Raw genomic sequence first — 57,038 nt, forward strand, 5'->3', positions numbered from 1 at the left:
GCGTATATGGCCCGGGTAGTAAAACGGGCTAAACCGTTTCTGTATTACATTGTGGAAGAAATCGAAAAGCGCGATATGCCACTGGAGCTGGCCCTGCTGCCTATCGTAGAAAGTGCGTTCGACCCGTTCGCTTACTCCCATGGCCGTGCAGCCGGTATGTGGCAGTTTATTCCAGGCACCGCTAAGCGTTTCGGCATTCAGCAGTCGTGGTGGTACGACGGCCGCCGGGATGTGATTGCTTCTACCCAGGGCGCATTGGATTACCTGACCTACCTGAATAAATATTTTGACGGTAACTGGCTACACGCACTGGCCGCATACAACAGTGGTGAAGGCCGGGTGGCCCGGGCCATTAAGCGTAATGCCAAAGCAGGCAAGCCCACCGATTTCTGGTCGCTTGGCCTGCCCCGTGAAACCCGCGCTTACGTGCCTAAATTGCTGGCACTGGCCGACATACTTAAAAATAAAGACGACTATGCGTTTACCTGGCCGGAAGTGGAAAATGTAGCGGTGATCGAACTGGTGGATATTGGTTCTCAGGTCGACCTGGCATTCGCCGCTGATCTGGCAGGCATGTCGCTGAAAAATCTGCATGCACTGAATCCCGGCTATAATCGCTGGGCCACCGACCCGGACGGCCCGCACCGCCTGGTGTTGCCAAAAGAAAAAGCCGCCGAATTCGTTACTGCGCTGGCAAAAGTGGACAAAACTGAACGTCTTAACTGGGTACGCCACCAGATACGCGCCGGCGACAGCCTGGGCAAACTGGCGAATGAATATCACACCACCGTGGGTATCATTAAGCAAATTAATAACCTGAAGTCCAACACCATCCGCGCAGGCGACTTTGTAATGGTCCCGGTCGCCCTGAAAGAGCTGGATGCGTATTCACTGTCTCAGGACCAGCGCCTGACGTCACTCCAAGATAAAAAACGGGCGGACTATAAGCTTACCCACAAAGTGGTCTCAGGCGATACTCTGTGGGACATCGCCCGCAAGTATGATGTAAGTACCCGTTCGCTGGCCAAATGGAACGGCATGGCGCCTAAAGACACCCTGCGGCCGGGTCAGAAGCTGGCAATATGGATAAATAAGGCCAGCAAAAAACAAGAAAGTGATGCCATTCTTAAAACCCTGACCTACACGGTTAAGCGGGGCGACTCATTGTCACGCATTGCTAATAAATTTAACCTGAAAGTCAGTGACATCACTAAATGGAACGATCTCAGTGCAAAGCGTTATCTGCAACCGGGTCAGAAACTCACTTTGCACGTAGATGTCACGCGACTCAAAAATATAGGATAAGGCATTATGTTAAGGATTAACCGGGAAAACCTGCGTAACAGTCACGAAACCCCCTGGTTAATCCTTGATTTGGTAATGCTGGGGTTGCTGCTGGTAAACCTCATCTGGCTGATTTTCGATGCCCTGTACGCTACCGAGTTTGTATTTTCCTGGCTGGCAACGTACTTCCCCGCCTTTACCGATGCATACGACCCCATTCACCACAATTTCATTTTGGTGGATCTGGTGTTCATTGCCATCTTCTTCACCGAATTCTGTTTTCGCTGGATTGTCTCGGTGGTGCGCAAGGAACACCTGCGCTGGTATTTTTTCCCGTTCCTGCACTGGTACGATATTGTTGGTTTGATCCCGCTGGGCGCTACCCGCATTTTCCGTTTTCTACGCATTTTCTCTATCTTGCACCGGCTGCATAAATTCCAGATTATCGATTTAAACCAAACCGCTATTTTTCGCTTTTTCCGGTTCTATTACGAGGTGTTTGTGGAAGAGCTCAGCGATCGCATCGTAGTGAAGATACTCAGTGATGCGCAAAAGGATATTTCTGCTGGTTCGCCACTGGTTGACGACATTTCCCGCCAGGTCCTGGCACCCCGCCGCCCTATCCTTACACAGTGGCTGGCGGGTGTGATGAACCATTTCGGCCAGTCCATCAGCGACAATCAGCACGGTGAAGCCATTCGTGAGCATGTGCGAAAATGTGTCGGCAAAGCGGTAAAAAATAACGCGCAGGTGTCCACTTTGCATTATGTGCCGGTGGTGGGAAAAACTATTGAGAATACGCTGGAGTCTGCAGTCACAGACATTGTTACCGCATCTATGATAAACCTGCTGTCTGATCTTGAGGCCGACCAGATAGACCGGTTTGTGGAGGCCGGTCTGCACGACTATACGCCTACTACAGACGAACTGGACAAAGAGGTTTTGCAAGTGATCAACGAATGTCTGGAACTGGTGAAAGCCCACGTGGCGCAGCAGCGCTGGAAAGCCGAGTTGGCCGCGCAGGAGTCTACCCTCCCGATGTCTGACATTACCACCAAACCTGGTGATCACCCGGATGTGAACAATGACAAGCCCAGAGCTTAAAGTCCCGCCGTTGTTGCTGCTGGCCATCGCCATGGCTGGCGTACTGACTTGCCACCTTGTGTGGCCTATGCAATGGCCATCATTGGTCACGATTGTGGGTATACTGCTCAGCGCACTGGGGCTGATATGCTGTGTGGCCGGCGTGGTGGCATTTCGCCGCCATGCGACGACTGTTGATCCCCGTTATCCGGAAAACACCGGCACCTTAGTCACGGGCGGTATTTACGGGTACTCACGTAACCCCATGTATTTAGGTTTTGCACTAATTCTGGTGGGCTGGAGCGCGTATCTTAGCACCCCATTCAGTCTGCTCTGGCTAGTGCTTTTCGTCACTTACCTGCAACGCTTCCAAATTTACCCTGAAGAACGCCAGATGCGGATCCTGTTTGGGCAGCAGTTCGAAAATTATTGCCGCCAAACACGTCGCTGGCTGGGACGGAAAAATTAGTTCAGATGCTGGTAAGGCGCGGTGCCCGCACAACCCAGCGGCTGCCAGTCGGCTACTCTGGGGTTGATAATGCCCAGCCGGATATAAGTGTCTTTAATCTCACCACCTTCACGCAGCTTTTTAAGCCCGTCCTCTAAAGCTTTCTGCAAGGCCTCACTCTGTGGGGTTTGTTTACTCACCAGGAAATGCGTAGAGTCAGGAAAGACCAGCTTAAAACCGGCTACCGGGACTAATGGCTGCTCAAAGGGGTCTCGCTCGAAGTCTTCCTTGCCGCTGAATGTCAGCGGCAGTAATTCACCCCGCCCACGGGATAGCATTTTAAACATGTTTTCGTACAGGCCCACATGCAACAGCCTGAGGCCAGCACATTGCAGCAAAGCCCAGTCCATATGCCAGTTTTCATTGGTCAGAGTAATTGCGTTGCGAATGGTGTCCAGACTCGTGAAGTTGGGAGCCAGCTGACGGGTGGTATACAGCCCTTTCTCGAACTCATTTTCACGGAACAAGGGCGCACTGAGGTGGATATCTTCAGCTTCCACCTCATTTACCCAAATCCCTACCATGGAAGCATGCAAAAGCCCGGATTTAACCGCATCAATTATACGGCTGTTTACCGGTAAGCCCGAAATCTGTAGCTCGTAGCTTATCCCTGACGCCTTGAGTGCATTACAAAATATCAGATATTCGGCAAGAATCTGGTTTTCGTTAAGTGCGGCTTCACCTAGCGCCGGACAACCGTGAAGCTTTATAAAGCGCTTAATGGCAGGCACATGGTCTTCATATGTGCCGACCCGAAACACTGTGTCCTTCGCAGTTGCCCCGTAACTAAACAGGGTCGCTACCATCAACAACCACAACTTCATGTCACTTTCTCGCTGTCAGTTAAGACTTCACTTACCAGCATGAATTGCGCCCGGGCAACAACCCTGGGCATACCGGTTTTACTGCCGCCGCCAGGTGGTGCCCTGCGGTCCGTCTTCCAATACAATGCCTTTGGCCGTGAGTGCGTCACGGGCCGCGTCTGCGGCTGCCCAATCCTTGGCTGCCCGGGCATCATTACGCTGCGTTATCAACGCTTCAATTTCTGCCGCGTCATCATCGCTGCCGGACTGAAGATACGTATCCGGGTCAGACTGCAATACCCCTAAAATGCCGCCAAGTTGTTTAAGCACACCAGCCAGGTTGCCAGCTTCCTCAGCATTATCTTTTTGCTTATTCAGCTCACGGGCCAAATCGAACAATACCGAAAACGCTTCCGGCACATTCAGATCATCGTTCATGGCTTGCTCAAACCGGGCCAGATAACCGCCGTGACTAAGCTCTACGTCAGGGTTAACTGTTACGCCGCGAAGGGCAGTATATAACCGCTCCAGAGCAGATTTAGCCTGCGTCAGATTGTCCTGAGAATAGCTCAGCTGGCTACGATAGTGCGCTGACATCAAAAAGAAGCGTAAAGACTCGGCGTCATGGTCTTTAAGCACGTCACGCAGGGTAAAAAAGTTACCCAAGGACTTAGACATTTTCTCGTCGTTTACCTGCACCATGCCCGTGTGCATCCAGACATTCACATAAGGGGTGTCGAACGCGCAGCACGATTGCGCCACTTCGTTTTCATGGTGAGGAAAGATTAAGTCAGAGCCGCCACCGTGAATATCGAAATGCGGGCCCAGGTGTTTACGGTTCATCGCTGAACACTCGATGTGCCAGCCGGGGCGTCCCTGCCCCCACGGCGATTCCCAGGCAGGCTCACCGGGCTTGGTGGTTTTCCACAGCACAAAATCAAGGGGATCGTCCTTGCCGGCCGCCACTTCTACCCGTGCCCCAGCCTGCAGCTGGTCGAGATCCTGCTTACTCAGCTTGCCGTAATCCGGGAATGTCGATACATCAAACAGCACATCACCACTGCTTGCCTGATAGGCAAAGCCTTTGTCTATCAGCGTGGTAATAACCTCAATGATTTCGTCCATGTGGCCGGTCACGGTAGGCTCGGTATCAGGCTCAAGCAGATTTATCGCCGCAAAGTCTTCATGCATCATGGCAATTGTGCGCTGCGTAAGCGAATCTACAGACTCATTGTTTTCCTGGGCCCGGGCAATGATTTTGTCATCGACGTCGGTAATATTGCGGACGTAATTTACATCGTAGCCAAGGTGGCGCAGATAACGTACCAGAATATCAAAACTCAGGTAGGTTCTGGCATGCCCCATATGACACACGTCGTACACGGTAATACCGCACACATACAAGCCCACTTTCCCTTCTTCCAGAGGCACAAACTGTGCTTTTTCACGGGTTCGGGTATTGTACAGGTGAAGCATGGGCAGAATTTCCTTGATGAACGTCAAAAAACGCAAAGTGTAGCATTGCCGGGCGTCCAGTCACAGCCTTTGTTGGCAACTGTCACCACGGGATGGTTTTCTCTTTCTGCAGATTAGGCTACCATTGATCTGATTCTATTTTTGCCATTGTAGGAAATGAGACAAGATGGTTACATTTAAAACAAATTACGGTGACATTACACTGGAACTGTTTGCTGACAAAGCGCCAGTTACCGTTGAAAACTTCCTGAGCTACGTAAAAGAAGGCTTTTACGACGGAACGATTTTTCACCGGGTAATTGACGGTTTTATGATTCAGGGCGGCGGTTTTACCGAAGACATGGGTCAGAAAGACACCAAAGCGCCTATCAAAAACGAAGCGAACAGCGGTGTGAGCAATGAAAAAGGCACCATTGCAATGGCGCGCACCAATGATCCTCACTCTGCCACGGCGCAGTTTTTTATTAATGTAAAAGACAACGATTTTCTTAACTTTACCAGCGAGTCGGTGAACGGCTGGGGTTATTGTGCATTCGGTAAAGTGACCGAAGGCATGGATGTGGTTGAAAAAATCAAAGATGTTAAAACAGGGTCCCACGGCTTCCACCAGGATGTTCCGGTTGAGCCTGTCATCATCGAAAAGGCGGTTATCGCTGACGCGTAAACACTGCTATGGGCACGTGCTCCGCGTGCCCTTTATCTTCTCTAAACAATCAGACTCCCTCCATGCCTTTTACTTATTTCATAGCTGATTTGCACCTTAGCGACGATCGCCCGGATATTACTGCCTGCCTGAAGCATTTTCTGGCCACCGATGCCCGGGATGCCGAAGCGCTCTATGTGTTAGGTGATCTGTTTGAAGTGTGGCTGGGTGACGATGATGTGACACCTTTCAACGAAGAAATTGCCACACTGTTTAAAGCGCAAAGTGAACGCTGCCCGGTGTATTTCATGCACGGCAACCGGGATTTCGCAATCCGGCAAACCTGGCTTAACAAAGCTGGCATGACGCTGCTCAAAGAGCAAACTGTGGTGTCTTTGTATGGCGAACCCACGCTACTTACCCACGGCGATGAATTGTGCACCCGGGACGTGGCCTATCAGAAGTTCAGAAAAAAATCCCGGAGTTGGTGGTGGCCGCGGCTGATGCTTGCCCTGCCACTGTGGTACCGACGCCGTGTCGCACGAAACGGCCGGGAACAGAGCAAACAGAATCAGCGCGGACTGCGTCCCGAAATCATGGACGTCACTCCTGAAGAAGTGGTCAAAGTGATGGAGCATCACAACGTATGCCAGCTGATCCATGGCCACACACACCGTCCTGCCATCCACCAGCTAACGGTAGCCGGTCAGCCCGCTACCCGTATTGTGCTGGGAGACTGGTACGATCAAGGCAGCATACTGCGGGTCGAGCCAGATAACATCGAACTGGAAACCCGTTCATTTAAGTAATGCCGGACGCGGGTACATACTCAGGCATTTTATTTTGACCTGTCTTTGCATCAGCAATTGCTGACTTTCCGCCTTGCCCAACAGTCCAGTGAGCGCATTCAATCATTTCCCGCTGGCCAAAAACTGATCGCTTTTTAGCTGGCAAGATCGCGCTGATGTGGTATAACTTTCAAGAAGTTAATTTCATCAAGGACGGTGATAGTGTCGGAATTTCTGTTTAGCGATACCAACTTCTGGTTCTCAACCGCCATCGGTATTGTATTGTTGCTGTTTCTCATCGAGGTCATAGGCCTGGTGTTTGGCATGTCTATTATCGGCGTCTTCGATGACCTGACCGACATCGACAGCGACATGGACGGCTCCAGCGTCTCCGCGCTGTCCAGCTGGCTGAACCTGGATAAGCTGCCAATGATTATCTGGCTGGTTATTTTCCTGACCCTGTTTGGACTAACCGGCTACCTGATCGGTTACGGATTTTCTCTATTCACCTATACCCTTCCCCCTTTATGGTTATCGCTTCCACTTGCAATACTGGCCGCACTGACGATCACCGGACGCTTCGGTATTGTGCTGGCACGAATACTCCCTAAGGCAGAAAGCGCAGCAGTACATGACGATGATTTTGTGGGCGCTGCGGCCAGTATCACTATTGGTGTAGCGCGGCAGGGAAACCCCGCAGAGGCGAAATTTACCGACAAATTCTCGCAGTCTCACTATGTGCTGGTTGAGCCGTTTGAAGAAGAAGAGCAGTTTCATCAGGGTGATCGCATCATACTGATAAAAAAAGGGCCGCGCAGCTGGTTAGCTACCCGGTATAAGTAGAACATAAAAAGAGACGTTCCATGGACACAATCACTCCTTCCACCGCGCCAATGATCTTCATTGTCGCAGGTATTGTCGTTGTCACCCTGCTCACCATCGGGTTGATCTTTGCGAAACTGTATACCCGGGCCACTAAAGAAACCGCGTTTGTGCGTACCGGACTGGGTGGCGAAAAGGTCATAAAAGACGGCGGCGCCATTGTCTTGCCGGTGGTACACGAAGTTATCCCGGTCAACATGAATACCCTGCGTATTGAGGTTGAGAAAACGCAAAAGGACGCCCTTATCACCAAGGACCGCATGCGAGTTGATGTAAAAGCCGACTTTTACCTGCGAGTGGCCCCCAACGCCAGCGGTATATCCATGGCTGCGCAAACTCTGGGCACCCGAACTACCCGCGCAGAAGAAGTTAAAAAGCTGATGGAGTCGAAGTTTGTTGACGTACTTCGGGCGGTGGCAGCAGAAATGACAATGACCGAAATGCACGAACAACGTGCAGACTTCGTACAAAAAGTGCAGCAAAGTGTAGCGAACGATCTGGAAAAGAATGGTCTGGAGCTCGAGTCGGTCAGCTTAACCGGCTTTGATCAGACCGATCTTGAGTTTTTCAACGAGAACAATGCATTCGACGCCGAAGGACGGGCGCGACTGGCTAAAATTATTGAAGAAAAGCGCAAGGAAACTAACGATATTCAGCAGGAAAACCGCGTGAAGATCGAACAGCGCAACCTTGAAGCTGAAAAACTGTCACTGGATATTCAGCGGGATGAGCAGGAAGCGCGTCTGGAGCAGGAACAGCTACTGGCCTTTAAACGTCAGGAGCAAAAGGCGGAAATTGCAAAGCAGCGTGAAATGAAAGATCGTGAAGAGCGCGAAGCCGGCATTGCAAAAGAACGTGCCATTGAAGCGGCAGAAATTGAAAAAGCCCGAGAAATCGAAACACAGGAAATTGCCAAGCGACAATCTCTGGAACAAGCCCGTATTCGTCAACAACAGGAAGTAGAAGTCGCGGAGCAGATTAAACAGATCGCCGTGGCAAACAAATCAGAAGAAGAGTCAGCTGCCCGCGCGAAAGCCGCTGAAGCGGAAAAAGCCAAAGTCGAAAAAATGGAAGCGGTCACTACTGCCAGACAGGTGGCCGAGGCGAACCGCCGCAAAGAAATCGAAGTTATTGACGCCCGCAAAGAAGCTGAGCGTGAGGCTGTGAGCATTACCGTAGAGGCCGAAGCTAAGCGGGAAGCCGCCGAAAATGCCGCCGAAGCCATCCTGACCGAAGCAAAAGCCAACGCCGACTCGAAGATGTTGCAGGCGGAAGCTGACGAAAAAGTGCTGGCCGTAGAAGCGGCAGGTAAACAGGCGCTTTATGAAGCCGAGAACTCGCTCAAAAACGAGCAAATCGATTTACAGAAATCTCTGGCCATTCTGAAGGTATTACCGGAGCTGGTTGCTAACGCAGTGAAGCCCTTAGAAAACATTGATGGCATTAAAATTCTGCAGGGCTACGGCGCCTCTGGCAGTAACGACAGCAACAATACCCAGGCGACGGCAAGTCAGGGCGGGCTGGCAGAGCAAGTCACCAACGCCGCGCTTCAATACCGTGCCAATGCACCGGTGGTAGACGCGATGTTGCGTGAAGTCGGCCTGGTGCACGAAAAAGACGGCACCTTGCATGACTTACTTAACGGTAACAGTCCGATAATTGCGTCGGCATCAAACCTGAATAACGCCACCGCCAAAACAAATGGCGCCGGTGAGATAAACCATGTGGAACAGGTAACACCGGTGGTACCTGAAACACCCCACACTGAAAAAGAACAGTAACCCCCCCGTCACCACCGCGCAGGCGGTGGCCTCCTATGCGCGATAGCCGGACGTTGTGAAAGTCAAAAAAGCTACCGTCACCCCGGCGTCAGTAGTATTTACCGTCATCCCGGCGTCAGAAGTATTTACCGTCATCCCGGCGTCACTAGTATTTACCGTCATCCCGGCGCAGGCCGGGACCTCCCAAACAGCCTGACTACCCAAAAACCGCCCTCCTCTTACCCAGCTCAAAAAACTAAATTGTTTTTGAAAACACAAAAGGGGCTTTACGCGTGAAAACGTAAAGGCTGAAATAACGTCATCGATAATGTAAATATCGGTTAATAGCAGAGGTTAACCCTGGTTAGTACGACTTATATCCTGTGCTACCGGCGTTTAGGTAATAGATACGACACGGTTTCCTGATGGAGGTCCCGGCCTGCGCCGGGATGACGGTAGCTTTGAGAAACGCCGGGTTGACGGTTGTCTGATGGAGGTCCCGGCCTCCGCCGGGATGACGGTAGCTATGAAGAGCGCCGGTGTGACAGTTACCAGATGGAGGTCCCGGCCTGCGCCGGGATGACGGTAGCTATGAGAAACGCCGGGATGACGGTAGCTACGACAGCTTCGCGGCTATTTTTTTCGGCAGGTATTTCTCTGCAGCTTTGCCGGTAACGGCCCACACCAGAACGGCAGACCATGCGAAAACCGAGAGACCGGCAGGCACACATGCGATCGCTATTAGCTTGGCCTGTTTTCGGTTGAACAATAGCGCCAACCCTACAGGCAGAAACCACACAACCAATACCAACACACTCACCAGCGCCAGCTGGATACCCGTTACATCCTGAAATTGCGCTAAAAACTCGGTCATCGAAACACTCCTCATTGGTTATTGTTGAAGAGGTAGTCGGCGAATAACCGGTTTTATTACAAATTATTTGAGAAATTTTTATAAATGATTGGCCAGTGGGAGATTAAGGCAGAGATGACATAGTGAATTAACAGCGCTAACTCACATTGCTCTAGTCGGCGAGCTATGGTTGCTGGTATATGAACCGCATTTGCTGCATGCTAGTAAAACTTGCAGGGAATAACACAAGAGAAAAATAACCATGCACAAACTGTCTAAACTTTTACGTACTACTACCGTGATGGCCACACTGTTCTCGCCGCTGGCAATGGCGGACGACCACAGCACTCATACGACGGTAGATCACAGCCACCGCAGTGAAGCAAACCAGCAGCGCGATGAATTCCGCCAGCCGTACCGCACTTTGGCATTTTTCGGGGTGAAGCCTGAGCACAAGGTGATTGAAATCCTGCCTGGTGGAGGCTGGTACACAGAAATTCTTGCTCCTATGCTAAAAGAAGATGGCGAATTGATTGCGGCCCACTACTCTGCCAGTTCGCCATCGGAATACCGCAAACGTTCGCGTAAGAACTTTGAAGAAAAGATGGCCGGTAACGACGCCGTGTACGGTAACGTGGTTATCCGCGACTTTGATCTGGACGGCGACCTGGACACCACCAGCGCGAACGCCGATATGGTTTTAACGTTTCGTGGTCTGCATGGGTTACAAAATGCCGGTGACCTCGCCGCAGCATTTGACCGTTTCAATGCCATGCTGAAAGCCGGTGGTAAACTAGGCGTGGTTCAGCATCAGGCCCCGGAAGGCTATAATCCTATTCACACCGCCAAGAAGGGCTACCTGCCGAAGTCGCATGTCATTGCTGTTGCCCGTGCCGCCGGCTTTGAACTGGTCGCCGAGGGTTATTTCCATAATAATCACAAAGACACCATTATTCAGGATAACGTAGAAGGCGGTGTGTGGACGCTGCCTCCCAACCTCAACACGGACACTGATAAAGAGAAATATGCAGCCATGGGGGAATCAAACCGCATGACCTTGCTGTTCAAGAAGCTATAAGCCCATGGCAGGCGCACCGGTGTCTCCGGTGCGCCTAATCTAAGTGTGTGTCTGATAAAGCAAACGCTACCTTCCCTACTGATTTTATTGGGCCTGTTAACACCCGGGAGCCTGGCCATGACCACTGAACCGAACACAAGCACCCATAACCTGGCTTTCACACAGCATAGCGAACGTGATCAATGGCGTATTGTGAACGATACGGTCATGGGCGGGCGGTCAGTGGCGAACCTTCAATTCAGTGAAAAGGGGATGGTATTTTCCGGCCGCCTGTCGCTAGAAAACAACGGTGGCTTTGCCAGTGTACGGCGGAGCGACGCCGATTTGTCCTGGCAACGGGATAAGGCGGTACAGGTTACCGCTACCGGTGATGGCAGAACATATCAGTTCAGAGTGTATACCAAGCTCACACGGGATGGCGTGGCCTATGCTGCCAATCTGCCCACCCAGACCGGTGCCCGTGTTCAAATTACATTTTCTGAGGCCGACTTCTCACCAGTGTGGCGCGGCAGACCCGTACCCGACGCGCCTCCTCTGCACTTTGATGACGTACGTCAGCTTGGCTTTATGCTAGTGGATAAGCAAGCCGGCGACTTTCAGTTAACAGTAGAGTCTGTGGGCCAATAATCACAGTTCTGCGTCCACTCAGACTTTCAGTCTCTGTGCGCATGCTCAAGAGCCTGCTGATTCACCTCAGCCACCAGTTCTGGAAAGAACGCTGCGAAGGTCTCCCGCAATTCCCTGTCATTGGTTGCCAGCTCGTCGGTGATCGTTGCGAATTCATTGGCAAATCTCACCCGCCGCGCAATATTGCTGATTGCCTGCAGGGTGCCATCCAGTGAAGCATAATGCTCAAACCAGTCCTGCGTAATAATCGCGCTTACCCGCTGTTGCATGACAGGGGGCATAACCGGTAATTTTTCAGACAAGCGGGCATAAGCAAGGCGTTTAAACTCAGCAAAGGGCATCGCGTGGTGCTGTGACCAGGCTGTTATCAGATAATGGTCGAACATCACATCCAGGGCGACGCCGGAAAATTTGCGGGTACGCCGGGAAAATTGCCGTCGGGCGTCCCGGACAAGCGGGTGCGAGTCGGTAAACTTGTCTACCAGTAAGTGATTTTGCACACCAGCAAGCACGGCGTCAGTGGTGGCACCGGGCAGGCCTCCCTGCCGGAAATCGCCCAGCAGGTTGCCATAATAAGAATCGCTGGTAGGCTGCGCCAGATAAAGATGTGCAAGGTAATTCATGGAGGAATTATCCCCTACCCGACTCCCGAATGAAAGCGGACCAACCGCCAGGCGCTAGTTTCCAGCCTGTCCGGCAAATGTCAGCATGCTTTCTTTATGCAATGCTTTTACAAACTGGTTAAAGCGGGAGAAATCCGCGGCAGTCAGTGTCCGGGAGGGGATCTGCAATACCGTGGTGACTTTTAACACCTGTTGCCCGTCTTTTGGCTGCTGATGTTTGACCTGCCTTTGCAACGAACCAAATGCGTGCTGTAAGTCCAGCTTTTTGGGCGGTCGGTCGATATACCAGCCCTTTGGAAACGTCAGCGTGTAAGTGGACTTAACCCGGGAGCCGGGATAAAACACGTCGTACACAGTGTTATCAATACCAGAGGTAGATAGCTCATACTGAACCCAGGCGTCGGCTTCCTCCAGCGTGAACCGGCCCTCAGTCGTAAAGTAGGGTTCAAAGGAAGTGGCTGAGGCGCTTTTGAGCGTATCAGACAGGTTGTCGATCCCCTCAAACGTAAATGCCGGCGCCGCGCCGTCTGCCACCACACTTTGGTAAAGGTCGCTGGCCCACTCCTGGCGATCTTTCGCACTCAGTTTAGCGAGTTTTCCGCGAATCTGCCCCTCGTACGCGTTATGGTAGCTCACCTCCTGTTGTTCGGTTTGACCGCCATCCGGGGCAAAGTCGATGCGGGTATCGGTGGCCAGATCCCAGCGATAGGTTGAGGCCGGAATTTGCTCCAGTTCGCCCTTACCACTTAGTGAGAGCGCCACCCGGTTTTGGATCCAGTCGGCAATATCATCTGGCCCGGTATACGGATCAGTGGCATCCAGACAGCGAACGCCGTCCTCCACATCGAAGCACACCACCACGTGATCAAACGTATTCACCGCCGGTAACGTAATGTTATCGATATTACTTTTCTTCGTAGCAACCAGAACCGGGTCTGCATCCACGCCAATATGGCGCAACATAGCCAACAGCAGTGCCGATTTGTCCTTACAATCGCCAAAACGGTTATTGATGGTTTCGTCAATATCGTGGGGCACAATGGCATGGCCATTTTCCGACATCGACACATAGCGGATATCTTTTGCCACAAACTCAAAAATAGCAGCGATTTGCGCCTCTTGTGTATCCTGACCTTCGATGAGGCGTGTTACCAGGCTTTCCAGTTGGCTGCTGTCCTTAATAGCATTGTTAAAACCGCGCAGCACTATCTGTTGCACCTCCTCCCAGCTGCGTAGCGTAGTCACCGAAATATGATTGAGTACGTCCGGCCAGCTCACGTCCTCATCAGTTTCTGCAGGTGGTATATCGCTGCCGGTACACGTGATGCGGTTATCCTGCAGCTCGCAGTCAACTCTGGCACTGTTATTTACTACGAAAAAAGGACGCTGCTCCGTCCAGGTAGCCTCAAACTGATAATTGAGAATATTGGCGTGCACCTGGGGATAGTATTTTGACGACCAGTAGTCACGCTGCTCGGTAAATGGGTGGGTGAGTGTGTACTGGATCAGCGTCGCTCCGCCAGCCTGCAACCCCGGATAAGAGACCACTGCCTGACGGGTATCCGTAAAAGTATTGTATGTGTCACTTTCAATTTCTTTGATGTTATCCGGTGTGGCGGCCGTAAACTCACCATCAGGACTTATGGCACCAGCGGTTATTACGTTAAGAGTTTCAATATCCGGGCGGTAATACACCGACTCGAAACCACTGTCCTGGACCACTGCCGTGTTAGGGTAAAACCAGATTTGGGTAACGGTGGTGACAACCTGATCTGCCTGCACGTCAACGCTCACCCGTTTATCCAGCGACGTTAACGCGTCGGTCTCAGGCGCGACCTTCGCCAGCGCCGTTTTGGCCTGTTCAAGCAAGGGAGAATTGGCTATCGCTACCGGGCTAAAAATAAAAAGTAACAGTGCACAGCCAGTAAATCTATTCATCGAGACCAAATCCTTTTGCGTCGTTTATGAAGTCTTCACGATATTTTTCCATAATGCCCGGGCTGGCTTTCAGGTAACCAACCAGCTCTACAAATTGCCCGTCGCCAGCCTGGATTTGCTTTGCGACATACAGCTCATCATCACCACTGTCAGTTGCCGCACACTCTATCCAGGTCACTGTCTGGGTACTGTTTTCAAGAAAACGGGTGGTGTAGTCACACTCCGGTTGATCCATATCGGCGACAAAGCTGTCATAGCGGTTGTTAGCCAGGCTGTCCGTTTCATCGTTCTTACTATAAATAAATACGGCATACCACATGTCCCTTAGCGGGCCTACCAACTCATACTTCGACGTACCGTCAGTTACCTGACCTATTTCTGCAGGCTTCCAGCCTGTCTGACTTAAATCCAGTCTGAAGGGTAACCCTTCAGCGCGCACCGACGTGTGTGGCTCGTAGGACTCCGTCATCGCCAGCTTCACTTCCTCATGCAGCAGAATAGCGAACACGCCAGCCAGCAATGGCGTGAATAAGACAACGGCCAGCCACTCTATAACGTTGAAACCGGCTGAGCGGGGCATAACAGGTTTGTTTTCGCAACGCCTGCGAATACGGTTCATACGCATATGCAGCGGCAGAAACCAAACGATAGTCGCGATAAACACGGTCAACTGCACCATCATCGACAGATCGACTGCTGTGGAGATGTTGGATGTGATGGCTAAGCCGAAGAAACCTGCCATCCACAGGTAGTCTACCAACTGCGGCCAGCGTCTGACTTGCAGGCGTGACTGGACATCCCGCACGGCCTGGAAAAACCGCGGAAGTGCAAAGACCTGTGCGATAGCAATAAAAGGCACAAATACCCACCACAGCGGGCTGGCTGGCTGTTCGCTGAGACGTTTACAGTCCCGCGCCGCCAGGTAGAACCATACCCCCAGATACAAGCCGGCGGTTGCAAACACCAGCAGCGCTTCCAGTAATACATGACGGGGTGGCGCCGTTACAGGCGTGACACCTGGCTTTTCCATACTTCAAGTCCTTCTGCGGCTATTCTTATATGTGAATGGGCTGCCCTTGAACGGGTAACTTAGCAGGCACTACTTGTCCTATCCCATCATTCACGTGATGACCTGTAATAAGGTTATACCAGAAAGTGCGCGATCCTGACCAGTACTAGCCCGTTTCCCGGCTGACATAACTTTCACTTGCACGCGGTGGCGATATCCGTAGTATTGCGCCGCGAATCCGCTATGCGAAATCTTTGGGAGTACACAGCCATGTCAGACACCACCAGTGAAATTCCTGCGTTATTAACGCCAGTGAGTGAATTTCTGTACTGCGCCACGCCGCAGCGCTGGATTGATGAGGCCAGTAAACCAGAGAATTTACGGGTGTTACTGACCGACCATCTGATTTGTGAGCTGAAGGCGGCACAGTCTGCCATGTACCTGTTACGGCGCTACATTGCCGACGAGCAGACCAGCGAACAGCTGCTTAGCTGGCTGCGCCCCTACGAAGACTTTACGTATCGCCATATCGGTAACTGGCAGGACCTGCACACCCGCCACCTGTCCAAATCACAAATCAATACTGACTCCCTCTCGCCCTTTCAGAAAAGCCTGCTGGACAAGATGGTGATGCTGATAAAAGAAGAGCTCCACCATTTCTATCAGGTGCTGGAAATTATGCATGCAATGGGCATGGAATATGAGTCAGTCACGTCCAGTCGCTATGCGAACGGCATGTTGCGCCATGTGCGTACGTATGAGCCCCAAAAGCTTATTGATAAACTGATTTGTGGCGCCTACATCGAGGCCCGCTCCTGTGAACGCTTTGCGTCACTTATTCCCCATGTGGCCCCTGAGCTGGGTAAGTTCTATTTGTCATTATTACGCTCGGAAGCGCGTCATTTCGAAGACTATCTTACGCTGGCTGCGGATATTGCCGAAGGCCCCATTGATGACAGGGTGGCCTTATTCGGCGAAGTAGAGCAAAGCCTGATCGAATCTCCGGACCGCGAATTTCGCTTCCACAGTGGTCCGCTGGCTGCCTGATCGAATCTGCCCACTATTTCACCAATACTTGTTGACGAAACCATCAGCATCATAGAGACTGATGTAAATAAAGTGTTAACTTTTAGTAAATTAACATTTCTGGCAGCGAGTGAAGGTGGCAAGTATGATCCTGAATCATCTGGTGGGCATTTATACCCATCCAAAAGAAGAATGGCAGAACATTGACCGGCAACATGAGAATTACTTTTACGCTCTAAGTCATATTGCAGTTATTGCGTTAATCCCTGCGTTAATTGCCTACTATTCTGCAGCCCACCTCGGCTGGAGTATTGGAGCAGGTGACCTTATCCGGCTAACTCAGGAAAGTGCGCTGGGCATGGCAATTGGGATGTATGTGGGTTTGGTCGCAGGGGTCATTGGTCTGGCGGTGCTCATCCATCAGCTGGCCAACGCCTTCGATGCCTCGCCTACCCACACTCAGTCTCTCGAACTGGCTGCTTATACCGCGACGCCCCTGTTTATGGCTGGTTTTGGGGGTCTTTACCCGGAACTGTGGTTTGTGATGACCGCCATACTGGCTGGGGTGACCTACTCGGTCTACCTGCTCTACTCCGGCGTCCCCATCCTTATGCACATGCCAGAAGAAAAAGGCTTTATCTATGCCAGTTCGGTGGTGACCTGCGGGTTAGTACTGCTGGTTATTCTGATGGCGGGTTCGGTGATTTTATGGAGTCTGGGACTGGGGCCGGTTTACGTACAGTAACTTACACCACTTGCATAAAAAAAGCCGCGCAATTGCGCGGCTTTCTTATTAATCGTCGTTACTGTCCATGTTATACAAATCCAGGTTATTAAGCTCGGCCTGGACCACCGGTGCTTTACGCGATTTTTCGCCCCGCGCAATATCTACTTTTTCCAGGTAAGACTGGTCGACGTCACCGGTAATGTAATTCCCGTCAAACACCGACGTTTCAAAACGCTGAATATCGGGGTTCTCTTCCCGCACCGCTTCTACTAAATCGCTGATGTCCTGGAATATCAAACCATCGGCCTGGATCAGGTCTGAAATCTGATCGATCTCACGGCCATAGGCAATGAGTTCGTTCGCCGATGGCATATCAATACCGTATACGTTAGGGAAGCGAATCTCCGGTGCTGCAGAAGCAAAGTACACTTTCTTGGCACCTGACTCTCTGGCCATTTCAATAATCTGGCCAGAAGTGGTTCCGCGGACAATAGAGTCGTCTACCAGCAGCACATTCTTACCTTTGAACTCGGAAGAAATCGCGTTCAGCTTGCGACGCACTGATTTTTTACGCATAGTCTGGCCCGGCATTATGAATGTGCGACCAATATAGCGGTTCTTCACAAAGCCCTGACGGTATGGCAGGTTCAGCGTGGTCGCGATTTGCAGTGCCACATCCATGGACGTTTCCGGGATGGGAATGACCACATCAATATCTAAGTCCGCCCATTCTTTGGCAATTTTCTCACCCAGTTTACGGCCCATGTTCACCCGTGACGCGTACACAGAGATCCCGTCGATAAACGTATCCGGGCGGGCAAAATACACGAATTCAAATATACACGGTGACGTGGTTGGGTTCGGTGCACATTGCTGGGTGTGCAACTCACCGGCCTCAGTGATGTAAATGGCTTCGCCGGGCGCAACATCGCGAATGAAAGTAAAACCGACTGCATCCAGCGCTACACTTTCAGATGCCACCATCCATTCCTCACCAAGCTCAGTCACCCGCTTACCCAGCGCCAACGGACGAATACCGTTAGGGTCACGGAAAGCCACGACGCCCTGGCCAATGATGGCGGCAACTACGGCATAAGCGCCGCGTATTTTGCTGTGTACCTTGGTAACAACCTTGAAGATATCCTCTGCGCTGACGGTCAGCTCGGTGCATTGCTGCAGCTCGTGCGCCATGATGTTTAGCAGCAGTTCAGAGTCCGATGTGGTGTTGATATGCCGGCGGGCAATTCGAAATACTTCATCCTGTAACTCATGAGCATTGGTCAGGTTACCGTTGTGGGCAAACGCAATACCAAATGGTGAGTTCACATAGAAAGGCTGTGCTTCGGCTGAGCTGGACGAACCAGCCGTAGGATAACGGCAGTGACCAATACCCATGTTACCGGTCAGGCGTTTCATGTGGCGCGTATGGAACACGTCGCGCACCAAGCCATTGGCCTTTCGCAAATTGAACATGTTCTGGTCAATGGTCATAATACCGGCAGCGTCCTGGCCGCGGTGCTGAAGCACGGTTAAGCCGTCATATAACGACTGCGCGACCGGGGTTTTACCAACGATTCCGACAATACCACACATCTGAGTTACCTATATCAAGCGGGTTGCAAAAAACTTGAGCTGTCTTTCACAAACGTGAAAAACCATTCAATGATGATGGCAAACTCAGGAATGAGTACCGAGTGCTGCCACCATTGTGAAGACGCCGAGGGCGTGAATGTATCCATGAAGAACAGGAGTGCGCTTACGATAAGAGCGCCTCTGAGTGCACCAAACACCGCGCCCAATGCGCGATCAGTGCCAGACAGTCCGGTTGCCTGAACCAGTTGCCCGAAGGCAAAATTGAGCATGGCTCCCATAATCAGTGTTGCTACAAATAGCACGGCTATTGCAGCACCGTTACGGAGTAGCTGGTCGTCGATACGAGTGAAATAAACTGCCAGGTCGGCATAAAACTGGCTGGCTATAAATAACGCGCCAAACCAGACCACCAAAGAAATAGCCTCTTTAACAAAGCCCCGTATCAGGCTGATAAAGGTAGATACGGCGATAATACCCAGTATGGAGAAGTCTACCCAGTTCATTGTCTCATAATCAGCGTTGTGCTCCCGACGTTATGCGCAGGAGACCCATGGCGAGATGGCGCGCATTCTATCAGAAGCCTGCATGATTACCAATCAGTAATGTGTAACCAAACGTGCCGGGGCGGGACAAGATAACAGCTTGCGATGCAGCCTCTGCTGGTGCCGCTTACTCCACCTTAAAGGTGGTCACTTTGCCTTTCAGGCCGGTCACTTCTTTCAGGTGGGGCAGCGCCGCTTGCAGCTTGGCGCGGTCGAGATCAGGGCCCACAAACACTTTGGTGAGCGGACCGGAGCGGGTTTGAATGGGGCGACTGAACGCCCGGTAGCCTGCGGTCTCCAGTTTACTCAACAACTGGCGCACATTCTTTTGATGGCGGAAACTACCCAGCTGCACTACCCATCCGGCATCTTCGGCATCAACGGCTGGTTCGTCTACGATTGTCTGACTGGCCAGTTCGTCCGTTTCAGGTGCGGGCGCTTCAACCGGTTCACGGCGAGCGGGGGTGTCGTCTAGCGCAGGCTCATCAACCACTTCCACCGGGCGTTGGGCCGCATTGGCTACACGCTCGGCCGGAAAAGGTTCAGGGTTAACAATCGGCTTTTTAGCCGGAGCTGCAGGAACACTAACAAAAGCCTCTTCGGTCTTTTCTTTTTTGCCATCAAGAAAATCTGGAAGAAATATCACCGCTAATGCCACAATGATTACGGTTCCCACCAGCCGGTTTTGCAGTGCCGACGTCACCTCGCGCTCCTAATCTGTAAACTTCTCAGTATGCAACGCTAATACATCTGCCACAGTAAGGAAAGAGCCAAACACTAAAATCATGTCTGATTGGCTGCATTTAGTGCGGGCATGCTGATAGGCATCCACTACCTGCGCAAATGTTGCGCTGTTTTGGCGCTCGGTTTCCGGTAATACGGCTTGCAGAGATTCACCGTCCAACCCCCTTGGCCCGCTCGTACCGGCCAACAACCACTGTGCATGAAGCCCCTCGAAAGGCGCCAGCGTCGCAGCGACCGATTTATCTTTAAGCATCCCCGCCACGATGTACAAATTGTCGTACTGATAGTCCTTCAGCCAACGCCGGATATTGGCGGTGGCCTGGGGGTTATGCCCCACATCTACAACCACCCGGGGCGCTTCCTGTAACTGCTGACGCCGTCCGGGTAAGGACGTGCGGGAGATAATTCGAGTCAGCGCTTCTCTGTCCTGCAGCCAGCCCAGCTGGTACAGTGCCGCAATTGCAGTTGCTGCATTCTGTAGCGGAATACCAGGGTACGGCAGCTGCGTCAGCTTGTGCTCCTTAAGCTGCCACTGCCAACCTTCGCTGTGCTCAGATATGTTGAAATCCTGTCCGGCCCACACCGCGTCGGCCTGAAAACGCTCCACCTCAGCTAGTAAACTAGCCGGCGGCTCACGCTCACCAATAACCGCTTTGATCCCCGGACGCATTATACCGGCTTTTTCGACTGCAATTTTATCGCGGGTATCACCCAGCCAGTCCTGATGATCAAGATCGATGGTCGTGATTACGGCAAGATTGGGGGTAATTATATTGGTGGCATCGAGCCGTCCGCCCAACCCTACTTCAAGGATCACCACATCTGGTTGCCACGCGTACATCATTACCAGCGCGGCCAGGGTTCCAAACTCAAAATAGGTCAGACTGATATCGCCCCGGGCCTCATCAACGGCAGTGAACGCCTCACAAAAAGCGGCGTCCGCAGCGGGCTTACCGTTTACTCGTACCCGCTCACGATAACTCAGCAGATGTGGCGAGCTGTACACGGCCACGGATTTACCCTGCTCAATTGCTGTTTGTTCGAGGAACGCGCAGGTTGTGCCTTTGCCGTTGGTTCCCGCTACGGTGATCACCGTACTGGCGGCAAAATCGAGACCTAGCTTATCAGCAACCTGCTGACATCGTTCCAGGCCCAGATCAATCGCTGTGGGATGAATAGATTCGAGATACTGCAACCACTGCGTCAGCGTTCGATGCGCCGGCGCAATGGCTGAAACGTCAGAGTGAACCACTAGTTGGGTCGGTGCAGCTTAGACAGCAGGCTATGCAACTTGTCACGCATCTGGCGACGGTCAACAATCATATCGATGGCGCCCTTCTCCACCAAAAATTCACTACGCTGGAAGCCTGGCGGCAAGGTTTCACGTACCGTTTGTTCAATAACCCGCGGGCCGGCAAAGCCAATCAACGCTTTAGGCTCAGCGATGTTAATGTCACCCAACATGGCCAGGCTGGCTGAGACGCCGCCCATGGTAGGGTCGGTCAGTACCGAAATATACGGCAAGCCTTTTTTACTTAATTTAGCCAGTGCAGCGGACGTTTTGGCCATTTGCATCAGCGACATCAGCGCTTCCTGCATACGCGCCCCACCACTGGTAGAGAAACAAATTAATGGCGTATTGTGTTCAATGCAGGATTCCACGGCTTTAACAAAACGCGCGCCTACTACCGACGCCATAGAGCCTCCCATGAAGGCAAATTCGAAGCTTGCTACCACGACTGGCATGCCCTTCATTTTGCCTTTCATCACAATCAGAGCATCTTTTTCATTAGTACTCTTTTGTGCGGCCGAGATACGGTCTTTGTAGCGCTTGGAATCTTTAAACTTCAAGATATCTTGCGGCTCAAGGTCGGCGCCTATTTCTTCGCGGTCTTGTTCATCTAACAGGCTGTCGATACGACGACGGGCACTGATACGCATGTGATTGTCGCATTTCGGACAAACTTCCAGCTGCTTCTCCAGGTCGGTTTTGTAAAGCACGGCCTGGCATTTGCTGCATTTGGTCCAGATGCCTTCAGGTACATTCCCTTTTGTAGAGGTTTGTGTACGGGGAAGGATTTTTTGAATCCAGCTCATGAAAAACGAATCCTTTTATCTGTGTCGCCGCGTAAGCTGCTTAATCGTATAGTGTTTGTGCAGAACGCGTCGCGAAAAAATTAACGCAATGGTATTGCGCTGTATTAGACCACAATAGCGATAAATGCGAAAAACAAAACTGGTCTAAGAAGTTAGCTGTAGGCAGCCTTTTTTGCAACTTTTCGCCGACATTTTGAGCATTAATGCTGAATTAGCCTGATTATCCTGGCTAATTCAGATGACACACCCGGATTTGATCAGTTGTCAGCTAAAAACAACGGCCCTAACGGACGCGGGGGTAATTCGATGGGCGCCGGATAGGTCACATGGACGAGGTACAAGCCATTGGGTTTTGCCGTGGCAGCCGCCGCGGTCCGATCTTTCATTGCCAGCAATTCCGCTATCCATTCAACCGGCTGCTCCCCTGCCCCCACTTCAACCAGTGAACCGGTGATGTTGCGAACCATATGATGCAGGAAGGCGTTGGCCCGAATATCGATGATCACGTAGTTGCCCTGGCGGGAAACGGACACGTGAGTGACATTGCGAAAAGGCGTTTTAGACTGGCACAGGGATGCCCGAAACGAGGTGAAGTCCTGCTCGCCCAGCAAAGCCTGCGCGGCCTCGTGCATGCGATCCGCGTCCAGCGGTTTATAGATGTGGGTTACACCGCCGTGGAGAATTGCCGGACGGGTTTTGTTGTTGAAGATCACATAGCGGTAACGCCGGTGCGTCGCCGAAAAACGGGCATGAAAATCACTATCGACTTCCGCGCTCCAGTTGACTGCAATAGAGTCCGGCAGGTTGGCGTTGACGCCCAACGTCCAGGCGCGTTCAGGACGGTATTCATCACAATCGAAATGCACCACCTGACCTGTGGCATGGACGCCGGCATCGGTTCGCCCGGCGCACTGAACCTGAATGGGCTGATTAGCGACCTTCGACAGCGCATTTTCAAGGTATTCCTGTACGCTGGGTACATCCTTTTGCCGCTGCCAGCCATAGTGTGCCGCACCATCATACTCAATGCCTAAGGCAATGCGCCCCATAAGTCCGCCCCTGTCTGCAAAAATCGGCTAAGTGTAGTCATGCAGCAGGCGCGTGACAAGGCCTGTAGGTATAAAAACAGGCGTCCGTGCGTACCTATCGTCATCCCGGCGTCAGAATTAACTACCGTCATCCCGGCGTCAGTATCAATTACCGTCATCCCGGCGTCAGTATCAATTACCGTCATCCCGGCGTCAGTATCAATTACCGTCATCCCGGCGAAGGCCGGGACCACACAAACAAGCAGACTGATCTAAAACTCTACTTTTCTAACCCAGTGCAAGAAACTAAATTGTTGCTGAACACATGAAAAGGACTTTATGCGTGAAAACACCGAGCATTTATATTCTTACCAATCATCACAATACGACGTTGTATATTGGCGTCACCAGTAACCTTACCCAGCGAATTTATCAACACAAAAATAAGCTTGTAAAAGGGTTTAGTGCTAAATACAACCTTACTAAACTCGTATATTTCGAGCAATTTGAAGATATGGAAAACGCTATCCTAAGAGAAAAAAGGCTGAAGAGGTGGCATCGACAGTGGAAGAATCGGTTAATAGCAGAGATTAATCCTGATTGGCGCGACCTATACCCTGAGCTACTGGGTTGTAGATAATTGATACTTCACGATTACCTGATGGAGATCCCGGCCTTCGCCGGGATGACGGTAGGTATTGCTGACGTCGGGATGACGGGCTATTTTTAACTCGAAGAAACGCGTCATTGCGGCGGAGGCCGCAACCTCCATCGTCTAAGCGCAATATCAAAAATTACTCTTCTCGCGTGTCCAATGACAGTTGATGAGGTCCCGGCCTACGCCGGGATGACGGGCTATTTTTAACTCGAAGAAACGCGTCATTGCGGCGGAGGCCGCAATCTTCATCGTCTAACCGCGATTTCGAAAATCACTCTTCTCGCGTGCACAATGACAGTTGATGAGATCCCAGCCTTCGCCGGGATGACGGGCTATTTTTAACTCGAAGAAACGCGTCATTGCGGCGGAGGCCGCAACCTCCATCGTCTAAGCGCAATATCAAAAATCACTCTTCTTGCGAGCACAATGACAGTTGATGAGGTCCCGGCCTTCGCCGGGATGACGATAGTATTTATAAGTCAGCCTGTTTGGGAGGTCCCGGCCTGCGCCGGGATGACGGTAGATTCTATCAGTCAGACTGTTTGGAAGATCCCGGCCTTCGCCGGGATGACGGTAGGTATTGCTGACGCCGCAATGACGGTAGCTTTTTAAATCTCCTACCGTCTAGTAACTGCGACTATATATTCTCAGGTATTCATTTTTTCAACCTGTTCTTCGACCGGCTTTCCGTGCTCATTAAACTTCGCAATATCAGCGTTTGATGATTCCCATTCCTTGCGCTCTTCGTCTGTTGCTTTAGGTGAGAACCAACCAACGTAGGCATAAAATATTCCTATCAAGGGCGCCGTCCAACAAGCAAATGCCAGGGGGATATACAGCAAGTTTTCTAAATTATCACCAGAAATACCCAGTCCCAGAGCGGATATAACAAACGCCCCACCGGCATTCCAGGGAATAAGGGGAGACATTAAGGTTCCGCCTTCCTCCACTGCCCGTGACAGATTCAGCGTAGAATAACCCATGCCTCGATAAACGGGGGAATACATGCGCCCTGGTAGTGCAACTGACAAATACGGGTCGCCTGCCACCAGATTGGTTGAAAACGCAGTTCCTACCGCGGCAGCCTGCGTACCAGCAAACGATTTCGCTTTGCTTTTTATCGAATTAATTATACTTTTCAGACAGCCCGTGGTTTCTAACGCACCACCAAATGCAAGGGCGATAAACACCAACGAAATGGTCCACATCATGGATTGAATTCCACCACGATTAAGCAAGCTATCTATCTCAGTTATGTTCGTTTCGATGGAGTAGCCGTTGTTGGCATAATCAAAAACAGCCTGCAGGCTCTGGCCTTGCGCGATCATAGCGAATGCACCGCCGACCACAACACCCACGAATAGCGAAGGCAATGGCGGTAATTTCCTAAGCGCCAGTCCCATGACCACCAGAGCCGGTAGCAACGCCCATAGAGAGATATCAAAATTGTTTTCTAATGTGGTTGTGATCCCTTCTATTTTTTCAAACGACACGCTCTGAGTATCAATAACAAAAAAGCCGACCCCAAGATAAATTAGAAACGCAATTACCATAGCCGGAATAGTAGTGGCCATCATATTTTTAATGTGGGAAAACACGTCTGTTCCGGTCACAGCGGGAGCAAGATTAGTCGTATCAGAAAGTGGCGATACCTTATCCCCGAAAAATGCGCCCGACACCACCGCGCCGGCTGTCCAGTACATGGGTATTTCAAACCCTCCACCGATGCCCATGAGTGCCAAACCGACCGTACCGACACTGCCCCAGCTTGTCCCGAGAGATACTGCCACCACTGCACATATCACCATGGCAGCTGGCAGGAAAATCTCGGGAGATAATGTTTTCAGCCCATAGTAAATGATGGTCGGCACGGTCCCGCTCGCAATCCACGTACCGATAATCATCCCTACCACAATCAGTACGCTTACTGCCGGTAACGCTACATGTATGACTTTGAAAATTCCTGCACGAATGTCTTCCCACGTAAGCCCAAGGTAAATACCGACAAGGCTAGCCAGCGCCACCCCAATCGCAAGAGGGATATGGGGCTCAAATACGCCAAAATAGAATATCTGTGTGCCAAGTATTATCAGTGTCAGAATAACAGGCGTTAATGCAAGTGAGAGGCGTGGGGTAACGTGCTGTTCATCTGTCATACTTCTTCCTTATATTTGACACGGGTGACGTAAGTCATCTTCTGGTTTAAAAAGCGTACTTTGAGTAATTGCCATCAAATCAGTGATTGTTTGATACCAGTCGATACCTACGGGGCAAGGGGGAAAATAGTTCTGGAAAGAACAGGACAAACTACTCGTTGTGCCGTTTAATAAACGCTACCGCCATCCCGACGTAGGCCGGGACCTCCTAAACAGCTTGACTGAGATGCTATCGTCATCCCGGCGTAGGCCGGGACCTCATCAACTGTCACTGGTCACGCGTGAAGAGTGATTTTCGATATTGCGCTTAAACGATGGAGGTTGCGGCCTTCGCCGCAATGACGCGTTCTTCGAGCTAAAAACAGCCCGTCCTACCGGCGTCAGCAATACCCACCGTCACCCCGGCGCTGCTAATAACTATCGTCATCCCGGCGAAGGCCGGGACCTCCCAAACAAGCAGACTGATCTAAAACCCTACTTTTCTTACCCTGCGCAAGAAACTAAATTGTTGCTGGCCACATGAAAAGGACTTTATGCGTGAAAACACCGAGTATTTATATTCTTACCAATCATCACAATACGACGTTGTATATTGGCGTCACAAGTGATCTTATCCAGCGAATTTATCAACACAAAAATAAGCTTGTAAAAGGGTTTAGTGCTAAATACAACCTTACTAAACTCGTATATTTCGAGCAATTTGAAGATATGGAAAACGCTATCCTAAGAGAAAAAAGGCTGAAGAAGTGGCATCGACAGTGGAAGAATCGGTTAATAGCAGAGATTAATCCTGGTTGGCGCGATTTATATCCTGAACTTCTGGCTTGTAAGTAATAGATACGTCACGCTTACCTGATGGAGGTCCCGGCCTTCGCCGGGATGACGGTAGCATCTCTCAGTCAGACTGTTTGGAAGGTCCCGGCCTGCGCCGAGATGACGGTCACATCTATCAGTCAGTCGGTTTGGGAGGTCCCGGCCTTCGCCGGGATGACGGTAGCATCTCTCAGTCAGACTGTTTGGAAGGTCCCGGCCTTCGCCGGGATGACGGTAGCATCTCTCAGTCGGCCTGTTTGGGAGGTCCCGGCCTTCGCCGGGATGACAATAGCATCTATCAGTCATGCTGTTTGGGAGGTCCCGGCCTTCGCCGGGATGACAATAGCATCTATCAGTCGGCCTGTTTGGGAGGTCCCGGCCTTCGCCGGGATGACGGCAGCATCTCTCAGTCAGACTGTCAGGAAGGTCCCGGCCTTCGCCGGGATGATGGTAGCATCTCTCAGTCAGACTGTTTGGGAGGTCCCGGCCTTCGCCGGGATGACAATAGCATCTATCAGTCGGCCTGTTTGGGAGGTCCCGGCCTGCGCCGGGATGACGATAGCATCTCTCAGTCATGCTGTTTGGGAGGTCCCGGCCTGCGCCGGGATGACGATAGCTATTAGTGACGCCGGGATGACGGTAGCATCTATCAGGCAAGCGTCTTTAATAGCTCTTTGGCTTCTTCCTGCTGGTCATCACTGCCTTTATCTGCAACTTCCTGGAGCAGCTCCCGCGCTGATTCCATATCATCCATTTCCATGTAGGCTCGCGCTAAATCTAAATTTGCACTTTGACCTGCATCTTTATCGATATCTATGGCTGCGTCGGCATCCCCTACTCCCGTAAAATCTGACAAGCTCACGTCGAGATCCAGTGGCATGTCATCGAGGGCGGTACTGTTCTCTTCATCGGAGTCGTCCATTAACGACTCAATGTCCAGGTATTGCTCGTCTTTTGGCTGGGTAGCTGTATCTGCGCTGTCTTCCTCGTCATCCTGCAAGAGGGCGTTCAGATCGAGGTCCGGGTTCTCCAGCTCAAACGCTTTTTGGGCTTTTTCCGCTTTCTCTTCTTCAATGGCGTCAAGCAGCTCATCGAATTCAGTGTTTTCCAGCTCATCGAAAATTTCACCGTCTTCGCTGTCTTTGCTCCCACTCAGCCAGTCATCCAGTCCGGGAACATCTTCCAATTCATTGATTTCTGGTTCAGGCACCGGCGCGGGTTTCTCAATGCCATCCACTTCCTGTTCCAGCTCAAACTCGTCTACGCCGTCGAATGCTTCATCTAACAGGCTGTCATCAAAGTCATTGGTATCGGTATCCGGGCGATCCTCACCCTCTTCCGTTCCTGCTTCTGAAAACGATGGAATGTCGTCCATCAACTGCTTGTCGAACTCTTCCAGCGCCTGGTCTAACGGGTCTGCTGACGCCACCTCGTCGGAGTGGTCTGGCATGTCCGGAACGTCTGACTGGCTGGTTACCCCGCCCTCTTCAGCGTTGTCCACTTCCGCATCAATTTCATCAGCGGCTGCGGGGTCTTCATCTTCTGGTAGAGTGGCTTCAGAGTCATCCGGGGCAGTATCTGTGGCTGATACTGACTCTTCAGTAGCAACATCACTCTCGTCAGGTACCAGCTCATCGGTGAGGTCGTCCGTACCCGTGGGTGTTTCACTAGCATGTTGCTGTTCAGGCGATTCGGCGTCATCAGCGGTCTCAGCAAGGTCACTGGCATCATCTTCAGACGTCAGCGTTTCATCTTCCACATCATCAGTCAGAGGAGCAGAGTCACCCGCTTGCTCAACGTCTGCCGGTTCTTCAATAGTCTCAGCAGTTTCCGTCTCAGCCTCACCACTATTGACGGGTGATTGGTCATCGTCGTCTTCTGATGTACCGTCTTCATCTGACTGTTCTGCTTCCAGCTCTGCCAGTAATTCGTCGGTCAGTGGATCGTCGACCTCACTGGCAGCACTTTCAGAATCGACGTCACTGTCTGCAATCTCAGCATCATCGACAGCGGCGGGCTGTGTCTCTGATTCGGCCTCCAGCTCAGACAACAATTCATCCGATAACGCGTCTATTTCCGCGTCACCGGCCTGGTCATCCGCTTCCAGTTCGGCAAGAAGTTCGTCACTTAAGGTATCAGAAAGGTCGTCATTGTCAGCCTCGGCGGCTGGCTCCGGCTCGCCCTCTGTGGGCATTACCTCGTCCACCACGTCCAGTGCCACGGGCTCGTTCTCTTCTTCTGCCTGCAGTTCAGAAATGAGGTCGTCAGACAGCGGATCATTAAAGTCTTCCGCATTCTCCATGTCCGCTATGTCTATTTCATCCAGGTCGTCGGTGATGGTATCGAGATCCTGAATGGCTTGCGGCGAGGGTGTGTTTTGCGCCGTGGTGTCTATTTCGTCACTTTCATCGTCTTCGTCATCGGTGACGTCACCGAGCATATCACCCATCATTTCCAGCTGTTCAATTTCGCCAATGATGTTGTCGGTAAGTCTGTCTAGCTGCTGGCTCTGGTCATTAATTTCTTTTTCCAGCTTCTCCAGCATTTCTTCATTTACGGTATCGCTTTCCATGCCCAAGGTGTCGGCGAGGCTGTCATCACCACCGGTATCATCTAACAGTTCATCGATACTGATTTCAGGCTTATCGTCGGCGTCGGCCACCGGTGCCACCGGTACTGGCGCAGCTTCCTCTGTGGCAACAGGAGCCGCAGATTCACTTTCACCTTCACTGTCCGTGGGTTCCACGGGCTGCGAATCATCCGTAACGCTAACCTCAAACTGATCTTCTTCATTACTGTCGGTGGCGGTTTCGACGATATCGTCAATTTCATCGTCATCAAGGGTGTCTTGATCTAGTTCGTTATCGGCCTCCTGAGCAAGCTCACTGGCCAGCTCGTCGTCCTCATCTGAGGCTAAGTCAATGCCGTCGAGGTCGTCCCCGAAGTCATCGCCCACGTCATCAGCCTCCAGCACCGACTCCGACAAATCATCTTCATCAAACAGATTGTCCAGATCATCCTGATCCAGTTCTTCGCCACCAGCTTCAAATTCATCATTGTCTTCGTTCTCGGGCACGAGCATGTCATCGTCGAGCTCGGCAAAGTTTTCCAGCTCATCGTCCAGTGCATCTTCCAGCTCACTGGAAAGTACGTCATCCAACAGGTCGTCGTCATTGAACAACTCATCGTCGGTGAGTTCTGCGGTATCGTCTAAATCGTCAGAAATTGACGTGGACAGATCGTCCATTTCACTGGCCGGTGGCGGGGCTGTTACCGGTGCCGGCTCAGCCTGAGTGGGTTGAGGAGCTGATGTGTTTCGCCGCAATAACCAGGTAATCAGCCCGCCGACCAGCAGCAATGACACAATACCTGTGCCCAGAATTAACGCCATCGGTTGTGACAGCATATTCATGATGGACTGGCTTTCCTGCGCCTCTCGCGCCCGCCGCTCTTCTTCCATCATGGCTAACAGTTGCTGTTGCAACTCTACCTGCGTATCAATCTGGGTTTTAACATCACCCTCAAGCTGCGCACGCAGGTTCTGTAGATCCTCATTAACCTGCTCAATGCGGGTATACAACTGGTTATTATTGTCGAGGATGGCCTGCACAGAGTTGATAGACTCGGCAAATTGTTGCCTCAGTTCGTCGAACTGGACGGCCTGCTGTTCGTCCAGCTGGCTGATTTGTTGTTCGATGGCCGTTTTGGTTTGTGACAAATCCTGTTGACTGGCCAACTCCACCGGAGGCTTAATATTTTTTGAGGGGTCAGGGTTTTGCAAGGCTTCAGCAAAGCGCTGCTCATCCTGCTCGGCCCGTTGACGGGCGTTATCGGGGTCAATGCGTGAGGCATAACGTTCCGAAGGCAACTGCAGCATAGTGCCGTCAACCAGCAGGTTGAGATTGTTGTCTTCGAATGCGTCAGGATTGAGCTCATAAATGGCCATCATCACCTGATAAACGGTGAGATCTTTATTCTGCCGATAGCGTTCGGCAATGCGCCACAAGGTATCTTTGGCGTCTATGGGGCCATACGTATTGCCGGAGAACTGGCTGGTCGCATCTTTAGGGCCTTTCAGCTGTGTTGCACGGTCTTGCGCGTGCACAGTATTTGGGAAGGCAGACAACCACAATGTCAGTACCAGTATGCCCGTCAAATGCAATTTCATAGCGTTCCTATATGCCCTTAAGCGTCATTACCACCACGCATTTTTCAGTGGTTTGTCGCCGGTTTCCCCCCTGCTCGCTGTGGCCGGGGTAACCGCTTATTCTTATATGCGAGTGACGCTACGATTACCACACGCTGCAATTAGCATGCTGCGTTCGCGCCATATATAGTGATTGCGAATACGACGCTGAAACTAGCGTCAATTTTCCACCATCTTAATGATATGCAAAGATTAATCCAGAAAAGCACTTTGCAGCCCGCAGATTGTTCCGAAACTATAAACCAGTTACGGGAGTCAATCTAGCATGGCACGGAAAAAAGCGTTCGTCAGACTGAGGATAACTGTCAGAACAGTCAAACGAACCAGTATGAGAAGGTTATCGGCAGCCGCGTCAAAATATTAACGCCGCTGCCGGCAGGTTATTTAGAGGTAGTCGCGGATAAGGGTTTCTGCAATTTGCACACTGTTAGTTGCAGCGCCCTTCCGGATGTTGTCAGAGACAACCCACAGGTTAAGGCCATTGGGGTGGGTAATATCATTCCGAATGCGTCCCACATGCACTAAATCATTACCGCTGGCATTACCTACCTGGGTAGGGAACTGCTCTCGCTGGTCGTAAACCGTTACGCCTGGCGCATCAGCCAACAGTTGTTTAACCGCTTCTGCGTCAATAGGTTGCGTGGTTTCCAGGTGAACCGCCTCGCCATGACCATAGAAAACCGGCACCCGTACTGCCGTGGCATTCACCAAAATGCTGTTATCGCCCATAATTTTTTGGGTTTCCCACGCCATTTTCATTTCTTCTTTGGTGTAATCGTTGTCCATAAAGACATCAATTTGCGGGATCGCGTTAAAGGCGATTTGACGGCTGAAAGCTTCTGTTGTCACCTCGCGTGAGTTCAACAGATCGGCGGTTTGCCGGGCCAGCTCTTCCATAGCCGTTTTGCCTGCACCCGATACCGACTGGTAAGTGCTGACGTTAATGCGCTCAATACCCACCGCATCATGAATAGGCTTTAGCGCCACCAGCATCTGGATAGTTGAGCAGTTGGGGTTCGCGATGATGTTGCGGTTACGGAAGTCGGCCAGTGCATGGGCGTTCACCTCCGGCACGACCAGGGGGATGTCTGGTTCATAGCGATAATGCGAGGTGTTATCGATAACGATACACCCGGCTTCCGCTGCACGCGGGGCGAATTCGGCTGATACACTACCGCCTGCCGAGAAAAACCCAAACTGCACCTGACTCCAGTCAAACTCATCTGCGTCCAGTACCGTTACGTCTTCACCTTTGAATGTCACGGTACCGCCTGCCGAACGTTTACTGGCAAGCGGGTAAAGGGTATTAATGGGGAAACCGCGATTTTCCAGTATTTCGATCATGGTCTGACCAACCAGACCTGTGGCGCCGAGAATGGCAACGTCAAAGGCTTGAGACATAGTGAGTGAAACTCCTCGATTGATGCGAACCACTGTTCGCTGAATGTTAAGTGAACTGCACCTCAAATCCCAGGCATGCTAGTTGATTTCTGATACCTGAAGAGAGGGATGTTGGCGCAATTACTGTGTACGCGTCACATTCGCGGCGAACCCGGTAGGCTTTCCTCAGTGCCGCAAACTGGTTCGATTCTGCCATGGCTTGCCGAAAATGCCTATCATCTTCACAAATATCATATACCGAAAAAAACAGCGCTTTTAAATCGCTCAGAGTCAGCCGTTCTGCCTGGCTGTCTGACAATCTCAAATGCAGCGGCGCTGGCGGCGTCAGAAAGTCTCCCAGAGTCCGGGTGGGTGTAACCTTCAGGCCTTCGCATACATGCTCGTAAACCATTTGGGTGCCACGGGTCTTGCCTTCCAGTGAGTGACCCGCAATGTGCGGGGTAGCCAGCCAGGCTGCCTCGGTAACCGCCATATCAATATCAGGCTCATTCCAGAAAACATCCGTTATAAACAACGGGGCGTCACGTTCATTTAATCGTGTTAGCAGCGCCTTCTCATCAATCACCTCACCGCGGCAGGCATTAATCACACACTGGTGTGCCGATAGCCCTGCCAGCGCAGTGGCATCAAGCAGATGATAGGTGGGGTGAGACCCGGTGGTGGTATAAGGCACGTGCAGGGAAATAACATCACACGCTAATACCTCTTGCAGACTGACCAGGGCCCGGTGGTCTCCCTGTTCTGCAAGCGGGGGATCGCAGAGTTTGCAGGTAATGCCGAGGCAGTTCAGCAAAGCAGCCAGCGCCGACCCCACATGCCCGGCTCCGACAATACCTACCGTTGCCGCAGGTAACGACAGATGCCCGTTATCGTCCGCCTGTAACAACGCACTCAGCACGTACTCGGCCACCGCCCTGGCGTTACAGCCTCCCGCCGAGCGCCACGGCACCCCGGCTGCATCCAGTGCTGCTTTATCCAAATGGTTTGTGCCGGCGGTCGCTGTGGTCACCAATTTAAGGTTGCGAGCCTGGCTCAGCAGCGTGGCATCAACCCGGGTGGTAGAGCGTACGACCAGATAATCGGTGTGAGCCAGGTCGGCAGGCTGCAACGATTGCCAGCTATAGCGGGTGATCTTCCCCAGCCCTTCAAAGTATTCTGCCCCGTACGGGATGGTGTCTTCAACGAGTATATTCAAGCTGTTTGCCCCGGTTCACTGCCAAGTTTGGCACTATACCGAGTTATGCCGCCCTGCTCTACCCGAATTGCCCGCGACGATGAGCGACAATGCACCGGCAGCCTGCCCGGTTTGGGTGATAATGCACACACAAAAAAAGCTGCGACATGCGCAGCTCTTTTTACGTTTTTTTCAATGCTATTGCCATCCTCGGCTGGCGCCAGACTTATTTCTGATAGCGTTGCATCACCAGCGTGGCATTGGTGCCACCGAAGCCGAAGCTATTCGACATCACTGTATTCAGCGTGGCTTGGCGGGCTTCAGTCACAATATCCAGCCCTTTTGCCTGCTCATCGAGGTTGTCGATGTTGATAGAGGGCGCAATAAAGCCATGCTCCATCATCAGCAGACTGTAAATAGCCTCGTTAACCCCCGCTGCGCCCAGCGCATGGCCGGTGAGCGACTTCGTGGCGCTGATGGGCACACCGCTGTCACCAAATACATCGCGAATCGCCCCCAGCTCTTTGACATCCCCTACCGGCGTAGATGTGCCGTGGGTGTTCAGATAATCAATGGGGCCGTCGAGGTTTTGCATGGCCATTTTCATACAGCGGATGGCACCTTCACCGGAAGGGGCTACCATGTCGAATCCATCAGAGGTGGCGCCATAACCTACTACTTCACCATATATTTTGGCGCCACGGGCCAGCGCATGTTCCAGTTCTTCAACGACAACCATACCGCCACCGCCGGAGCTGACAAAACCGTCACGATCTGCGTCATAAGTCCGCGATGCTACGGCCGGGTTGTCATTATACTTAGATGACAAGGCGCCCATTGCGTCAAACTGACTGGACAGTGACCAGTGCAGCTCTTCGCCACCGCCGGCAAAGACCACGTCTTGTTTGCCCAATTGAATTAGCTCCAGTGCATTGCCAATACAATGGGCACTGGTGGCACAGGCTGATGCTATTGAATAATTCACGCCTTTAATTTTATAGGGTGTGGCCAGACACGCAGATACCGTAGACGCCATGCAGCGCGGCACCATATACGGCCCCACACGTTTTACGCCCTTGGCACGCAAGGTGTCGGCAGACAGCACCTGATTTTCCGATGAGGCACCGCCGGAGCCGGCAATGATACCCGTGCGCTCATTAGAAATATCGCTGTCTTCCAGACCAGAGTCGGCAATGGCCTGTTGCATGGCAACATAAGCATACCCTGCGGCATCGCCCATGAAGCGCATCGCTTTGCGGTCAATGTGCTCTTTCAGGTCAATATCAATATTGCCCCATACCTGGCTACGCAAGCCCATTTCGGCAAACTGCTCAGAGAATGTGATCCCTGATTTTCCGGCTTTAAGCGACGCCGTAACGTCCTCTTTGTTCGCACCGATGCTGGACACAATGCCCAGACCTGTGATTACTGCTCTTCTCATAATTTACCCTTTGCGTTGTTGCGGCCTATGGTAACGATTTTATTCGCTCAAGTGGTCTGCTCTTTTCTACGGGTTGTCTGCTTACCGAAAACTGTCCGGCGTCAAAACCCGTCTCGAATCCTCAGAACCGCGTGTCATTATCGCTACCTGGCAAGGCTGGTCACCTGACATTATCACAGGTATTATTCCTGCGCTTAAGCATGACACAGATTAAATTTACAGCGATCACGCTATCACAGTGATAGCACCAGTATTAATGTTTGTCTCCACTCTAAAGATTTGAACGAAGGTCTTACCGCGTGAAAACTACGACTGCCCAGGTACACTTTAATGACAGCGGTACCCCAGTGGCCGACCATTTCGATGATGTGTACTTCTCCAACGACAGCGGCATTGATGAAACCCGCCACGTCTTTATGTCCGGTAATGACTTGCCTGAGCGTTGGCACACCCACACCGGTGAGAGCTTTGTCATTGCTGAAACAGGTTTTGGAACCGGCCTGAATTTTCTGGTGGCCATGCAGGCTTTCCATGAGTTCAGACAAGCAAACCCGCAACATGTTCTTAAACGCCTGTATTTTTTAAGTACCGAGAAGTTTCCACTGGCGCAAAAGGACATGCAACACGCCCTGCTGCGTTTCACCGCGCTAGAGCATGAAGCGACTGCACTGGCCACGCAGTACCCCATTGCGATGGAAGGCTGCCATCGCATGAACTTTGCCAACTATGGCGTGACACTGGATTTGTGGATGGGCGATGTTCACGCGCTGCTGCCGCAGTGGCATGCGCCGCGCCGGGGCCTTGTTGATGCGTGGTTCCTTGATGGTTTTGCTCCCAGTAAAAATCCGGATATGTGGACAGCCCAGCTGTTTAGTGAAATGGCGCGCTTGTCTGTGGAGGGCTGTACCTTTGGTACTTTCACCGCCGCAGGGGTAGTTAAACGAGGTCTCAAAGAGGCGGGCTTTGCCATTCAGAAACGCCCCGGGTTCGGACGCAAACGTGACATGCTGACCGGTCAGTATCACCGTGATGCCCCCTCTGCCCCGTCCTCCCCGCCGTATTACCGCTTTGCCGCAGACGCTGTGAACAGCGAATCTCATGTGGTGGTAGTGGGTGGCGGACTGGCGGGTGCAGCAGTGACCCACGCACTGGCCTCACGGGGTATTCGCACCACCGTGTTAGTTGCCGATGAACAGGTTGCCCAAGGTGCATCCGGCAATCCCCAGGGTGGTTTCTATCCGCAATTACACAGCGAAGCCAGCCACGCCAGTCAAATTCAGGCGCACACGTTTTTGTATGCAAACCGGTTGTATCGCGGCCTGGCGGAACAATCATCACTTCGACACGAATTTTGCGGCGTAATGTTACTTGGCTTCAATGCCGCACAGCAGGCGCGTCAGCATAAACTGATCACACAACAAGTGTGGCCTGAAGCTCTTATACACGGGCTGGATGCGACAGAGGCTGATACCCGGGCCGGAGTAACCGTAAACAGCGATGCACTGTTTGTGCCCCTGGGGGGCTGGCTAAGTCCGCCGGACGTAGTGGCGGGCCTGTTTGAACAGGCTGCACACCTGGCACCCACGGTGATTCTCACGGGGCATAAGGTCAGCGGTGTGGTGTCTGACGAGCGTCATGTACAGGTTCACTGCGTTAATGGTGAAACCGTGACTGCTGACCACGTAATCATGGCGACCGGGGCAGAAAGCATTACCTCGGCGCTGTTTGAGCCTTTGGCGCTGCGGCCGGTGCGGGGTCAGGTAGAAGCGGTGCCGACTCAGTCGCCTCTTGACCAGCTGCAAACTGTGCTGTGCCACAAAGGCTACCTTACGCCTGCCTGTGACGGCCGCCATGCACTGGGCTCCACCTATATTAAGAACGATACTGATACCAGGCCGCGCGCTGAAGAATCGACACAAAATCTGGCCACCCATCAGCAGGCGATGGCGAATTGTGACTGGATGGAGCATTTGCAGCACGACGGCACAGCCCGCGCCGCCGTTCGTCTTGGCGTGGCCGACCACCAGCCGCTGGTAGGCGCGCTGGGCGAGCTGGACACACACCGGGAACACTATGCGTCACTGGCGTCTGGTAAGCGAGTTGAAACGGCGCCGCTGCCGCCTGCCTCCAGAGTCAGCGCGCTTACCGCCCTTGGCTCCCGCGGCTTAACTACTGCCCCGTTACTGGCAGAACTATTGGCCAGCCAGCTATGTCACGACCCCCTGCCACTGCCTGAGCCCTTGCTGCAGGCGCTTAACCCTAACCGGTTTATTGTCAGGGACTGTATTCGGGGTAAGTGCTGAGCACGTCATTGCGCTAATTGGCAGAACATAGCAAACGCCCGGCATATAGCCGGGCGTTTTTGGTTATGTTTGTAGCAGGCCGGCTTATCGTGCGACGGCCCCGGCATGGTTCAGGCTGCTGACGATAAAGGCAGGAATATAGATATTCGCACTGGCCACTACCTGACGGTTATCCACGGCAATAATTCTGGCATTCACCCGCACACCTCGCGGATCTTCAATAATAGTGCCAGTAACAATATGATCCATCGCTACTTTGGAGGCCAGCTCTGCGCCATCCCGGCTTAGTGCCAGATCACCATAAGGGGTTACTGACACGCCATTGGCCAGCTTAAAATCCACCACGGATAATCCGAAGGTCTGCAGTTCTGCAATCAGATATTCAGATAGTTGATTGCCCAGTACCGTAGTTTCCTGCAAGCTGCGGTTGAGGCGCACAAAACTGGCTACGCCAACCAGGTCCTGTTGAGTCAGTCTGGTGGCGCTGTCCATCAATAACATAGCCAGTTGGCCGGCATAGTCATTGAGTTTTTTATGGGTTTGTGACGGTGAAAAGCCGCTTTGCAACGGATCCCGATAACCGGTTTCGGCCTGACTGCGCTCTTGGGTTTCCCGGTCACGGGAGTCGGGCCGGTATTCCAGACCCGAGTCGGCAGGCACGTGGGTGACAGGTGCGCCACTGCCGGACCCGCTCCCCGGCCAGCCTGAAGAAGAACAACCGCTGGTCATCAGCAACACACTTACAATCGGTATCAGGCGGCAGCGCATAATTTCTACCCCCGACTCAGCTTCACGCCGTCGCGCATGCCATCGCGATGATTACCATTGCTGGGGATCAGCGCATCTACCACGTAAAACGGCACCAGCATTTGAGCGGTGGCAACCACCGCTCGCGACTCCATTCCCAGGATCCGCGCATTGACCAGCACACCGCCCTGGTGTTTGGTCATGGTCCCGGTCAGCACATACTCAATGGGCATGGCCTCGTCCAGTTCGAGATAATCCCGGGTAAGTACGAAGTCGCCGTCGTCGGTAATGCGGATATAGTCAGTGGCTTTAAAATCAATTACCGGAATACGGAATTTATGCAGTTCGTGCACAAAGGACTCGGCCATCTGCTGGCCCATCAGGTTGGTCGCCTGAAGATTGGAGTCCAGCATGGCGAAGTGGGTCACGCCTACCGGTGTCTTGTTATTTACAAACTCCATATTGGCAATCAGGTCCTGGGTCATGTTTTTCACATAGTCGCCTATGTGTTTGGTCAGCGGTCGCCCTTTATAGGCGCCCTGCACGCTGGAATATAATGGTGGCTGACCTACTGCGCCAAAGCTGTCCATATCCTCTTCCGCGGCCTTTACCGGGCCACGATCTACCGCGGTAACGTCCACCACATTCATGCCTGGCTGAGTTTGTGACGTTTGTGGTCCCTGCTCATCCATGCTGGCGCATCCTGACACCAGAACCACGGCGGCTGCCAGTAGTCCGGTAGTATTCCGGTAAATGCTCATTCCCCTTTACCCCTTTTTTCGGTTCTGTATAGCCTGCCCTGTCGCTCGGTCACCTGCTCGTGCTCCCAGAATAATTCTGCCGGAAAGAAACGGGTGGCCGCCGCTACCACATCTTTGTTTAATGCGTTAATTACCCGCGCATTCACAATGGCACCGGATTGCTGCATAACCAGTGTGCCGGTGATGTAGTAGTCTACCCGCTCCAGGCCGGAAAGCTGATCAATGTCCCGGGACAGCACTCTGTCACTGTCCTCTGTCATTATTATATCGTTCGTAAGCTTAAACTCTTGAGTGGTAAAGCCACGTTTGGTGGCTTCAGTAATCATACCCTGTTCTAACTGATGCCCCAGCATCATCAACGGGTGCTGGTGTCCGGATGAAAACGCCATCCGGTCTACGGGCACAAACCCCACCACGGCATAGCGCGCCTGGCGCGCCGGACGCAAACCGGCAAACAGCTCGTTCGCAAGGACATAGGTGTGATATTCCACGTTCCCCAGCGGGGAAGCCGTTAAGGCATCTGCCTGGGCAACAGCCGGGGTCTGCGGTTCACTGGCGCAAGCCACCAGCAACAGGCTGCATGCCACGCCGGCCACTAACTGGCGACAACCTGAAAAAGAAAATGATGCATTCATAAATAGGGTACCTTGCAACTGCAGCTTAGCCTGATCGTCATCAGACAGATAACAGCGCATCGCAAAATACGTACCAGTGCAGTGGTTTTTGTTACGGGTAGCGCTCAGGCGAGGATGACTGCGGCGTGCGGCTCCGCCTTCTCTGCTATTAGCGCCCGGCGCACGGCAATATGCGGCTACCTGAAGAGGCTAAGGCGGCAACTTCATACCGTTATTGCCGCCCGTCAGTGGCATTACTGCTCGGTGTTAGTTGCGCGTAACCGTGCCCAGAGTGCTGCCACAGCCTGCTGATCATCCGGCTCCAGTTCCCGGTTGGCAAATGCGGCGTCCAGGCTGTCCTGCATGGCAGCATCCAGCTTGTCCAGTGTGGCATCGGCCTGCATTTCCAGTTGTTTAGAAATGACGGCGAAGTGCCCTTGCAAATAGCTGGCAACGAACAGTTCGTCGTCACTGCCATGGTTCACTACGTCGTCCAGAGACTGCTCTATATTATGAACTTTGCCCACAAAGTCGTCTGAGGCTGCTGCCGGTGGAAGCACTATCTTTCTCCTGTGTTTAATTTAACGAGCCGGATATAACACTTTATCTTTATAACCGGTAATGACGGTTGTCGGGCCAGCCAGTTCAGCATCCAGCGCGGCATCGCCTGAATCGAGACGCAGTGGCCGCCCCTCCAGTGCCTGCAGCTTTTGCTTGGTGGCCACGACAAGCAGGCTGTCCTTACCAATACGACGGATAAAGTCCGCACTGAGTTGCTGGTTGCCCCGCCCCAGAATATGTCCCTGACCACCAATGACCGTCAGGACTACCCGGGTGGGTTTATTTTCGGTAAGCGATAATAGCTGATCGGCCGTAACATCACTGGCGACCAGCTCGCCGTTTTGCACTACATCCACACCCAGCAGGGTATTAGGCAGAGCCAGTGCCTCCATGATGCTGCCTACGGTGGATCCGGACCCCATCACGAACAGTGTCTCGGGTTCGTCTTCCATCATTTCGGTCACCGTGGCAACAATGTCATCCAATACCAAGGCTTCATCTTCACGCCCCCCCATTTTTACTGCCTGCACATAGGTAAGCTCGTTGGGAACCCGCATTTCGCCAAAGTGTCTGGCAATCACTTTGCCGTCCCGGAAGGCGTCTTCATCAATATCCCGGACTTCCGCATCCATTTCCGATACCAGCTCTCCGCGGATCATCATCGCCACCACCTGTCCGGCTGCGCTGGGCGTAACGGTATACACGCCTGAGTGAATTTTGCAGCCTGCCGGCACGCCCAGCACGGCAACCCGCTCTCCCACGCTGTTGCAGATATTCCGGGCCGTACCATCGCCGCCGGCAAACAGGATAAGATCCACACCATCGTCCAGCAGGGCTTTGGCGGCGGCTTCCGTGTCGGCACCTTCGGTCTGCTCAGCCTTCGGGGTATAGCGAACGTGGCAGGGCAGCCCTAGCGCTTCACACACTGACTCCCCCATCTCTCCGGCCGCGGTTTTAATTTCTACCTGGGTATTTAATGCACAGACAGCCTGCAGTGCGCTGGCCATTTTTTCATTGGCCTGCTTTTTCGCCCCCATGGACAAGGCTTTTTCCCGGATTTCTTTGCCATCACTGCCTTTCAGTGCCAGCGCACCGCCGATCCCCGCGTAAGGATTAACAAGAATGCCTAAACGAAACTTCGGTGTACTCATGCAGCTTCTCCGGCCAGCTGTGTAGCCACAGGCGGGGTATTAAAGTGGGAATGCAACGCCTGAATAAACACCTCAGCGCGGGGCGGAAAGCCCGTTTCCAGATAGGTTTGCAACTGGGTACGCACATTGCGGGTAAATTGCTCACGATCCGGCTCAGCGCCATTGAGGTTGTCGGTGCTTACCCGGAAACTCTGGTTACTGGCCAGGGAGAACGCCCACTCAAGCGCCTGGGGTTTAATTTCCACCTGTTCAAAGGCGGCTTGCTGTTCGCTATTGCGGCCATCCGGGCAGTACCAGTAGCCGTAATCCTCTTGCAGGCGCCGCGCCGGGCCAGCGATACACCAGTGCGCCACTTCGTGGAGCGCACTGGCAAAATAGCCGTGGGCGAAAACAATCTGGTGATAATCAACCGTCTCAGAGGCAGGCAGGTAGACAGGCTCTTCGTTTCCGCGGATCAGGCGGGTGTTATATTGCGCGTAAAAAGTCTCATCAAACAACGCGATCAGTTCGGCCACCCGTTGGGCTTCCCGCTGTTCAGAATTGTTCTGGGCTAACACGCTGCTCATATACTCCCGCTTGCTTTACCTGCATAGGTACTGTTGATGTGGCGGCGAAGTCTACCAAAAAGCCTGCGACCAGACCACAATCTCAGGCTTGCATCCGGTTTCACTGTGGGTCAAGCTAACTGTACGCAAAGTAGCAACGGAGAAAGGCGTGTCTCAGGCAATCATAGCGCACTTGCATCAGGTAAATGCACATCGCGACATGGCTGAAAAGCTCGGTCTGATTGACAAAATCCACCAAATACAGGCATGGCAGTGTGAGCGATTGCTGGCAACCCATGAAGATTTAGCACGTCAGCAGCGCTATCGGCTGGCCATGGCGTTTTTTGTTGATGAGCTGTACGGGCCGAAAGATTTCAGTCAGCGGGATGCTGATTTAGCCAGAGTCATTCCCAAGCTGGCAAAAGTATTACCCGACAGCGCCATGCAGGCGCTGGACGACGCGCTGGCACTGAATGCGTTGTCATTCGATCTGGATATGCAGATGGCGCAGCAACTTGACGGGGCGCCGCTAAACCGCGAGACCTATGCACTGGCATACCGCCAGGTTGGCCGTCAGGCCGATCGCCAGCATCAGATAGACATTATCGCCCATTTGGGGCAGCAACTGGCTGATGTGGTAAATATTCGCGGTATCGGTATGCTTATTAAACTGGCGCGGCGTCCGGCTAAACTGGCTGGGTTGCTTACGCTACATGAGTTTTTACAGCAGGGCTTTGCGGCGTTTAAAGCGCTGGGTGATGTGCACTCTTTTGTCGACCCGGTCATCCGACGGGAACGGATATTAATGGAACAGCTGCTCGACCCTGAGCGCGATATTACCAAGGACAACCCACTCCCCCATGTCTGATTCATTACCCTGGAAATTTGCTGATCCGCACGTTGAACACTGGCAAATTCAGCAGCCACATATCGACCATTACAACCATGTCAATAACGTGGCTTACCTCAGCCAGCTGGAACGGTTGGCGTGGGCGCATTCACAGGCCCTCGGCCTGCACTTCGACCACTATCGTGAGCTCGACCGGGGCATGGTGATTCGTCGTCATGAGCTGGATTACCTGCTGCCCGCTCACTTAGGCGATGAGCTTCTGTGTGCTACCTGGATAATTCACTGCGACAATAAGCTCACGCTGCGACGGGCGTTTCAGTTTATGTGTGCCCGCCGGCGTGTGCCGGTATTCGAGGCAGAAACGCAGTTTATTTGCATTAGCCTGTCTACCGGCGCGCCAAAGCGCATGCCACCCCTTTTTCGTCAGATTTATGGCGAGGCATGTCTGCAGAGTTCCGCCCATGCAGACTAGATATCTGTGGACGGCTTTAGCACTCTCACTGGCGGGTAACGGGTACCTGCTGTTGCAACGCCCTCCCTCTGCCCCGTCTCCTGAAGCACCGAACGAGATAAATGCTATTCAGGCATCTTCGTCTTTCAGCGAAGGGTTACTGCCAGCGCAGACCCAATCGGCGCCGCAGGGAGGAAGTCAACGACCGGACATTACCTATCTTGAAGGGCTGCTGGAGTCCGGCAAGTTCGCCCTGCTGCAACAGGAGTTGCAACGCGCACTGCGCCGGTTCCCCGATGATCCTGCATTGCTGATGCTGGAAGGAGAGCTGATTGTTAATACGCGCCCGCTTTCCGATGCCCTGCTGCATCTTTACAATTTAGCGGAAAAGCCCCTGCCGTATGCAGAGCGTCAGGCTCTTAACGAGCGAATCAGCCACTTGCTCCGCACCGCCATGGACGAGCTAAGGGCCGCGAATAACTGGGACTTACTGGCGCGTTTTTTAGAGCCGCTGTTCCAGTTACAACCAGATAGCCGCCTGTTTACGTTACAGCTTGCAGAAGCGTACGCCCGCCAGGGTAAACCAAACCTGACCGAAGACGTGCTGGCTTCCTTACCGCCGGGAGACCCTGACGCGCAGAGTATCCGGGATTTACTGAAGCCCGAGGTTGCAAAAGCCCCTGCCGCAGAACGCCCGCGATCAGCCGACGAGGGCCTGAGTCTGCAGCTGCAACCGCGCGGCGCTCACTTCATTGCCAATGTGCGCTTTGCCAATGTACCTGCCCAGCTGATCTTCGATACCGGCGCCACCACTACGGCCATATCTTCCGCGCTGTTCAACCGGTTGAGCGCGCGGGGGGAATTACCGTTTATTGGTATCTTCGAAGTGGCCACCGCTGCCGGACGGGTGTCGGCACAAATGGTACAGGTGCCCGTGGTACAGTTCGGACCATTTCGCTACACCTACTTGTCGGTACTGGTACTGCCGGATAACGTCATGGACGAGGCCGATGGATTACTGGGAATGAATGTACTGAAAAATACCGATTTTCGTCTCAATCAGCTAACCGGAGAACTCATCGTTTACCCCCATAGCCGCTAACCCTGTACAACATTGCCAAATTTAATCTTTCAAAAGCAAACCGGCTTTTTTGTGCTGCCGTAGCCATGAGCACCAGTAACAAAAAAGGAGAAAGTTATGGAAAAATTATCAGGTAAACGGGTGGCATTTCTGGTCACCAACGGGTTTGAGCAGGTAGAGCTGACCGAGCCGTTAAATGCTGTCAAGGAAGCCGGTGGTACAGCAGAAATTGTGTCATTGTCAAAAGACGATATTCAGGGCATGAATCACGACGAAAAAGGCGACACGTTTGCGGTCGATCGCGTGATTGACGACGTCAGTGCCGATGATTATCACGGCCTGGTATTACCCGGCGGCGTGCAAAACCCTGATACTCTTCGCACCGACGCCAAAGCGGTGCAGTTCGTGCGTGATTTTTTCAGCCAGCACAAACCAGTCGCGGCTATCTGTCATGGTCCCTGGTTATTAGTGGAAGCGGACGTCGTCAAAGATCGTCAGTTAACCTCTTTCCCCAGCATTAAAACTGACATTCTGAATGCCGGCGGTAACTGGCTGGATGACGAAGTAGTGGTTGATAACGGGCTCACTACCAGCCGCAATCCCGACGACTTACCCGCATTTTGCAAGAAAGTGGTTGAGGAACTGCGTGAAGGCAAGCACGAGCGTCAAACCACCTGAGTTGATTATTTAAAGCGCTGACGGGACTCCCGTCAGCGTGCTGCTTTACGCCAGGACAGCCAAGCTTTCTGGCAGAGCGGCGAGTTCACGCCTACAGTTATCACTATCTCCCTTCGCGAAAAGTGCACGCACTATGTCAGAGCTCAGTTCGTTTTTTGGCTGGATGTCAGTGATAAATATCGGCATATTGTCGGTAATGGGCTTAGCGATCACTCTGGGCAGGCGCCAGATTGCCAGCATTCATCACGCACTGTTTAACCTTTCTCAGCCAGAACTGTACCTGCTTTATTTTAAATTTCTGGCAGCCTACAAGCTGCTGACACTGTTTTTCTGCGTGGTGCCCTGGTTAGCCTTACAGCTATAAGGCGCAAGCATGACAGCGCGCCCCAGACAGGCGCGCAGCGGCGAGCTTACAGCGTGGCGCATACCCGGGTGCCCTGGTCGATAGCCCGCTTGGCATCCAGCTCCAGTGCTTCATCGGCTCCGCCAATCAAATGATAGGGCACGTTCAGCCCCTCAGTCAGTTCGCGAAGAGGCTCTTGACCGGCACAAATAATGATGTTGTCCACTGCCAGTACCTGTTTTTCACCGTTTATTTCGACGTGCAGACCTTCATCGTCGATGCGCTCATAAGTTACGCCCGGGATCATTTTCACGCCTTTCATTTTAAGACCCGCCCGATGTGCCCACCCGGTGGTTTTTCCAAGACCAGCGCCCACTTTAGAGGACTTACGCTGAAGCAACAAGATCTGCCGTGGCGAAGGTTCTGGCTTTGGGGTCATGCCCTCTACCCCGGCCCGCGCTTCCAGCTTCATATCGATACCCCATTCCCGCATAAAGGCGGCAATATCCTGGCTGGGTGTGGCCTTGCCGTGAGACAGGAACTCGGCGGTATCAAACCCGATCCCACCCGCACCAATGATGGCAACCCGCTGCCCCACCGGTTTTTTCGCTTTAATCACCTCCAGATATGACAGCACCGATGAATGTTCAATGCCCGGTATATTGGGTGTCCGGGGTATGATCCCCGTCGCCAACAATACTTCATCGAAGCCCCCTTCGTTAAGTGTGTTTGCGTCCACCCGGGTATTCAGGTGCACGGTGACCTTGTGGAGCTCCAGCTGACGCTTATAGTAACGAAGCGTTTCATAAAACTCTTCTTTACCGGGGATTTGTTTAGCGATATTAAACTGGCCGCCAATTTCGCTGTCAGCATCGAACAACGTCACCGTATGACCACGCTGAGCTGCGGTCACGGCAGCAGCCAGCCCCGCCGGACCCGCCCCCACGACCGCAATATTTTTATGCTGTTCAGCCGGTGAAATAACCAGCTCCAGTTCATGGCAGGCTCTGGGGTTCACCAGACAACTGGTGAGTTTTCCGTTGAAGACATGGTCCAGACACGCCTGATTACAGCCAATACAGGTGTTGATTTCATCCGCGCGACTCTGCTGAGCCTTTATTACAAAGTCTGCATCTGCCAGGAACGGGCGGGCCATGGACACCATATCCGCATCGCCCCGTGCCAGAACTTCTTCTGCCACTTCCGGCGTATTGATTCGGTTGGACGTGATCACCGGGATCGACAGTGCCGAGCGAAATTTCGCCGTCACCCAGGTGAAGGCTGCGCGTGGCACCTTAGTGTTAATAGTGGGAATACGTGCTTCATGCCAGCCAATGCCAGTATTGATGATGGTCGCGCCGGCTTTCTCAATTTCCTTGCCCAGCGTTACCACTTCATTGTAGTCGGAGCCGCCTTCAACCAGATCCAGCATAGATAAGCGGTAGATAATAATAAAATTCTCACCCACTGCCTCACGAACCCGGCGTACCACTTCAATAGGCAGACGAATACGGTTTTGGTACTCACCGCCCCAGTCATCGTCACGATGATTAGTGCGCAGGGCGATGAACTGGTTAAGAAAATACCCTTCCGAACCCATGATTTCCACGCCGTCGTAGCCCGCACGCTGAGCCTGTTGGGCGGTAAACACAAAATCCTGGATTTGCTGTTCGATTCCATCTTCGGTGAGCGCTTTTGGCTTATACGGGTTAATGGGAGCCTGCACGGCTGAGGGCGCCACCAGCTTTTCACAGTATGCATAGCGCCCGGTATGCAGTATTTGCATACAAATTTTACCCCCAGCCTGATGCACTGCCTCAGTCACTTCGCTATGGTGTGCCACCGCTTTGTCATTATCCAGACGACGGGTCATGGGATGGGTCGACCCTTCCTCATTCGGCCCGATACCGCCAGTGACAATAAGGCCGACGCCACCTCTTGCCCGCTCGGCGTAAAATGCCGCCATATGCTTGTGGCCATTAGGCATCTCTTCCAGCCCAGTGTGCATAGAGCCCATTAGAATACGGTTTTTCAGGGTGGTAAAGCCGAGATCTAACGGCCGGAACAAATGAGGATAAAGAGAGTGTTCGGTTGCAGTCTGGGTCATGATTAGTCCTGTTCTTTATGCGTTTTACTCATGGTGTGCAGCTGACTGCCGCCACCATGTAAATTGTCGAATTGAGGGGTGCTGCCAGTCTGCCGCGCGGCAAGGGCTGTTTGCACGTCAGGCATCTGGAACATACCGCTTTGCCATGTGGCCATATGATTCAGGCTATCTGCCAGACTATGATCCAGCGCATAATTAATCATATGCTTACACCCGCTGACCGCCATCGGCGATTGTTGTGCGATAACGGTGGCTATTTCCATTACGCCAGAGAGCAGTGCCTCCTGGTCGGCATACACCTGATTCACAAACCCGGCCCGCAGCGCCTCGTCAGCGCTGAAGTCTCGGCCGGTATATGCCAGTTCTTTTGCCAGCCCGACAGGAATTAGCCGGGGTAGTCGTTGTAGAGTACCCAAATCCGCCGTCATGCCAATCTGGGTTTCTTTAATTGAAAAATAGGCGTCTTCTGTGCTGTAGCGCATATCACAGGCGCACAGTAAATCTACTGCGCCGCCAATCGCCCCGCCCTGCACCGCAGCGATAACCGGCATACGTAATTCCTCTATGGCGTTGAACGCATCCTGCAGCTCCAGCACCAGACGGCGAAAACGCTCTGCCCGCCGGGCTTGCTCTCCTTCGAAGGTGCCAGCCATGCCGGTAAACACAGCCAGATCCATGCCGGCAGAAAAGTGCTTCCCGGTGGAAGAGATGACCACTACGCGCGCCTCAGCGTCGGCATCAATTTCACGCAATGCCGCAGGCAGTTCTTTCCAGAACGCGGGCACCATAGAATTCATCGAATCGGGTCGGGACAGCCTAATGTGCGCCACCTGCTCCTCAAGCGAAACAGTAAGCGTTTGATAGGTGTTTTCCGGTTTTTGCTGGCTCATTATGCGCCTCTGCGTTAACAATTTTGCAAACTAGACACCGTCAAGATAAGAGGGTATGTTGACAGTGTCAAGATAATTCACAAAACCACCGCAGGATACCGAATGATGAGTGAGAACGGGCACAGTTATCACCATGGTGACTTACAGGCCACGCTGGTAAGAGTCGCCTCTGAGCGCATTCGTCAGCATGGTATAGACAGCCTGTCATTACGGAAGCTGGCGGAAGATGCCGGCGTCTCCCGAAGCGCTCCGTATCATCATTTTAAGGACAAAAATGCGCTGCTAAGTGCAGTGGCCGCAAAAGGTTTCAGTGACTGGCACGACAAAGCCAAACACATATTCGGCGATAAAACCGCCTCCGCGCCGGTGCGGTTTCGCCAGTTTGTGCATGCCTATATACAGTGGGCGGCCGACAATCCACAGTTGTATGAGCTGATGTTTGGCAGAACCCTGTGGCAGTCGGGTAATGCAACCGAAGAACTTAAGTCGGTGGCCTACCCCAGCTTTCAGTTTCAGGTAGAGATGACCCGGTTCTGGCAGCAACAAGGTGTGCTTTGCTCTACTCAGGACCCCTTGCGTCTGGCACAGGTGACCTGGGGCACACTGCATGGCATTGCCCGGTTAGTGATTGATGGGGTGTACGCCAACAGCAGCCACCTTAAAGAGATGTGTGATTGTGCTGCCGACGTATTTATTCAGGCTGGTGTATCAGTACCGTCAGACCAAACATAGCGCCTGCTGCCGGAATGCACTCTCCTTCTAGAGACTGACCGGGGTTCCTGCGTGATTCGCTTTAATAAAGTCTGCCGCACGTTCGGCGATCATCACCGTCGGTGCATTGGTATTGCCGCCTACGAGCGAGGGCATCACTGAGGCATCGACCACCCGCAGTCCCTGCACGCCGCGAACCCGAAGCTGTGGATCTACCACGGCCATTGGATCGTTATCTGCGCCTATTTTGCAGGTGCCCACCGGGTGATAAATGGTTTCTGCTTTATCCCGCAAAAATTCAATAATATCCGAGTCAGATGTAGCCGACACGCCAGGGTACTTCTCGGTCGCCCGGAATGGCGCAAACGCGTCACTGCCAGCAATACGCCGGGCCAGTTGCACGGCTTCTATCATGACCTGGAGATCTTCTTCTGCAGACAGGTAGTTAGGGTCGATTCTGGGATGATCGGCGGGGTGGTTACTCTGCAATGAGATGCTGCCCCGGCTCTTCGGGTATAAATGGCAGACGTGGACGCCAAACCCATACCCGTAAACCGAATGACGGCCGTGATCATCAAGAATGGCAGGCAGAAAATGCAGCTGGATATCCGGGCCGTTGGCCGCCTGAGTAGAGCGCACAAAGCCGCCCGCCTCCGCGATATTTGAGGAAAACGGCCCTTTGCGGTTGAATAAATATTGCCAGGTCCCGCCGATATACATGGGCAGCGCCCCGGCAGCCACCGCATAACCGGCCCGGGCCTTACAGGTATACTGCACTATTGCGTCCAGATGATCCTGCAGGTTCTGGCCTACTCCCGGCAGATCCACCTGCACATGCACACCCGCCTCCTGCAACGCGTCTTTTGGCCCGATACCGGATAACATAAGCAGTTGAGGAGAATTAATGGCCCCACCACACAGCACCACTTCGCACTTGGCCTGCAAGCGGAAAACACTGCCTTTGGCGCGAATTTGTACCCCGGTGGCACGGCGATCTTTCAACAGGACCCGCTCCACCATGACATTGGTTTTCACTGTGAGGTTGTTGCGGTTTTTTGCTTCCTGCAGATAGCCTTTGGCGGTGGAGCAGCGCTGCCCATTGCGTTGGGTGACGTGATAATAGCCCAGTCCTTCACGCTCCTGGCGGTTAAAATCATCACAGACAGACAACCCCACCTGCTCAGCTGACTTCACAAACGCATCAGACAACACATCGGTGTGGCGCAGTGACTCAACCCGCAATGGTCCCCCTGCCCCGTGAAACTCGTCTTCACCACCGGCAAAGTCCTCGGCCCGTTTGAAATAGGGCAAAACCTTCTCAAAATTCCAGCCTGCGGCGCCTTCCTGCTCCCAGCGGTCATAATCGCTGATTTCGCCACGGATGTAACACATGGCGTTAACGGAGCTGGAGCCACCCAGGGTCTTGCCCCGCGGCCAGAACAATTCTCTGTCATGCAGCCCGGCCTGAGGGGCGGTATGATAGCCCCAGCCAATACCTTCGAAGCGGGATAACAAGGAAAGTCCGAATGGAATATGGATGAGTGGGTTGCTGTCGCGACTACCGGCTTCCAGCAGGCACACTTTAAGGGCGGGATTTTCAGACAACCTGGCCGCCAACGCTGCTCCGGCCGATCCGGCACCTACCACAATATAATCAAACTGCTCTACTGCCTCTTGCATACCCTTGTCCCCTGCGCCCTGCATCATGGGTGTTATCTGGCCTGATTATCCCTGCCACAGTGACAGGCTATAAACGGCGGCTGACTTTGCATTGCAAACCTTGAGGGCTCAGCAATGGTAAGACCAGTCTAACAAAATTCGTCCTGAGTTCGGTAGAACTATGTTAGGGTTTTATGGCATAAAATCGGCGAGAAACAAACAGACATGCAGCATTTGGGTTTCAAGGACAGGTGGCAGTTGTGGGTGGCAACGTTGCTAATCAAGCTGGGTAAGCTTACCCGCGACACCTTCACCAGTGACGAGCTGACCGAACTGGCAAACCAGTTTTACCCCCATGATCTCATTCTCCCCACCCCCGTGGGCGATGGTCATGTCACCCTGCAGCGGGGGTATGTCTACCTCAATGAAAACGCCAACCGGGTATGTTTGCAGTCGCTGGCCAGCATCGCGATTTCCGGCTTGGGCACCACCTTATACCGCGCCCATCTGGTGGTGATTGTCAGTGCATCTCCCTACTATGATCCCGCTACTGCGACCCTACATTTTCAGGATCTGGAAGTGGATGATATCCGTCTGATTAACGACGATTATGCATTGCTGCAGGATACCCGGTATCTGATTAATAAACGGCTGCCCGGCAGTGGCCTGGCGAACCTGGTCGCAGGCTCAGTAAAAAATATGCTGTCGCTGGTATCTGTGGGCACCAGCGATCAGGCCCTGTCGTATCTGCAGTTGTACTTAGCGGGCAGTAAACAAAGCATACTCGACTACCACCGACCACAAATTCGTAAAGAGCTACTGGGCATGGCCGAGACACTGCCTCTCCATCATCAGATGCGCTCAGATGTGTGGCGCGAGGCGCTGTTTGCCCGTTACGGTAAGGCAGTAGTGGTGAATGGCCAGCGGCTGGAGTTTCGATTCTGACCGGTAAGTAAAACCGACTATAAAGCGGAATCGCACTCAGGATTCACTGACAATAGAAACCGGTACCCGCTCCACCTGCTCGCCAATATCATCAATATTCAGACCCGGATTATCCACACTGGCTTCCAGCATATCGAATGCCTCGCTGAAGTAGTCCGCTAACGGCTGTAATGAGGTGATATTTTTATTGCAGCACACCATGCCTACATTGGCTTTGCCGGCGTAAGTCATCAAAGTGATATTGACTCCGCCACCCGGCGTCATGGTAGAAATGGGGTAACACGCCAGTAATTTTGCGTCTTTTAGATAGCGGTGTTCCGGGGGCCCCGGCACATTTGAAACCAGCACATTGGCAATAGGCTTTACCACGCTGGACAAGCGCAACCACTCGAATAACAGGGCAAAGCTCTGAATTACAATGGTATAGGCGCTGAATGAGCCCGGGCTGGCATGCTGAGCGGCATGCTTAACGATGCGGTGGTTAATAATAATTTGCCGTAACCGCAGGTACGGGTCCTGCTCACCATGGGCGAGTTTAACCGGTACGATTGCTATTTTATTGCCGGACGTTTTTTCACCGGGTTTACGCAGGTTGATGGGCATATTGGTATACAGGGCTTTTTTAAACACATGCCCGTGATCCTGCAATAAGCGATGCACGCCTATATCAAACGCACATAATAATACCTCATTGGCTGAAGCCCGGGTCCGCTTTGCCAGTGCTCTGACCCGTGCAAAGTCAAGATCCATCGTTGCCACCGCCCTGCCCGGTTTGACCTGGCCGGTCAGCAAGGTTTTAGTCCCGGTGAACGGTACCGGCATGTAATGGGAATTGACCCGGCACAAATTGAGCAACAGCCGTAAGAAAATGACCGACAAGTCGAGAAAGATCCGTACTCCCCCCACCACCGACTGCCAGTAACGGTTCAGCCGGCGCTGTCGTGTTGAACGGCGCCGTTGACGTTTGACTGCCCACACCGGAACAAAGGATTCAGTCTCTGGCTTGCTCAGATAACCGGCCTGAAACCAGCGCACCAGAGTGGCGCCATCGCCGTACAAATGGTGAACCCGGGCATAGATAGCAAACTGCCGGTGGATGCCATCGTACAGAAAGTGGTATTGCCAAAGTGGCTTGTCAGGATCAAGGCGGGACTCATGAAGCCTGGCGGCGAATTCATCTAATGCCTGTTTGTCGGTGGCATCGGCCACCTTATGCAATTGCAGATGATAATCCATATGCTGCGATTTCACCGGTTGCAATCCCAGCGGATAACCCATAAAGGTTTTTACCCGGCAATTGAAGGGAGGCGTAGACCTGGAAAACTGCTTCATCTCAGCGAACAATTGATGGATGTATCGGGTAGGGTCGGCCCCCTCAGGCATTTCCAGCAATTGCAGGCAGGCTACATGCTTAGGGTTGGCATCTGACTCGGTTAGCCAAAAAGATTTGTCCAGAAAACTTAATGAACGGGACATCAGCTACGCTCCAGTGAAGTAAACCTGTGGTCAGCCAAGTTGGCCAAGGCATGGCTGTCGATGGCATTGCGAATGTTGGCAAGGGCATCTTCAGGTAAATTCAGGCGTGGCAGCAATATCACCATAATAAGGGATAGTGCATGATAGTGCTGCGCGGTTTCATCACTGCCACCTTTGGCACTATCGAAACTGCAAGACTGGGTTAATATCAGGCTCAACATTTCCGCCAGCAGTTTCTTGTCGGTCTGGGAAGCATTCAGGGCCTGATCCTCACGCAACTTTTCCAGTACGGCCATCAGCTGCGTTTCCAGTGCGCTGATAATATTTCTTACTGGCTTTTCTACAACCGGATATTTTTCCAGCAAATCGGTCTGACTGCGGTAGAGAAAACGAAATAAATGCAGCTTCTCAACCAGAATGTACAAATAGTAGAACACATCTTCCGGCGACAACGACGCCAATACGCTAGCCGACAACACGCCATGCATTTGTCGCTTATGCAACGCCACCAGCGACTCAATCAGCACTTCTTTGCCCTTGTAATGGTAGTACAAATTGCCCGGGCTGATATCCAGCTCCATTGCTATGTCCACACTGGTGACACTGTTTTCACCATGCTGGTTAAAAAGCTCCAGCGCAGTAAGCAAAATCCGTTCTGCCGTTTTCATGGTTAGTTGAATACCAGATAGAGTTGTGCAAAACCGGCCAGCATACCCAGCACGGCACCCGTGACAATAAGCTTCCATTCGTCCTGCTGATACGCAGGTCGCAACACCCCTTCAAATTCCTCAGGGCTGAGTTGCTGCATTCTGGCACTCAGGTCTTCCCCTATTCGCATGGCGCCGTTTGCATAATCAAATGCATACAGCAGGTATTTGTCTGAATTCTCAAAAATTTGCTGGACCGCCAGTGCTTTCATGCGGTGATAATTTTCTGAACCGACGCCGAGGGCAAAGTAAGGCTGCGCCACTGCGACATAGCGTTCAATGGCATCGTTTACGTGTAGCTCAATCAGTTCCAGGAGCTGCGCCGAGCCTGAACCATGTAAAATAATATGGGTGATGTTACGTGGGGTGATCAGCTTCTCTTCAATAATTGCTGAGTACACCTCGGAAACTTCTTTTTGCCGCTTCAGAAACATACCCTGCAACGTCACAGGCCCAAGCCTGATTGGTCTTTTCGGTTGGAAAATTACCGCCAGCGCAATCCAGTTGGTGGCATAGCCTACCAGTAAGCCCCCCAGTGGCAGGATCCACCACGCCTGGAAAAAATACCACAGCGCCATGGTCGGCAAGCCGAACAGAAAGCCAAAGTAAAAGCCCGAGCGAATAATAAACGGAAACTCTTTGGCGCCGGCAGTCAGAAAAATTTCATTAATGAGTTCGGGGGAGTTGACCAGCTGCTCAACCACCAGCTCTTTGATATCGAGTATTTCGTTAACGTTATTCTGAAAGTCGCCCACCATTTTATGAACGACATTAGGCAGGTCGTTTTCGATGCGCTGGTACACCAGGTTTTTACCCTGCACAGGCAGTGCTGCCCATAACTGGGGCGCCGACTCTGTCATCACATCGTTGATGACTTTGCGTACTACCTGCTGCAGGCGCCGTTCTATTGCCTCGGTAAGCGCATCCGGGTCGAGCCGCTGGGCCAGTTCCTCTACACTGAGCAGTTTGCCCAGTACCAGCTCCACCTCAATTTCTGCCATCTTCCGGCGTTTAGCGGGGATCAGTCCCTGCCAGCCGAAGATCGGCCGCAAGCCGACAAACTCAATTGGGTAAAACATCATTTTTACCGCCAGATAGTTTGTCACCCAGCCCACAAGCGCGCTAATAACCGGTATCGACAACAAACTAAGCGTCTGAATATTCCATTCCATGTGGCGAGGGATATGCCTTGCTGTTATTTTTATTCCCCTTCAGGCTACTGACTGCGCAGGCATTGGTCAATATGTAATCCTCGCAATCTACTGACATAATACCGTTGTTTCAGAGGCGCGCTTAAATTGGGTAGTGCTTTCTAACTTCCTTGCATAAACTGAGGTCTGAGAACAGATCTGACCTGCACATTTCACGTCACAGGGGGAAGTATGCCAATGTTCAATACCGTACTGGGAAAGCTCGAGCGTGATATCGAGCACGCCAATTCCTATCAGGCTTATCGCGAAGCATGCCTGGCTCATGATGAACTATCAGGAGCTAACGACTGGAAGGCCAAAGATCCCTGCCGCGATTACGACTATCGCCTCATCCGTAAACGGGTACAGCGATTACAGCTAGCCCGGGGTAAAGGTGACAGCCTGGCGATGATGTCCATTCTGCATGAAGGATTACACGGTAACCTCGGTAATATTGCGAACCCGGCGCTGGACGATGGCAGCAAAATCGGCACTAAAGTACTTATCGAGACCTTCATCGAAGAAGTGGTGCTGACCCTCGATCACATATTCGAAGCCGACGAGCAGGAAGTCGACTTTTACGAAAAACTGTCTTTTTTTGAAGAAACTGCCCATGCCTTTGGACGCAGCTGCCTGATGCTGTCCGGCGGGGCAGGACTGGGCTTTTTTCATTGCGGCGTAGTTAAGTCGCTCAACGAAAAAAACCTGGTTCCCAGCGTCATATCCGGTGCCAGCGCCGGCTCAATTATTGCGGCCATGCTGGGAACCCGCTCACATGACGAGCTACTTGAGTCTTTGTCCCCTGCCTTTATTTATGAAACTTTTCAGGACTGGCGGCACTGGGCTGGCTTTGGCAAGAAGAGCCTGTTTAATAGTCAGGCGCTGGAAAACGCATTAATTGGTCTGTTCGATGTGATGACATTTGAAGAGGCTTTCCATAAAACCGGTCGTCACGTCACGGTATCGGTCTCACCCGCAGACTTGCATCAGCACTCACGGTTACTGAATGCTAAAACCGCGCCAAACGCTATCATAACCCAGGCTGTGCGGGCTTCCTGTGCGGTGCCGGTCTTGTTTAGCCCGGTTCAGTTGCGGGCGAAGACCGCAAACGGCGACATTGTACCCTATATTCCCAACCGTCGGTTTGCGGACGGCTCGCTGATGGCGGACCTGCCCTTCGAACGCCTCTCCCGGCTGTATGGTGTCAATCACTCCATCGTCAGTCAGACAAACCCGTTGGCCGTACCCTTTTTATCCACTAACCGCACCCATGCAAAAACCATGGGGGCGCTGACGTGGCGCCATCTGGGCCAACTGGCTAAATCTAACAGCATATTTGCAATTGACTTGCTGGAAGGTCTGGTAGAACATCGCGGCGCCAAACTCGCAATTCATAAAGTTCGTTCTATTATTGATCAACAATATGTTGGCAACGTAAATATCCTGCCAAACAAGCAGTTACGGAATTTGGCTCAGATCCTGGCAAACCCGACACTCGAAAGTATTACGCACCTGATTGAAAGTGGTGAGCGAGCCACCTGGCCGCACATTGATGTTATAGAACGTAATACTAAAATCAGCGAAACGTTGCGCTATTATTTAGCCAAGCTGAAGCAGCGCGAGGCAGAAAAACTGGGACATACCCATCATAATGCGATAGCCCGAGCCGCGTCATAAGCAAGGCAGCAGATTACAATTAAAGGACCACAGTGAGTAAGATAGAGCACCCTGATAACCATTATACGCAGCAGGTTAAGCAGCTTATTGAGTTGGTATATCCCAAGGAAGCCGGACGCGGCTCAGTCTGCGAGGATGCCCGTCATTATTACATTCTTACGCCGGACCTTGAGGATCATATCAACGAGCTGCAGGGCAAACTAAAGGCCGTGGCCAACCCGGACAAGCAACCCGCGGTGGTCGAGCAGCTGACCAAGAAACTCAAGTCCGCGCAGGCAAAGCTGGAAAGCGAGCGACTGGAGCGCCTTGAACGGCTGCAATCCGTTGCGCACCGGTTATTGGCACTGTGTGAAGGCGATACTTACGAAGAAACGCAACTACTCAGTGCTAAGTTCCTCGGCACCGTAATGCTTCTTACCCGTGGCCCGGAGGGCAAATTTGCCCAACTGCATCAGCGCCTCAAACCACTGTATAAAGCCGTGCTAGCACTGCGTTTAAGTGACAAAGCACTGGAACACGACTACATCTCGCACCCTTACCTGACTGCACGCAAAGCGGCCCTCACTCGCTTCAAAGGTAACCGGGCCTGGCAGGAACGCTGGCAAAACGAAGTTGCCATGCCCATCATC

Annotated in this window: 57 protein-coding genes (2 of these 57 cut by a window edge); 26 read left to right on the forward strand and 31 right to left on the reverse strand. The window is 52.5% G+C overall.

The features are described from left to right. The 3 genes in view from OCL06_RS15055 to OCL06_RS15065 are tightly spaced (at most 6 nt apart) and all read left to right on the forward strand, a layout consistent with a single transcriptional unit that may run on beyond the window. Positions 1-1,305, forward strand: the 3' portion of a protein-coding gene (locus OCL06_RS15055) for a lytic transglycosylase (RefSeq protein WP_262996032.1). It extends 363 nt beyond the left edge of the window; only the last 1,305 of its 1,668 coding nucleotides appear in the window; the start codon falls outside the window, past its left edge; it ends in the stop codon at positions 1,303-1,305. Positions 1,306-1,311: 6 nt separating this feature from the next. Continuing rightward, positions 1,312-2,388 carry an ion transporter gene (locus OCL06_RS15060; RefSeq protein ID WP_262996034.1) on the forward strand — a complete coding sequence of 359 codons (1,077 nt, stop codon included), beginning with the start codon at positions 1,312-1,314 and terminating at the stop codon, positions 2,386-2,388. Further along, the gene (locus tag OCL06_RS15065; RefSeq protein WP_262996036.1) at positions 2,369-2,836 is read left to right on the forward strand and encodes a methyltransferase family protein; all 468 of its coding nucleotides are present in this window, start codon (positions 2,369-2,371) and stop codon (positions 2,834-2,836) included. The genes OCL06_RS15060 and OCL06_RS15065 overlap by 20 nt, the downstream gene beginning before the upstream one ends. On the opposite strand, the gene OCL06_RS15070 is transcribed toward OCL06_RS15065, so the two are convergent. After that, a complete protein-coding gene (locus OCL06_RS15070; protein ID WP_262996038.1) occupies positions 2,833-3,699 on the reverse strand; it encodes a transporter substrate-binding domain-containing protein in 867 nt (288 codons plus the stop codon). The genes OCL06_RS15065 and OCL06_RS15070 overlap by 4 nt on opposite strands. A gap of 78 nt (positions 3,700-3,777) precedes the next feature. Next, complete coding sequence (gene cysS, locus OCL06_RS15075; protein ID WP_262996040.1) at positions 3,778-5,154, reverse strand: cysteine--tRNA ligase; 1,377 nt, start codon at positions 5,152-5,154, stop codon at positions 3,778-3,780. Between the two features lie 166 nt (positions 5,155-5,320). Here cysS and OCL06_RS15080 point away from each other — a divergent pair, with 166 nt between their 5' ends. The 5 genes from OCL06_RS15080 to OCL06_RS15100 all read left to right on the forward strand — a co-directional run bounded on the left by OCL06_RS15080 (position 5,321) and on the right by OCL06_RS15100 (position 9,444). Further along, positions 5,321-5,818, forward strand: a complete 498-nt coding sequence (locus OCL06_RS15080) for a peptidylprolyl isomerase (RefSeq protein WP_262996042.1) — start codon at positions 5,321-5,323, stop codon at positions 5,816-5,818. A 62-nt stretch (positions 5,819-5,880) separates the two neighbouring features. Next, positions 5,881-6,606, forward strand: coding sequence for a UDP-2,3-diacylglucosamine diphosphatase (locus OCL06_RS15085; protein WP_262996044.1), 726 nt, complete (start codon positions 5,881-5,883; stop codon positions 6,604-6,606). Positions 6,607-6,807: 201 nt separating this feature from the next. After that, positions 6,808-7,428 (forward strand): OB-fold-containig protein, encoded by a 621-nt coding sequence (locus OCL06_RS15090; protein ID WP_262996046.1) that lies wholly within the window; start codon positions 6,808-6,810, stop codon positions 7,426-7,428. Between the two features lie 20 nt (positions 7,429-7,448). Further along, positions 7,449-9,248, forward strand: coding sequence for a flotillin family protein (locus OCL06_RS15095; protein WP_262996048.1), 1,800 nt, complete (start codon positions 7,449-7,451; stop codon positions 9,246-9,248). 55 nt (positions 9,249-9,303) lie between these two features. Next, the gene (locus tag OCL06_RS15100; RefSeq protein ID WP_262996050.1) at positions 9,304-9,444 is read left to right on the forward strand and encodes a hypothetical protein; all 141 of its coding nucleotides are present in this window, start codon (positions 9,304-9,306) and stop codon (positions 9,442-9,444) included. Between the two features lie 399 nt (positions 9,445-9,843). On the opposite strand, the gene OCL06_RS15105 is transcribed toward OCL06_RS15100, so the two are convergent. Continuing rightward, positions 9,844-10,101, reverse strand: a complete 258-nt coding sequence (locus OCL06_RS15105; RefSeq protein WP_262996053.1) for a superinfection immunity protein — start codon at positions 10,099-10,101, stop codon at positions 9,844-9,846. 241 nt (positions 10,102-10,342) lie between these two features. Between OCL06_RS15105 and OCL06_RS15110 the strand changes: the two genes are divergently transcribed. Beyond that, positions 10,343-11,158 (forward strand): class I SAM-dependent methyltransferase, encoded by an 816-nt coding sequence (locus OCL06_RS15110; RefSeq protein WP_262996055.1) that lies wholly within the window; start codon positions 10,343-10,345, stop codon positions 11,156-11,158. A 117-nt stretch (positions 11,159-11,275) separates the two neighbouring features. After that, positions 11,276-11,785, forward strand: coding sequence for a CIA30 family protein (locus OCL06_RS15115; protein WP_262996057.1), 510 nt, complete (start codon positions 11,276-11,278; stop codon positions 11,783-11,785). 26 nt (positions 11,786-11,811) lie between these two features. Here the strand turns inward: OCL06_RS15115 and OCL06_RS15120 are convergent, their stop codons facing one another. Genes OCL06_RS15120 through OCL06_RS15130 form a run of 3 tightly spaced genes read right to left on the reverse strand, consistent with a single transcriptional unit; the run spans position 11,812 to position 15,376 of the window. Continuing rightward, positions 11,812-12,408 (reverse strand): acyl carrier protein phosphodiesterase, encoded by a 597-nt coding sequence (locus tag OCL06_RS15120; RefSeq protein ID WP_262996058.1) that lies wholly within the window; start codon positions 12,406-12,408, stop codon positions 11,812-11,814. 54 nt (positions 12,409-12,462) lie between these two features. Then, positions 12,463-14,346 (reverse strand): transglutaminase family protein, encoded by a 1,884-nt coding sequence (locus OCL06_RS15125; RefSeq protein ID WP_262996060.1) that lies wholly within the window; start codon positions 14,344-14,346, stop codon positions 12,463-12,465. Next, positions 14,339-15,376, reverse strand: a complete 1,038-nt coding sequence (locus tag OCL06_RS15130) for a hypothetical protein (protein WP_262996062.1) — start codon at positions 15,374-15,376, stop codon at positions 14,339-14,341. Before OCL06_RS15130 ends, OCL06_RS15125 begins: the two co-directional genes overlap by 8 nt. 249 nt (positions 15,377-15,625) lie before the next feature. Here OCL06_RS15130 and miaE point away from each other — a divergent pair, with 249 nt between their 5' ends. Continuing rightward, on the forward strand, positions 15,626-16,402 hold the full coding sequence (miaE, locus tag OCL06_RS15135) for a tRNA isopentenyl-2-thiomethyl-A-37 hydroxylase MiaE (protein ID WP_262996064.1): 777 nt from the start codon (positions 15,626-15,628) through the stop codon (positions 16,400-16,402). 124 nt (positions 16,403-16,526) lie between these two features. Continuing rightward, positions 16,527-17,126: a Yip1 family protein gene (locus OCL06_RS15140; protein WP_262996066.1), complete on the forward strand. Its 600-nt coding sequence runs from the start codon at positions 16,527-16,529 to the stop codon at positions 17,124-17,126. A gap of 48 nt (positions 17,127-17,174) precedes the next feature. On the opposite strand, the gene purF is transcribed toward OCL06_RS15140, so the two are convergent. From purF to OCL06_RS15175, 7 genes are all read right to left on the reverse strand, one after another. Beyond that, entirely contained in the window at positions 17,175-18,701 is a 1,527-nt protein-coding gene (gene purF / locus OCL06_RS15145) for an amidophosphoribosyltransferase (protein ID WP_262996068.1), read from the reverse strand. 14 nt (positions 18,702-18,715) lie between these two features. After that, on the reverse strand, positions 18,716-19,204 hold the full coding sequence (locus tag OCL06_RS15150) for a CvpA family protein (protein ID WP_262996070.1): 489 nt from the start codon (positions 19,202-19,204) through the stop codon (positions 18,716-18,718). Positions 19,205-19,370: 166 nt separating this feature from the next. Continuing rightward, entirely contained in the window at positions 19,371-19,946 is a 576-nt protein-coding gene (locus OCL06_RS15155) for an SPOR domain-containing protein (protein ID WP_262996072.1), read from the reverse strand. A gap of 9 nt (positions 19,947-19,955) precedes the next feature. Continuing rightward, positions 19,956-21,239, reverse strand: coding sequence for a bifunctional tetrahydrofolate synthase/dihydrofolate synthase (folC, locus tag OCL06_RS15160; protein ID WP_262996074.1), 1,284 nt, complete (start codon positions 21,237-21,239; stop codon positions 19,956-19,958). Continuing rightward, entirely contained in the window at positions 21,239-22,084 is an 846-nt protein-coding gene (accD, locus tag OCL06_RS15165; RefSeq protein ID WP_262996076.1) for an acetyl-CoA carboxylase, carboxyltransferase subunit beta, read from the reverse strand. The genes folC and accD overlap by 1 nt, the downstream gene beginning before the upstream one ends. Positions 22,085-22,341: 257 nt before the next feature. After that, entirely contained in the window at positions 22,342-23,133 is a 792-nt protein-coding gene (gene truA, locus OCL06_RS15170) for a tRNA pseudouridine(38-40) synthase TruA (protein WP_262996079.1), read from the reverse strand. Beyond that, on the reverse strand, positions 23,115-23,345 hold the full coding sequence (locus tag OCL06_RS15175) for a hypothetical protein (RefSeq protein WP_262996082.1): 231 nt from the start codon (positions 23,343-23,345) through the stop codon (positions 23,115-23,117). The genes truA and OCL06_RS15175 overlap by 19 nt, the downstream gene beginning before the upstream one ends. A 92-nt stretch (positions 23,346-23,437) precedes the next feature. Between OCL06_RS15175 and OCL06_RS15180 the strand changes: the two genes are divergently transcribed. Next, on the forward strand, positions 23,438-23,752 hold the full coding sequence (locus tag OCL06_RS15180; RefSeq protein ID WP_308446015.1) for a GIY-YIG nuclease family protein: 315 nt from the start codon (positions 23,438-23,440) through the stop codon (positions 23,750-23,752). Here OCL06_RS15180 and OCL06_RS15185 read toward each other — a convergent pair. Beyond that, positions 23,735-23,860 carry a hypothetical protein gene (locus tag OCL06_RS15185; protein WP_262996246.1) on the reverse strand — a complete coding sequence of 42 codons (126 nt, stop codon included), beginning with the start codon at positions 23,858-23,860 and terminating at the stop codon, positions 23,735-23,737. The two genes, OCL06_RS15180 and OCL06_RS15185, sit on opposite strands and share 18 nt — an antisense overlap. A gap of 336 nt (positions 23,861-24,196) precedes the next feature. Here OCL06_RS15185 and OCL06_RS15190 point away from each other — a divergent pair, with 336 nt between their 5' ends. After that, the gene (locus OCL06_RS15190) at positions 24,197-24,382 is read left to right on the forward strand and encodes a hypothetical protein (protein ID WP_262996086.1); all 186 of its coding nucleotides are present in this window, start codon (positions 24,197-24,199) and stop codon (positions 24,380-24,382) included. 35 nt (positions 24,383-24,417) lie between these two features. On the opposite strand, the gene nhaC is transcribed toward OCL06_RS15190, so the two are convergent. Further along, entirely contained in the window at positions 24,418-25,926 is a 1,509-nt protein-coding gene (gene nhaC / locus OCL06_RS15195; protein WP_262996088.1) for a Na+/H+ antiporter NhaC, read from the reverse strand. Between the two features lie 537 nt (positions 25,927-26,463). Here nhaC and OCL06_RS15200 point away from each other — a divergent pair. Both OCL06_RS15200 and OCL06_RS15205 read left to right on the forward strand, forming a co-directional pair. Continuing rightward, positions 26,464-26,760 carry a GIY-YIG nuclease family protein gene (locus OCL06_RS15200; RefSeq protein WP_262996090.1) on the forward strand — a complete coding sequence of 99 codons (297 nt, stop codon included), beginning with the start codon at positions 26,464-26,466 and terminating at the stop codon, positions 26,758-26,760. 74 nt (positions 26,761-26,834) lie between these two features. Then, positions 26,835-27,362, forward strand: coding sequence for a hypothetical protein (locus OCL06_RS15205; RefSeq protein WP_262996091.1), 528 nt, complete (start codon positions 26,835-26,837; stop codon positions 27,360-27,362). A gap of 26 nt (positions 27,363-27,388) precedes the next feature. Here OCL06_RS15205 and OCL06_RS15210 read toward each other — a convergent pair whose 3' ends face one another. From OCL06_RS15210 to fabB, 4 genes are all read right to left on the reverse strand, one after another. Beyond that, complete coding sequence (locus tag OCL06_RS15210; protein WP_262996093.1) at positions 27,389-30,907, reverse strand: FimV/HubP family polar landmark protein; 3,519 nt, start codon at positions 30,905-30,907, stop codon at positions 27,389-27,391. A 423-nt stretch (positions 30,908-31,330) separates the two neighbouring features. Beyond that, the gene (locus OCL06_RS15215; RefSeq protein WP_262996095.1) at positions 31,331-32,347 is read right to left on the reverse strand and encodes an aspartate-semialdehyde dehydrogenase; all 1,017 of its coding nucleotides are present in this window, start codon (positions 32,345-32,347) and stop codon (positions 31,331-31,333) included. Positions 32,348-32,393: 46 nt separating this feature from the next. Then, the gene (locus OCL06_RS15220) at positions 32,394-33,542 is read right to left on the reverse strand and encodes a 4-phosphoerythronate dehydrogenase (protein WP_262996097.1); all 1,149 of its coding nucleotides are present in this window, start codon (positions 33,540-33,542) and stop codon (positions 32,394-32,396) included. A 205-nt stretch (positions 33,543-33,747) separates the two neighbouring features. Further along, positions 33,748-34,962: a beta-ketoacyl-ACP synthase I gene (gene fabB / locus OCL06_RS15225; protein WP_262996100.1), complete on the reverse strand. Its 1,215-nt coding sequence runs from the start codon at positions 34,960-34,962 to the stop codon at positions 33,748-33,750. Between the two features lie 299 nt (positions 34,963-35,261). On the opposite strand from fabB, the gene mnmC reads away from it, so the two are divergent. Continuing rightward, a complete protein-coding gene (gene mnmC / locus OCL06_RS15230) occupies positions 35,262-37,265 on the forward strand; it encodes a bifunctional tRNA (5-methylaminomethyl-2-thiouridine)(34)-methyltransferase MnmC2/FAD-dependent 5-carboxymethylaminomethyl-2-thiouridine(34) oxidoreductase MnmC1 (RefSeq protein WP_262996102.1) in 2,004 nt (667 codons plus the stop codon). Positions 37,266-37,349: 84 nt separating this feature from the next. Here mnmC and OCL06_RS15235 read toward each other — a convergent pair whose 3' ends face one another. The 6 genes from OCL06_RS15235 to OCL06_RS15260 all read right to left on the reverse strand — a co-directional run bounded on the left by OCL06_RS15235 (position 37,350) and on the right by OCL06_RS15260 (position 41,665). After that, on the reverse strand, positions 37,350-38,033 hold the full coding sequence (locus OCL06_RS15235) for a FlgO family outer membrane protein (RefSeq protein WP_262996104.1): 684 nt from the start codon (positions 38,031-38,033) through the stop codon (positions 37,350-37,352). Positions 38,034-38,038: 5 nt separating this feature from the next. After that, positions 38,039-38,773, reverse strand: coding sequence for a FlgO family outer membrane protein (locus tag OCL06_RS15240; RefSeq protein WP_262996106.1), 735 nt, complete (start codon positions 38,771-38,773; stop codon positions 38,039-38,041). After that, complete coding sequence (locus tag OCL06_RS15245; protein ID WP_262996108.1) at positions 38,770-39,408, reverse strand: FlgO family outer membrane protein; 639 nt, start codon at positions 39,406-39,408, stop codon at positions 38,770-38,772. The genes OCL06_RS15240 and OCL06_RS15245 overlap by 4 nt, the downstream gene beginning before the upstream one ends. Positions 39,409-39,641: 233 nt before the next feature. Next, positions 39,642-39,947 (reverse strand): YfcL family protein, encoded by a 306-nt coding sequence (locus tag OCL06_RS15250; protein ID WP_262996110.1) that lies wholly within the window; start codon positions 39,945-39,947, stop codon positions 39,642-39,644. 21 nt (positions 39,948-39,968) lie between these two features. Next, positions 39,969-41,099: an ATP-NAD kinase family protein gene (locus OCL06_RS15255; protein WP_262996112.1), complete on the reverse strand. Its 1,131-nt coding sequence runs from the start codon at positions 41,097-41,099 to the stop codon at positions 39,969-39,971. After that, positions 41,096-41,665, reverse strand: a complete 570-nt coding sequence (locus OCL06_RS15260) for an elongation factor P hydroxylase (RefSeq protein ID WP_262996114.1) — start codon at positions 41,663-41,665, stop codon at positions 41,096-41,098. Before OCL06_RS15260 ends, OCL06_RS15255 begins: the two co-directional genes overlap by 4 nt. Positions 41,666-41,813: 148 nt before the next feature. Here OCL06_RS15260 and OCL06_RS15265 point away from each other — a divergent pair, with 148 nt between their 5' ends. The 5 genes from OCL06_RS15265 (at position 41,814) to OCL06_RS15285 (ending at position 45,068) form a co-directional block, all read left to right on the forward strand. After that, complete coding sequence (locus tag OCL06_RS15265; protein WP_262996116.1) at positions 41,814-42,512, forward strand: DUF8198 family protein; 699 nt, start codon at positions 41,814-41,816, stop codon at positions 42,510-42,512. Next, the gene (locus OCL06_RS15270; RefSeq protein ID WP_262996118.1) at positions 42,505-42,966 is read left to right on the forward strand and encodes an acyl-CoA thioesterase; all 462 of its coding nucleotides are present in this window, start codon (positions 42,505-42,507) and stop codon (positions 42,964-42,966) included. Before OCL06_RS15265 ends, OCL06_RS15270 begins: the two co-directional genes overlap by 8 nt. After that, entirely contained in the window at positions 42,956-44,047 is a 1,092-nt protein-coding gene (locus tag OCL06_RS15275; RefSeq protein ID WP_262996120.1) for a retropepsin-like aspartic protease, read from the forward strand. Before OCL06_RS15270 ends, OCL06_RS15275 begins: the two co-directional genes overlap by 11 nt. A 96-nt stretch (positions 44,048-44,143) precedes the next feature. Next, positions 44,144-44,704 carry a type 1 glutamine amidotransferase domain-containing protein gene (locus OCL06_RS15280; protein ID WP_262996122.1) on the forward strand — a complete coding sequence of 187 codons (561 nt, stop codon included), beginning with the start codon at positions 44,144-44,146 and terminating at the stop codon, positions 44,702-44,704. Positions 44,705-44,837: 133 nt separating this feature from the next. Further along, complete coding sequence (locus tag OCL06_RS15285; protein ID WP_262996124.1) at positions 44,838-45,068, forward strand: DUF6868 family protein; 231 nt, start codon at positions 44,838-44,840, stop codon at positions 45,066-45,068. Positions 45,069-45,114: 46 nt separating this feature from the next. Here OCL06_RS15285 and OCL06_RS15290 read toward each other — a convergent pair whose 3' ends face one another. Together OCL06_RS15290 and OCL06_RS15295 are read right to left on the reverse strand one after the other, a co-directional pair. Continuing rightward, the gene (locus OCL06_RS15290) at positions 45,115-47,154 is read right to left on the reverse strand and encodes an NADPH-dependent 2,4-dienoyl-CoA reductase (protein WP_262996126.1); all 2,040 of its coding nucleotides are present in this window, start codon (positions 47,152-47,154) and stop codon (positions 45,115-45,117) included. 2 nt (positions 47,155-47,156) lie between these two features. After that, a complete protein-coding gene (locus OCL06_RS15295; RefSeq protein ID WP_262996128.1) occupies positions 47,157-48,044 on the reverse strand; it encodes a crotonase/enoyl-CoA hydratase family protein in 888 nt (295 codons plus the stop codon). A gap of 105 nt (positions 48,045-48,149) precedes the next feature. Here OCL06_RS15295 and OCL06_RS15300 point away from each other — a divergent pair, with 105 nt between their 5' ends. Then, complete coding sequence (locus OCL06_RS15300; protein WP_262996240.1) at positions 48,150-48,776, forward strand: TetR/AcrR family transcriptional regulator; 627 nt, start codon at positions 48,150-48,152, stop codon at positions 48,774-48,776. Positions 48,777-48,803: 27 nt separating this feature from the next. Here the strand turns inward: OCL06_RS15300 and OCL06_RS15305 are convergent, their stop codons facing one another. Continuing rightward, complete coding sequence (locus tag OCL06_RS15305; RefSeq protein ID WP_262996130.1) at positions 48,804-50,435, reverse strand: GMC family oxidoreductase; 1,632 nt, start codon at positions 50,433-50,435, stop codon at positions 48,804-48,806. A 204-nt stretch (positions 50,436-50,639) separates the two neighbouring features. On the opposite strand from OCL06_RS15305, the gene OCL06_RS15310 reads away from it, so the two are divergent. Then, positions 50,640-51,359: a DUF1439 domain-containing protein gene (locus tag OCL06_RS15310; RefSeq protein ID WP_262996133.1), complete on the forward strand. Its 720-nt coding sequence runs from the start codon at positions 50,640-50,642 to the stop codon at positions 51,357-51,359. Between the two features lie 36 nt (positions 51,360-51,395). Here the strand turns inward: OCL06_RS15310 and OCL06_RS15315 are convergent, their stop codons facing one another. From OCL06_RS15315 to OCL06_RS15325, 3 genes are read right to left on the reverse strand one after another with little or no spacing between them, the layout of a single operon-like run. Continuing rightward, positions 51,396-52,835, reverse strand: a complete 1,440-nt coding sequence (locus OCL06_RS15315; RefSeq protein ID WP_262996135.1) for a wax ester/triacylglycerol synthase domain-containing protein — start codon at positions 52,833-52,835, stop codon at positions 51,396-51,398. Continuing rightward, positions 52,835-53,503 carry a TetR/AcrR family transcriptional regulator gene (locus OCL06_RS15320; RefSeq protein WP_262996137.1) on the reverse strand — a complete coding sequence of 223 codons (669 nt, stop codon included), beginning with the start codon at positions 53,501-53,503 and terminating at the stop codon, positions 52,835-52,837. The genes OCL06_RS15315 and OCL06_RS15320 overlap by 1 nt, the downstream gene beginning before the upstream one ends. Positions 53,504-53,505: 2 nt before the next feature. Then, entirely contained in the window at positions 53,506-54,714 is a 1,209-nt protein-coding gene (locus tag OCL06_RS15325) for a DUF445 domain-containing protein (RefSeq protein WP_262996139.1), read from the reverse strand. A gap of 216 nt (positions 54,715-54,930) precedes the next feature. Between OCL06_RS15325 and OCL06_RS15330 the strand changes: the two genes are divergently transcribed. Both OCL06_RS15330 and OCL06_RS15335 read left to right on the forward strand, forming a co-directional pair. Continuing rightward, positions 54,931-56,409 carry a DUF3336 domain-containing protein gene (locus OCL06_RS15330; RefSeq protein WP_373318500.1) on the forward strand — a complete coding sequence of 493 codons (1,479 nt, stop codon included), beginning with the start codon at positions 54,931-54,933 and terminating at the stop codon, positions 56,407-56,409. A gap of 32 nt (positions 56,410-56,441) precedes the next feature. Next, on the forward strand, positions 56,442-57,038 hold the 5' portion of the coding sequence (locus OCL06_RS15335) for a hypothetical protein (protein WP_262996143.1). The gene runs 834 nt beyond the window's last position; the window shows 597 of its 1,431 coding nt (coding positions 1-597); it begins with the start codon at positions 56,442-56,444; its stop codon lies off the right edge, out of view.

Source organism: Alteromonas salexigens, assembly GCF_025628895.1.
Lineage (GTDB): Bacteria > Pseudomonadota > Gammaproteobacteria > Enterobacterales > Alteromonadaceae > Alteromonas > Alteromonas salexigens.

Excerpts from the sequence above, each read along its gene's own strand:
- OCL06_RS15125 (WP_262996060.1), bottom strand. The coding sequence starts at position 14,346 with ATGAATAGATTTACTGGCTGTGCACTGTTACTTTTTATTTTTAGCCCG.
- OCL06_RS15175 (WP_262996082.1), bottom strand. The coding sequence starts at position 23,345 with ATGACGGTAATTGATACTGACGCCGGGATGACGGTAATTGATACTGAC.
- OCL06_RS15260 (WP_262996114.1), bottom strand. The coding sequence starts at position 41,665 with ATGAGCAGCGTGTTAGCCCAGAACAATTCTGAACAGCGGGAAGCCCAA.
- OCL06_RS15310 (WP_262996133.1), top strand. The coding sequence starts at position 50,640 with ATGCAGCATTTGGGTTTCAAGGACAGGTGGCAGTTGTGGGTGGCAACG.
- OCL06_RS15255 (WP_262996112.1), bottom strand. The coding sequence starts at position 41,099 with ATGAGTACACCGAAGTTTCGTTTAGGCATTCTTGTTAATCCTTACGCG.
- OCL06_RS15065 (WP_262996036.1), top strand. The coding sequence starts at position 2,369 with ATGACAAGCCCAGAGCTTAAAGTCCCGCCGTTGTTGCTGCTGGCCATC.
- OCL06_RS15280 (WP_262996122.1), top strand. The coding sequence starts at position 44,144 with ATGGAAAAATTATCAGGTAAACGGGTGGCATTTCTGGTCACCAACGGG.
- OCL06_RS15320 (WP_262996137.1), bottom strand. The coding sequence starts at position 53,503 with ATGAAAACGGCAGAACGGATTTTGCTTACTGCGCTGGAGCTTTTTAAC.
- OCL06_RS15150 (WP_262996070.1), bottom strand. The coding sequence starts at position 19,204 with ATGAACTGGGTAGACTTCTCCATACTGGGTATTATCGCCGTATCTACC.
- OCL06_RS15085 (WP_262996044.1), top strand. The coding sequence starts at position 5,881 with ATGCCTTTTACTTATTTCATAGCTGATTTGCACCTTAGCGACGATCGC.
- OCL06_RS15300 (WP_262996240.1), top strand. The coding sequence starts at position 48,150 with ATGAGTGAGAACGGGCACAGTTATCACCATGGTGACTTACAGGCCACG.
- OCL06_RS15245 (WP_262996108.1), bottom strand. The coding sequence starts at position 39,408 with ATGAATGCATCATTTTCTTTTTCAGGTTGTCGCCAGTTAGTGGCCGGC.
- cysS (WP_262996040.1), bottom strand. The coding sequence starts at position 5,154 with ATGCTTCACCTGTACAATACCCGAACCCGTGAAAAAGCACAGTTTGTG.
- OCL06_RS15080 (WP_262996042.1), top strand. The coding sequence starts at position 5,321 with ATGGTTACATTTAAAACAAATTACGGTGACATTACACTGGAACTGTTT.
- OCL06_RS15275 (WP_262996120.1), top strand. The coding sequence starts at position 42,956 with ATGCAGACTAGATATCTGTGGACGGCTTTAGCACTCTCACTGGCGGGT.
- OCL06_RS15330 (WP_373318500.1), top strand. The coding sequence starts at position 54,931 with ATGTTCAATACCGTACTGGGAAAGCTCGAGCGTGATATCGAGCACGCC.
- OCL06_RS15120 (WP_262996058.1), bottom strand. The coding sequence starts at position 12,408 with ATGAATTACCTTGCACATCTTTATCTGGCGCAGCCTACCAGCGATTCT.
- OCL06_RS15190 (WP_262996086.1), top strand. The coding sequence starts at position 24,197 with ATGACAGTTGATGAGGTCCCGGCCTTCGCCGGGATGACGATAGTATTT.
- OCL06_RS15240 (WP_262996106.1), bottom strand. The coding sequence starts at position 38,773 with ATGAGCATTTACCGGAATACTACCGGACTACTGGCAGCCGCCGTGGTT.
- accD (WP_262996076.1), bottom strand. The coding sequence starts at position 22,084 with ATGAGCTGGATTCAAAAAATCCTTCCCCGTACACAAACCTCTACAAAA.
- OCL06_RS15110 (WP_262996055.1), top strand. The coding sequence starts at position 10,343 with ATGCACAAACTGTCTAAACTTTTACGTACTACTACCGTGATGGCCACA.
- OCL06_RS15290 (WP_262996126.1), bottom strand. The coding sequence starts at position 47,154 with ATGACCCAGACTGCAACCGAACACTCTCTTTATCCTCATTTGTTCCGG.
- OCL06_RS15235 (WP_262996104.1), bottom strand. The coding sequence starts at position 38,033 with ATGCGCTGCCGCCTGATACCGATTGTAAGTGTGTTGCTGATGACCAGC.
- OCL06_RS15180 (WP_308446015.1), top strand. The coding sequence starts at position 23,438 with ATGAAAAGGACTTTATGCGTGAAAACACCGAGCATTTATATTCTTACC.
- OCL06_RS15325 (WP_262996139.1), bottom strand. The coding sequence starts at position 54,714 with ATGGAATGGAATATTCAGACGCTTAGTTTGTTGTCGATACCGGTTATT.
- OCL06_RS15295 (WP_262996128.1), bottom strand. The coding sequence starts at position 48,044 with ATGAGCCAGCAAAAACCGGAAAACACCTATCAAACGCTTACTGTTTCG.
- OCL06_RS15285 (WP_262996124.1), top strand. The coding sequence starts at position 44,838 with ATGTCAGAGCTCAGTTCGTTTTTTGGCTGGATGTCAGTGATAAATATC.
- OCL06_RS15115 (WP_262996057.1), top strand. The coding sequence starts at position 11,276 with ATGACCACTGAACCGAACACAAGCACCCATAACCTGGCTTTCACACAG.
- purF (WP_262996068.1), bottom strand. The coding sequence starts at position 18,701 with ATGTGTGGTATTGTCGGAATCGTTGGTAAAACCCCGGTCGCGCAGTCG.
- OCL06_RS15105 (WP_262996053.1), bottom strand. The coding sequence starts at position 10,101 with ATGACCGAGTTTTTAGCGCAATTTCAGGATGTAACGGGTATCCAGCTG.
- OCL06_RS15215 (WP_262996095.1), bottom strand. The coding sequence starts at position 32,347 with ATGTCTCAAGCCTTTGACGTTGCCATTCTCGGCGCCACAGGTCTGGTT.
- OCL06_RS15315 (WP_262996135.1), bottom strand. The coding sequence starts at position 52,835 with ATGTCCCGTTCATTAAGTTTTCTGGACAAATCTTTTTGGCTAACCGAG.
- OCL06_RS15305 (WP_262996130.1), bottom strand. The coding sequence starts at position 50,435 with ATGCAAGAGGCAGTAGAGCAGTTTGATTATATTGTGGTAGGTGCCGGA.
- OCL06_RS15140 (WP_262996066.1), top strand. The coding sequence starts at position 16,527 with ATGATCCTGAATCATCTGGTGGGCATTTATACCCATCCAAAAGAAGAA.
- truA (WP_262996079.1), bottom strand. The coding sequence starts at position 23,133 with ATGGGGCGCATTGCCTTAGGCATTGAGTATGATGGTGCGGCACACTAT.
- OCL06_RS15270 (WP_262996118.1), top strand. The coding sequence starts at position 42,505 with ATGTCTGATTCATTACCCTGGAAATTTGCTGATCCGCACGTTGAACAC.
- OCL06_RS15210 (WP_262996093.1), bottom strand. The coding sequence starts at position 30,907 with ATGAAATTGCATTTGACGGGCATACTGGTACTGACATTGTGGTTGTCT.
- OCL06_RS15095 (WP_262996048.1), top strand. The coding sequence starts at position 7,449 with ATGGACACAATCACTCCTTCCACCGCGCCAATGATCTTCATTGTCGCA.
- OCL06_RS15070 (WP_262996038.1), bottom strand. The coding sequence starts at position 3,699 with ATGAAGTTGTGGTTGTTGATGGTAGCGACCCTGTTTAGTTACGGGGCA.
- OCL06_RS15185 (WP_262996246.1), bottom strand. The coding sequence starts at position 23,860 with ATGACGCGTTTCTTCGAGTTAAAAATAGCCCGTCATCCCGACGTCAGC.
- OCL06_RS15130 (WP_262996062.1), bottom strand. The coding sequence starts at position 15,376 with ATGGAAAAGCCAGGTGTCACGCCTGTAACGGCGCCACCCCGTCATGTA.
- miaE (WP_262996064.1), top strand. The coding sequence starts at position 15,626 with ATGTCAGACACCACCAGTGAAATTCCTGCGTTATTAACGCCAGTGAGT.
- nhaC (WP_262996088.1), bottom strand. The coding sequence starts at position 25,926 with ATGACAGATGAACAGCACGTTACCCCACGCCTCTCACTTGCATTAACG.
- fabB (WP_262996100.1), bottom strand. The coding sequence starts at position 34,962 with ATGAGAAGAGCAGTAATCACAGGTCTGGGCATTGTGTCCAGCATCGGT.
- OCL06_RS15060 (WP_262996034.1), top strand. The coding sequence starts at position 1,312 with ATGTTAAGGATTAACCGGGAAAACCTGCGTAACAGTCACGAAACCCCC.